Here is a 57,671-nt window from a genome sequence, read left to right as displayed (position 1 = left end):
GGCTGTGCGCCAACATGCCCGGTCAGCACGGAGTGGTCGCCGCGCTCAGCGGACGCCAGACGATCAACGAGCTGGTACTGCCGGGCGGCCGCCTGAAGGAACAGGTGGACACCGCCTACGAGCTGCTGACCCAGATCCCGGGCGTGAGCTGCGTACGGCCCAGGGGCGCGCTGTACCTCTTCCCGCGCCTGGACCCGCAGGTGTTCAAGATCAAGGACGACCGGCAGATGGTCCTGGACCTGCTGCGCCAGGAGAAGATCATGGTCGTCCAGGGCACGGGCTTCAACTGGCCCGAGCCGGATCACTTCCGCGTGGTGACCCTGCCGACGGTCGGGGACCTCCGGGACGCGGTGACCCGGATCGGGACCTTCCTGGACGGATACGGCCAGTCGTAGCGGACGGAGAGCGTCGGCCGCGGCGGACGTAGGGCTTCAGTCGTGGCGGACGGAGAACGTCGGTCGTAGCGGACGTAGGGCGCCGGTCGTGGCGGACGGAGAACGTCCGTCGTAGCGGACGTAGGGCGCCGGTCGTGGCGGACGTAGGGCGCCGGTCGTGGCGGACCGAGACCGCCGGACCGCAGTCTGTGAGCCGACTCAACTTTAGACGAAATCCAAGCTAAGATGGTTTCCTGTCAGAGCACAGGAGGCCATCCCCCATGTACGAGCCGATCCGCACCAAGTCGGTCCACAGCACGATGGCCGGCACCCCGACCGACTTCCCCCACCGGACGCGCGAGGAGGAGCTGGACATCCAGCTCGCCGGCCATCTCGCCGCCCTGCTCGCGGTCACCGACGAGCTGCGCGCCCTGACGCCGTCCGCCGGTCTGGACACGGCCGCGGAACGCCTCGCCGACGAGGTCGGCCGACTGCGGGGCGGACGCGCGCCGTTGCGCGCCGCGCCGGCCTCGGCCACGGACCCCGTCGCCCTGCACCGGCGCGCGCACGCCCTCGCCGGCCGCGCACTGGTGGTCGCCGCCTCGCGCGCGGACACCTCGGCGGCGATCCTCTCGGCCGAGCGGATGGACGCGCACACGGCCGCCCTGGCCGACCCCAAGGAACTCAGCGCCGCCCACTGAGCCTCAGGGCCCCCGATCGGCCCCGGTCCGCGTGCACCCGCAGCGACGCGCGGACCGGGCGCCACACACCGCGCCGACTCGGCCGGGTTCCTCGTCCAGGTCCCGCGGTGAAGCTCGTACAGCTGGGCGGCCAGCGTGCGCCGGGACTCCTCGGGGGCCGGCCGGGCGGGGCGCAACTCGCGTGATCACTCCACTGTCAGCAAGAAGATCACCGTGGCCAGGCCGATGAGGAGCGCGCACAGGACGGCCGCGATGAACAGCGCGCCGGCGACGCGGGCGCTCAACGCCCCCCAGAACTCCGCCCGCCGGCCGTCGGGAGTGTCGGTGCGCCAGCCTGACGGGATGTCGACGTGTCCGTCGGCGATGACCGACGCGACCCTGCGTACGTCCCCGGGGTGGAAGTAGTGGAAGGTCGGCTCCGCCCCCCACGTGCCCCGGCTCGCCCCGCCGAAGCTGCGGACGCGGACATCCGTACGATGGGCCACACCCGGCAGCCGGTCCTTACGCACCGGCCACAGCTTCGCGACTTCGTCACTGCTGAGCCAGGGCTCCTCCTCATGCGCTGACTCCGGTGCTCCCGGATCCGGCGTGTTCGGCATGCCTCCCCCTCGATGCGGCAGACCTCCAGTACACATCCGCTGCGCCGCACGCCGACAGAGCGCCTACGGCACGGCGCGATACGGGACAGGACCAGTCCTTCCGGACCGTCAGGTGTACGCGCGACGCCGACGCCCCGCCAGAAGGACGCAGACCTGCTGCCGGTGGGTGAAGAGGTCGACCGCGCCGGAGCGGCCCGCGCTGCCCGACCTCCCCGGTCCGTCGGCCCAGCTGGACGCGGTCCGCGCGGACTTCGGGAGGCTCGGCGCGTATCCGGCGGTCGGCGCGAGGCGCAGGAGCGGCGGCGGGAGCCGCACACGCGGTGTCCGCGGGACCGGCGGCAGTGATGGCGAGGGGCCCCGCACGTCCCTGTGCGGGGCCCCTCGGGTTGTTCCACGGCCGGTCGTGACGATCGCTGGTCAGGGCACACCCCGGCCGGCCGTGGGGTCCAGAGCGGCTGCTCAGCCCAGGCGCTCCACCAGCGCGCGGTACTGGTCCCACAGCTCCTTGGGGGTGTGGTCGCCGAAGGTGTTCAGGTGCTCGGGGACGAGGGCCGCCTCCTCGCGCCAGATCTCCTTGTCGACCGTGAGCAGGAAGTCCAGGTCGGAGTCGGCCAGTTCGAGGCCGTCGGTGTCGAGCGCGTCCCGCGTCGGCAGCACGCCGATGGGGGTCTCGACGCCCTCGGCCGCACCGTTCAGCCGCTCCACGATCCACTTCAGCACGCGGCTGTTCTCACCGAAGCCCGGCCAGACGAACTTGCCCGCGTCGTCCTTGCGGAACCAGTTGACGTAGTAGATCTTCGGCAGCTTGGACTGGTCCTTGTCCTTGGCGACGTCGACCCAGTGGGCCATGTAGTCACCCATGTTGTAGCCGCAGAACGGCAGCATCGCGAACGGGTCGCGGCGCAGCTCGCCGACCTTGCCCTCGGCGGCGGCGGTCTTCTCGGAGGCCACGTTGGCGCCGAGGAAGACACCGTGGTTCCAGTCGAAGGACTCGGTCACCAGCGGCACCGCGGAGGCGCGGCGGCCGCCGAAGAGGATCGCCGAGATCGGCACGCCCCTGGGGTCCTCCCACTCCGGCGCGATGATCGGGCACTGCGAGGCGGGCACGGTGAAGCGGGCGTTGGGGTGGGCGGCCGGCGTGCCGGACTCCGGCGTCCAGTCGTTGCCCTTCCAGTCGGTCAGGTGGGCGGGCAGCTCCTCGGTCATGCCCTCCCACCAGACGTCGCCGTCGTCGGTGAGCGCCACGTTCGTGAAGACGGCGTTGCCCCACAGCGTCTTCATGGCGTTGGCGTTGGTGTGCTCACCGGTGCCGGGCGCGACGCCGAAGAAGCCGGCCTCGGGGTTGATCGCGTAGAGGCGGCCGTCCTCGCCGAAGCGCATCCAGGCGATGTCGTCGCCGATCGTCTCCACGGTCCAGCCGGAGATCGTGGGCTCCAGCATCGCGAGGTTGGTCTTGCCGCAGGCGCTCGGGAAGGCGGCGGCGACGTACTTCGGCTCACCGTGCGGCGGGGTGAGCTTGAGGATCAGCATGTGCTCGGCCAGCCAGCCCTCGTCGCGGGCCATGACGGAGGCGATGCGCAGGGCGTAGCACTTCTTGCCGAGCAGGGCGTTGCCGCCGTAGCCGGAGCCGTAGGACCAGATCTCGCGGTCCTCGGGGAAGTGCGAGATGTACTTGGTGGAGTTGCAGGGCCACGGCACGTCCTCCTGGCCCTCCTCCAGCGGGGCGCCGAGGGTGTGGACGGCCTTGACGAAGAAGCCCTCGTCGCCCAGCTCGTCCAGGACGGCCTGGCCCATGCGCGTCATCGTGCGCATGGAGACGGCGACGTACGCGGAGTCGGTGATCTCCACGCCGAGCGCGGACAGCGGGGAGCCGAGCGGGCCCATGCAGAAGGGCACGACGTACATCGTGCGGCCGCGCATGGAGCCGCGGAACAGGCCCTTGTCACCGGCGAAGATCTCCCGCATCTCGGCGGGGGCCTTCCAGTGGTTGGTGGGACCCGCGTTCTCCTCCTTCTCGGAGCAGATGAAGGTCCGGTCCTCGACGCGTGCGACGTCGGTCGGGTCGGAGGCGGCGTAGTACGAGTGCGGGCGCTTGACCGGATCGAGCTTCTTGAAGGTGCCCTTGGCTACCAGTTCCTCGCACAGCCGCTCGTACTCGGCCTCGGAGCCGTCGCACCAGACCACACTGTCCGGCTGGGTCAGTTCGACGATCTCGTCGACCCACGAGATCAGTTCCTGGTGGTTGGTGGGGACGCCGGTGGGAGCCGCGTTGTCGCGCGCCACGATTGCTCCTAAGAGAGGGGTTTTGTGGTTTTCGCCCCGTGGGGGCCGCGGCCCGGACGCTTCGTAGCCGCTCATCCGGTGCCGACCGCACTCATTTGATCATCCGAGTTTAGTGCCCATCTGTCCAGAGGGCATCACAGGTGAGCAGCGTGAGGAATCCCACGGTTTCCGTGGTTCTTTGCGTCCACGTTGGGTTCGGCTGGAGGACTTTTTGCCCGGCGGCACTCCGGGGCCGTTCATGACCCCTCGTTGACGAGTGACTTACGGCGGCGTAGGTACCATGCGGCCCATGACTGCGTCCGCCTCCGACGCGCCCACGGACCCGCCGGCCGACGGCCGCGGTCCCGTCGCGCTCTCCTTGCCGCATCCGGTCAAACCCAGGCTCCGGGGCTGGCTGCATCTCGGCATGTTCCCGGCCGTGCTCATCGCGGGACTTGTGCTGACCGCCCTCGCCCACTCGCCCAGAGGCCGCATCACCTGCGGTGTCTACGCCCTGACGGCGTGCCTGCTCTTCGGCACCAGCGCCCTGTACCACCGGGGCAACTGGAGCCCGCGTATGGACGGCGTCCTGCGCCGCCTCGACCACGCGAACATCTTCCTGATCATCGCGGGCACCTACACCCCGCTGACCGCGCTGCTGCTGCCCGGCGGCAAGGGCCGCTGGCTGCTGTGGGGGATCTGGGCCGCCGCCGCGGCCGGCATCGCCTTCCGCGTCTTCTGGGTCGGCGCCCCGCGCTGGCTCTACACCCCCTGCTACATCGCGATGGGCTGGGCGGCCGTCTTCTTCCTGCCCGACTTCATGCGCGCGGGCGGCATCGCCGTCCTGGTCCTGGTCGTCGTCGGCGGCCTGCTCTACAGCGCCGGAGGCGTGATCTACGGCATCAAGCGGCCGAACCCGTCACCGCGCTGGTTCGGCTTCCACGAGGTCTTCCACTCCTTCACCCTCGCCGCGTTCGTCGTCCACTACGTCGGCATCTCGCTGGTGGCGTACCAGCACGGGTGACCCGTCCCCGCCCCTTCGGCCACGGCTCCTCGGCCGTGGCCGTTTTCCATGCCCGGGGTCCTCTTCCGTAGTGACAGTCACATGATGTCGAGAGTTATTTTCATTTGACTGCCACTGTCACCGTTTCGAGGGCAGGGCAGGGCAGGGCCGGGTCGGGCCCGGGCCGGAGTCGGCTTCGCGCTCGTACCGGCGGTGTGCGGGGGCCGTGCCGAGGGGTCGCGGGGTGCGGGCTGGGGGCGCGGGGCGAAGGGTGCGGGCTGCGGGGCGAAGGGCGCGGGCTGCGGGGCGCGGGCAGAGGGGCGCGGGGCGAACGGCGCGGGCTGCGGGGCGAAGGGCGCTGGCCGTGGCGTGTGAGCTGCGGGGCGAAGGGCGCTGGCCGAGGGGCATGGGCTGCGGGGCATGGGCGGCGGGGCGAAGGGCGCGGCGCGCGGGCTGCGGGCTGCGGGCTGCGGGGCGCCCAGGAGATGGCCGCCTCCGGGGCCGATGGCGGACAATGACCCGCATGACGGCCGCACCATCCCCCCACTCCCCCGCCGACCGCGCCCGCCCCGGGCTGCGGGAGCGCAAGAAGATCAAGACCCGCGAGGCGATCCGCAGCGCGACGTACGCACTGATCGAGGAGCAGGGGTACGACACGACGACGATCGAGCAGATCGCCGACCGGGCCGAGGTGTCGCCGTCCACCGTCTTCCGGTACTTCCCGACCAAGGAGGACATCGTCCTCACCGACGAGTACGGCCCCCTGATGCTGGGGGAGCTGCGCGCGCGGCCGGCGGGCGAGCCGTGGACGGACTCGTTGCGGCACGCGATGGGCAAGGCCCTGGAACCGAGCGAGGAGGAGCCCGAGGTGCTCCGGCTGCGGGCGCGCCTCGGGGTGCAGGTGCCCGCCGTCCGCTCCCGGATGTTCGAGAGCATGTCGGAGACCGGGCGTCTGCTCCGCCGGGCCATCGCGGACCGCACGGGCCGCGATCCGGAGAGCCTCGAGGTGCGGGTCCACGCGATGGGCCTCATCGGCTCCATCCTGGAGGTCTCCATGTACTGGGCGGAGAACGGTTTCGAGGACGATCTGCGGGAGCTGACGGGCCGGGCCCTGGACGTCGTGGAGCACGGCCTGCCCACCGAAAACCCCTGAGGTCCACCGCGGTGCCCGTGTCATCCTGACGGGGTGAACGGACCCGAGATCCACGTGGAAGTCGCCCCGGCCCTGCACCTGTTCGTGCCGCCCGCCCGGCGCTCGGCCGCCACCGCGCTCACCACGGACGGCGTCTCGACACTCGGCCACGTCGTCGAGTCCCTCGGCGTCCCGCTCACCGAGGTCGGCGCACTGGTCGTGGACGGTCACGAGGTGCCGCCCTCGCACGTGCCGCGGGCCGGCGAGCGCATTCGCGTCCGCCCGGTCCAGCGCCCCCAGCGGGTCCCCGGCGCCCCGCTCCGCTTCCTCCTCGACGTCCACCTCGGCACCCTCGCGCGCCGGCTGCGCCTCCTCGGCGTCGACAGCGCCTACGAGTCGACCGACATCGGCGACCCGGCGCTCGCCACCCGCTCGGCCGCCGAGAAGCGGGTGATGCTCAGCCGCGACCGGGGCCTGCTGCGCCGCCGCGAGCTGTGGGCCGGCGCCTTCGTCTACAGCACCCGCCCCGAGGACCAGCTGCACGACGTCCTCGAACGCTTCGCCCCCGAGCTGGACCCGTGGACCCGCTGCACCGCCTGCAACGGCCTGCTCGCGGCGGCGACCAAGGAAGAGGTCGCCGACCAGCTCAAGGGCGGCACCCAACGCGGCTACGACGTCTTCGCCCGGTGCACGTCCTGCGGGCGCGCCTACTGGAAGGGCGCCCACCACGAGCAGCTGGAGGCGGTCGTGGAGCGGGCGCTGAGCATGCGCGCCCAGCGCGACTGAGCCGGGATCCGATCGGGACTCGCCGGGACTGGTCGGGTCTCGCCGGGACTGGTCGGGATTCGCCGGGACTGGTCGGGACTGGTCGGGATCGAGTGCGGCAGCCGATCGGCGGGGCCGGTCCCTGCGCGGCCCGTGGATCGGCGTTCAAGGCCAAACCGGCCGGTCAGCGCGACCGGTCCCTCCGCTGCCCGTCGAGCGGTGTTCGAGGCCGTACCGGCCGGTCAGCGCGACCGATCCCGCCGCGGCCCGTGGAACGGCGTTCAAGGCCAAACCGGCCGGTCGGCGCGGGCCGGTCCCGCCGCGGCCCGTGGAACGGCGTTCAAGGCCAAACCGGCCGGTCAGCGCGACCGATCCCGCCGCGGCCCGTGGGTCAGTCGCTCAGGGCCGTGCGCAGGCGTTCCGGGTCGGTCGTCGGGGCGTCGCACGTGAAGTTGCGGCAGACGTACGCCGTCGGTTCGCCGGCCACGAGCGGCCGGCCGGCCAGGAGCGGGAACTCCTCGGCGCCCGGGACGCCGCAGGCGACGACGGCGCCGGGGGCGGTCGCCAGCAGGGCCGTGCGGTGCAGCGCGGCCGACGCCTCGGCGGCCGGGTCCGGGGCGACGATCGCCACCTCCCGCGGCCCGTCGAGCAGCGCCTCCGCGACGGCCAGCCCCCAGCCGACGAACCGGGGCACACGCGGCCCGAGGGTCTGGACGACGCCCAACGCCCGCTCGGCGGCGCTCCGGTGCTGCTCGGAGCCGGTGTGTGCCGCGTAGCTCAGCAGGGCGCCGGCCGCGGCGCTCCAGCCGGAGGGGGTGGCGTTGTCGGTGGGGTCCTGGGGCCGGCGGATGAGCTGTTCGGCGTCGGAGGCGGTGTCGTACAGGGCGCCGGTCTCCGGGTCGGTGAAACGGGCCAGCACATGGTCGAGGAGGAGCCCGGCGAAGTCGAGCCAGACGCCCTCCCCGGTCACGGACGCGAGAGCGAGGAAGCCCTCGGCGACGTCGGCGTAGTCCTCCAGGACGCCCGCGTTGGGCCCGACCCTGCCGTCCTTGCTGGTCCGGGCGAGGCGCACGTGTTCGTCCAGATGCACACGGACGAGGAGGTCGGCGGCGCCGAGCGCGGCCTCGGTCAGGTCGGGCCGGTCGAAGTAGGCGCCGGTCTCGGCGAGTGCGGCGATCGCGAGGCCGTTCCAGGCGGCGACGACCTTGTCGTCCCGTCCGGGCGCGGGACGCTCGGACCGCTCGCGCAACAGCCGGCTCCTCACGGACGTGATTCGGTCCGCGTCGAACTCCTCGCCGGTCTCGGGGAGTTGCAGGACCGACCGCCCGTGCTCGAAGGTGCCCTCGTCGGTCACGCCGAAGTACCGCGCCGCGAGCCGGCCGTCGTCCTCACCGAGGACGGCGTCGAGCTGCTCGGACGTCCAGACGTAGTACGCGCCCTCGACGTGCCTGCCCGTGCCGTCGTCGCTGTCGGCGTCCAGCGCGGAGGCGAACCCTCCCTCCTCCGTGCGCAGTTCGCGCACCAGGAAGTCGGCGGTCTCCAGGGCGACCCGGCGGGCGAGGCCGGAGCCGGTGGCCCGCCACAGGTGCGCGTAGACGCGGCAGAGCAGGGCGTTGTCGTAGAGCATCTTCTCGAAGTGCGGCACGACCCAGTCGCGGTCGACGGAGTAGCGGGCGAAGCCGCCGCCGAGCTGGTCGTACAGGCCGCCCCGGGCCATGCGTTCGCAGGTGTCCTGGGCCATCTGCAGGGCGCCCTCGGCGCCGGTGCGGGCGTGGTGGCGCAGCAGGAACTCAAGGACCATGGACGGCGGGAACTTGGGCGCGCCGCCGAACCCGCCGCGCTGCGGATCGTACTCGCGGGTGAGCCCGAGCAGGGCCTGGGCGAGTTCCTGCTCGCCGGGCGGCCGGGTGCCCTGGTGGCTGATCTCCCGCTGGGAGAGGTCGCGCACGATCTTCCCGGCGACCTCGCCGACCTCGTCGCGGCGGGTGCTCCACGCCTGCTGGACGCCCTCCAGCACCTGCCGGAAGGAGGGCATGCCGTGCCGCGGGGCGGGCGGGAAGTAGGTACCGAAGTAGAAGGGCTCGGCGTCCGGGGTGAGGAACACGGTCATCGGCCAGCCGCCCTGCCCGGTGGCCGCCTGCACGGCCTCCATGTACACGGCGTCGACGTCGGGGCGTTCCTCGCGGTCGACCTTGATGTTGACGAAGTGCTCGTTGAGGTAGTCGGCGGTGGCCTGGTCCTCGAACGATTCGTGAGCCATCACGTGGCACCAGTGGCACGCGGAGTACCCGACACTGAGCAGCACGGGCACGCCACGCCTGCGGGCCTCCTCGAAGGCGTCCGCTCCCCAGGGCCACCAGTCGACGGGGTTGTCGGCGTGTTGGAGGAGGTACGGCGAGGTCTCACCAGCCAGGCGGTTCATGCGCCCCAGGCTCTCACAGCGCTCTGCCCCGACGCGGAGTCCGCGCACACGGCGCTCACCCGGCCGAGTCGGACCTCCTCCGGCCGCCCGGGGCGCGACTTCCCCGGCCACCCGGAACGAGGCCCCCCGGCCACCCGGGACGCGACTTCCCCGGCCGGCCTGGACGCGACTTCCTCAGCCGCTCGGAACGTGACTCCCCGTCACCCGGGACGAGGCCTCCCGCACACCTTCCGATCACCACCCCTCGCGCTCGCGCCGTCCGCAAAGGACACTCGTGGGCAAGGGAGTTGCCGCCGGAGGGGGACGGGACATGCGGGACAACCATCGGGCGGAGGCCGAGCGGCTGCTGGCGCGGGCCGTGGAGGAGGAGGTACGGCGCTCGGGCGGCCGGATCGACGGTCCGCTGCTGCTGTCGCGGGCGCGCGGCGCGCTGGACGTGATCGCGGGCCCGGCCGGCGAGGAGTACGAGGCCTACACGCGCGCCCTGGACGAGGCCGAGGCCGGCCGGCTGACCTTCGGCCGGCGCTTCGCCCGCGAGGGTGCCGGAACCGCGCTGATGGCGGCGGCCGTTGCCGCCCTCGCCGCCGCGGTGGCGGACCTGTCCCTCGGCACCGGGACCGGCACGGCCGTCGGCGCCGGTGCCGTCGCGGGCGCGGCGGGCGCCGCCGCCACGGTGGCGAAGGTGGCCGGATCGCATCTGCCGGCCGCGCATCACCGGGCGGGCCGGGCCGCCCAGCCCGGCGGTGCGGAGCAGCTGCGACTGCAGTGGCTGACCGCGCTGGAGGTGCGGGGCATCCGCCCGTTCCTCGACCAGCAGCGGGTGCTCACCGCCTCCACCGGCCCGACGAAGTCGGGCGGCCCCGCCCTGCGCGGCGCGGACAAGAGCGCGGCGGCCCGCAGGCGCACGGTGCTGCAGCAGTCGTTCGGCCACCTCCCGGAGACGGACGGCCCGTTCGCCGGGCGGCGGCAGGAGGTGGGGCGGATCCGGCAGTGGGCACAGGCGGCCCGGGCGGCCACCGAGACCCGGCCGACGGTGGTCGTCCTGCACGGCGAGCCCGGCTCGGGCCGGACGACGCTCGCGGTACGCGCGGCGCACGAGCTGCGGGACCACTTCCGGGGTGCGGTGGTGGTCGACCTGCGCGGCGGCAGCCGCGAGGAGGCCCCGCTGTCCACCCGGGACGCGCTGCTGCACCTGCTCAACCGGCTGGGCGCGCCCCGCGAGCAGCTGCTGTTCCGGGAGCGGTCCTCCCCCGACCAGCAGGTCAAGCGGCTCGGCGAGCTGTACCACCAGCAGCTGGCGGGACTGCCCGTCACCATCGTGCTGGACGACGCGTCCGATCCCGAGCAGGTGCGGGCGCTGGTGCCGGAGCGCTCCGACAGCCTCCTCCTGGTCACCGCCCGCACGGCCCTGGAACTGCCGGCGGACCTCCCGGCATGGGTGCACCACCTGCCGGTGGGACCGCTGGACGCGGCGGGCGCCGAGGAGCTGCTCGGCGCGGCCGCCGAGGACGCCTCGGGCCCGTACGACGCCGAGTCCGCCGACCGGGTCCACACGCTGTGCGGGGGCCTGCCGCTGGCACTGCGGATCGCGGGCTCCGCGCTCGGCCCGCGCTCGCCCCGCCAGCTGGCCACGGACCTGGCCGCGTACGGTCCGGTGGAGCCGGTGGAGCGTGTGCTGTGGCTGCGCTACACCGATCAGCCGGAGCCCGCCCGCCGGCTGCTGCGCAGGCTCTCCCTCGCGGGCCGCGCCTCGCTCGGCGGTGCGGCCGCCGCCGCGCTGCTCGCCACGGACGAGGCCGAGGCCGGCCGGCAGCTGGCGGCGCTCGCGCGGGCCGGACTGATCGACCATGTGCGCGGCAGCCGGTACCGGCTGCACGACCTGGTGCGCGCCTTCGCCCAGGCCCGGCTGGCGGACGAGGAGGACCCCGCCGAGCGGGCGGCGGCGCAGGAACGGCTGATCGCGAACTACGCGGAACTGGCCGACTCGGTGCTCCGCCTGGTCGACGGCAACGTGTCGACCCGCTCGGACCGGTTCGGATCGCACGGCTTCACCTCCCTCGACGAGGCGCTGCGCTGGCTGGACGACGAGTCCAGCTTCATCACCGCGGCCCTGCGCCACGCGGAGGGAGTGAACCAGGCGCCCGTACTGAACCTGCTCGGCGCGCTGTGCGACTACTGCCTGCTGCGCGGCGACCTGTACCGCCTCGGCGAGATCAGCGAGCTGGCCCAGTCGGTGGACCAGGGGCTGCTGGTGCGCTCGGTGCAGTGGCGCACCGGTATCGCGGCCCGGCAGCTGGGCGAGCTGGACAAGGCCCGCACCACGCTGGCCTCGGTCGTGGACCTGTACCGGGAGGCCCAGCACGACGCGGGTGCGGCCCGCGCCCTGTGCTCGCTCGGGATCACGCTGCACCACCAGGGCAACCTCACCGAGGCGGCGGCCAAGCTCCAGGAGGCGCTGGATCTCCAGGCGGCCCCGGAACTGGCGACGGACCGGGCCTGGACGATGCACGCGCTGGCCGCGGTCCAGCGGGACCGGGCCCGGCCCGCGCAGGCTCTGGACCTGCTCACCCGGTCCCTGGTCCTGCACCGCGAGGGCGGCTCACTGCACGGCGAGGCGTGGGCCCACTTCCAGCTCGGCCAGGTGGCCCTGCGGCTGGGCGACGTCCCGCGCGCCGAGACGGAGCTGCGGGCGGCCCTGGAGCGGTACGGCCGTACGCACGACGCCCGTGGCGAGGCCTGGGCGCTGACCCAGCTGGCCCGGGGCCGCCTGGCGGACGGCGACACCTCGGCCGCCGTCGAGGGGCTGCGGCAGGCGGCCGACCGGCACCGGGAGAACGAGGACGCGCGCGGCGAGGCGTGGACGCTGTACTACCTCGGGCAGGCGCTGGAGGAGGCCGGGGACCTGGACCGGGCGGTGCGCGACCTGGAGCGGTCCCGCACGATGTTCTCCCGTATGCGGGACGTCTACGGCCTGGCCTGCGCCCGGCACCACTCGGCGCGGGTGACCCGGGACCAGCGGGCCGCGCAGACCGGTTCGCTGCGCAACTCCGGCTTCGCCCGCCAGCTGCTCGTGGACGCCCGCGCCGACTTCCAGCGCATCGGCGTCGCCGACGGCGAGGCCTGGACCTGCCTGGAGCTGGCGGTGGTCGACGCGGGCAACGCCCGCACCCAGCAGGCGCTGGCCCTGTGCGACGAGGCGCTGGCCCTGTTCACGTCCTACGGCGACCGGCGCGGTGAGGACTGGGCGCGTTTCCTGCGCTGCACGCTGCTGCCGTACGCGGCGCCGGGCGGCGTGGAGGTGGGCACGGCGGTGGCCCAGGAGGAACTGGCCGAGCTGGTCCGCGCCACGCATCCGCTGCGCGACGAGAAACTGGCCGACTGCACGGCGGCATACGCCCTGGTGCTGGAACGCGGCGTCCAGCTGGAAGCAGGCTGGCAGGCCTGGCACCTCGGCCTGACCCCCACCCGGCAGGCCCGAGAGGTCCTGGGGGTGACGGTCGCGATGACGCCCTGAGGGGGCGGCGGTGCAGGGCGGGGCGGGGCGGAAGGCCAGGTGCCGGAGGGAGGGGGGCGGGGCCGAGCCCGAGGACAGGGCCCTGGGTCAGGCGCCGGGCTGGGTCAGGCGCCGGGGCGGACCGGCCGTCCACGTCGCCTGAGTCCCGCAGGCCGCCTCGGCCCCGCTCGGCCTCAGGCCCGCAGGCCGCCTCGGCCCCGCCCGGCCTCAGTCCCGCAGGCCGCCTAAGGGCCGCCCGGCCTCAGCCCTGCGCGCCGCCTCAGCCCTGCCCTGGCTTCGTCCCGCCGACGGTCTCCGCCTTGCCGCTGCCGGCGGCCTTCTCGTCGCCGGAGGCGTCCGTCTCCTTGAAGTCGACCTTCTGCATGTGCTTGCTCATCGACTTCATCAGGCCCCACACCGCCAGGGCCATCACCGCGAACACGATGAAGCCGAGGACACCGGGGGTGACCTTGTTCTTGTCGTACTGGTCGGCCAGGGAGACAAGATGCGTCGTTGCCAGGCTTGCGCTCATGTCAGGCATTGTCCCGGATGCCCGCGAAGAGGTCGTCCTCGGGGAGGGAGGTATCGACGAGGGACTTCGCCAGTTCGTACTCCTCCGTCGGCCAGACCTCCTTCTGCAGCTCCATCGGGACCTTGAACCAGCCGCCGTCGGGGTCGATCTGCGTGGCGTGGGCGATCAGCGCCTTGTCGCGGATCTCGTAGAAGTCCGCGCACGGAACGTGCGTGGTCAGGGTCCGCTCCTTGCGCTCGAACTCGCTCCACCGCTTGAGCCAGTCCCCGTACGGCGACTCCAGGCCCCGGTCGAGCATCGCCTGGTGCAGCGCCTCGGTGCGGGGGCGGTTGAAGGCCTGGTTGTAGTAGAGCTTCTGCGGCTGGTAGGCGGCCCCGAACTCGCTTTCGGGGTACTTCTCGGTGTCCGCCGCGCCCTCGAACGCCACCATGGAGATCTTGTGGGTCATGATGTGGTCGGGGTGCGGGTAGCCGCCGTTCTCGTCGTAGGTGGTGATCACCTGGGGACGGAAGGAGCGGATCTGCTTCACCAGCTCACCGGCCGCCTTGTCGACGTCCTCGAGGGCGAAGCAGCCCTCGGGCAGCGGAGGCAGCGGGTCACCCTCGGGCAGGCCCGAGTCGACGAAGCCGAGCCACTCCTGCCTGACGCCGAGGATCTCCCGGGCCTCGTCCATCTCCTTCTTGCGCACCTCGTGGATGTGCTCCTCGATGTACGCGTCGCCCTGCAGCTTGGGGTTGAGGATGGATCCGCGCTCTCCGCCGGTGCAGGTCACCACCAGCACGTCCACCCCCTCGGACACGTACTTCGCCATGGTGGCCGCGCCCTTGCTCGACTCGTCGTCGGGGTGCGCGTGAACGGCCATCAGTCGCAGCTGATCAGTCAAGACTCAATCCTCGGTAAGTCGGCGCCCCGGTGTCTTCGGGTGCGATCGGCGGCTTCTATAGTGACCGAATCGGGGCGTGAATAATTCCGGGGTCCCGCCTCAGGGGCCCATTCGGGACATACGTCCCCTTTGCCGAGAGGACGATCATGAGTACGGCGAGCACGCGGCTTCCCGAGGGCCGCTACGGCCGCTCCTCGGACGAGCGCGCCGACCGCAAGCTCAAGATCGCCGGCGCGGTGCTCGGCGCGGTCCTGCTCGCCCTGGTGGGCTACTTCGCCTACCACTACGTCGTGCAGACCGAGATCAGCGCCCAGGTGATCACCTTCGAGTCCTCGGACGACGCGGTCAAGGTGCATCTGGAGGTCCACAAGGACGCCGGCACCGAGGGCTACTGCACCCTGCGTTCCCAGTCCGCGGACGGCGCCGAGGTCGGCCGGGCGGACTTCCGCTTCAGCGGGCCGGCCACCCGCATCGACAAGGTCGTCACGCTCCGTACGACGGCCAAGGGGACGACGGCCCAGCTGCTCGGCTGTCACGCGGGCTGAGTCCCACCGGACACTCCCCGGTTTCACCCGAAGCGCGTAGGTGCTGACCTGCGTTGTTGTGATTCTGACGGCTTATGTCCTCCCCCTTACGCCGTTGAATTGTTAGGCTCGTGGTTTCGCCCATCCAAGAGGGAACATTCTTCTGGGTAGGGCGATGCTTTGTATTCCCAGTACCGACGAGGAGCACCCTGTGACCCAGACCAGCGAGAACGTCACCTGGCTGACCCAGGAGGCGTACAACAAGCTCAAGAACGAGCTTGAGTACCTTACTGGTCCTGCGCGCACGGAGATCGCCGCCAAGATCGCGGCCGCGCGCGAGGAGGGCGACCTGCGCGAGAACGGCGGGTACCACGCTGCCAAGGAGGAGCAGGGCAAGCAGGAGCTCCGTGTGCGCCAGCTGACCCAGCTCCTCGAGAACGCCAAGGTCGGTGAGGCCCTGGCGTCCGCGGACGGTGCGGTCGCGCCCGGCATGGTCGTCACGATCGCCTTCGACGGTGACGAGGACGACACCATGACGTTCCTGCTCGCCTCCCGCGAGTACGCGAGCGCCGACATCGAGACGTACTCCCCGCAGTCCCCGCTCGGCTCGGGCGTGATCGGCCACAAGGTCGGCGAGGACGCGGAATACGAGTTGCCGAACGGCAAGAAAGCCGTGGTGAAGATCCTGAAGGCTGAGCCGTACTCCGACTGAGCTGAAGGCGAGCCGTACTCCGGCCGTCCCGGTCCCCTGTGACATCGAGCCCCCGGCGTCCCCGTGACGCCGGGGGCTCCGTCACGCAGGGGGCTCCGTCACGGGCGGGGCTCCGTCACGGGCGCGGGCCAGGTCACGCCGTCACGCGGTGGCCGAGCGGTACTTGCGGACCGCGAGGGTGCGGAATATCGCGGTGATCAGGATGGAGTAGATCAGCGAGGCCCAGACCGGGTGCTGCATCGGCCAGGCTCCGGAGGTGGACTGGCCCGGGTTGGCGAACAGCACGCGGCAGGCCTGCGCGGTGGCGCTGAAGGGGTTCCACTCGGCGACGTGGCGCAGCCACGGGGTCATGTGGCTGGGGTCCACGAAGGCGTTGGAGATGAACGTGACCGGGAACAGCCAGATCAGTCCGCTGGAGGTGGCCGCCTCGGGAGTGCGGACGGACATGCCGATCAGGGCGCCGATCCAGGTGAACGCGTAGCCGAGCAGGAGCAGCAGACCGAAGGCGGCGAGCACCTTGCCGGCGTTCGTCCCACCGTTCGAGCCGACGCGCCAGCCGACCAGCACGGCGACCACGGCGAGCACGACCAGGGTCACTGCCGTCTGCACGAGGTCGGCGAGCGTGCGCCCGGTCAGCACTGCGCCGCGCGCCATGGGCAGGGAGCGGAAACGATCGATGAGGCCCTTGTGCATGTCGTCGGCGATGCCGGCACCGGAGCTCGCGGTCGCGAACGTGACGGTCTGCGCGAAGATCCCCGCCATCAGGAAGTTCTTGTAGTCGGCGGCGCTCGTGCTGCCCCCGATCCGCATGGAGCCGCCGAAGACGTAGGTGAACAGCACCACGAACATGATCGGCTGGACCAGGCCGTAGATGATCATCTCCGGGATTCTGGACATGCGGATCAGATTGCGCTTCGCGACCACCATGGAGTCGCGGACCGACCGGCTGACGGCGTTGCCCTGCGGTGCCACGCGCACGGCGTCGGTGACGGTACTCACTTCACGGCCTCCTTGCGGCTGTCCTTACGGCCCCGCCGGCCGTCCTTCCCGTCCCTGTCGGCGTCCGCGCCCGAGCCGCCGGCCTCGGCCTCGGCCACGTGGCCCGTCAGGGACAGGAAGACGTCGTCGAGGGTGGGGCGGCGCAGGCCGATGTCGTCGATCTCGATCCCACGGGCGTCCAGCTCCCGGATGACCTCGGCGAGCAGCTTGGCGCCGCCGGTGACGGGGACCGTGAGCTTGCGGGTGTGCTCCTCGACCGCGGTGTCGCCCTTGCCGAAGCCGCGCAGCACCTCCGCGGCGCTCGTGATGTGCTCCCGGGCGTGCACCACGACCTCCACGCGCTCGCCGCCGGTGCGGGCCTTGAGCTGGTCGGAAGTGCCCTTGGCGATGACCCGGCCCTGGTCGACCACCGCTATGTCGTGCGCGAGACGGTCGGCCTCCTCCAGATACTGCGTGGTCAGCAGCAGGGTCGTACCACCGGAGACGAGCTGTTCGATGACCTCCCACAGCTGCTGGCGGTTGCGCGGGTCGAGTCCCGTCGTCGGCTCGTCCATGAACATCACCGGCGGTGAGACCACCAGGGCCGCGGCCAGGTCGAGGCGCCGGCGCATGCCGCCGGAGTAGGTCTTCGCCGGGCGGTCGGCGGCGTCCGCGAGGTGGAACTGCTCCAGCAGCTCCCCGGCGCGTGTCCGGGCCGCCTTGGCCCTCATCTGGTAGAGCTGCCCGACCATCTGCAGGTTCTCCCGCCCGGTCAGGTATTCGTCGACCGCGGCGAACTGGCCGGACAGGCCTATCGAGCGGCGTACGGCGTCGGGGTGCTTCAGCACGTCCACGCCGGCGACAACGGCCCTGCCGCTGTCGGGGCGCAGCAGTGTCGTCAGGCAGCGGACGGCGGTCGTCTTGCCGGCGCCGTTCGGCCCGAGCAGGCCGAGGACCGTGCCCTCGGGCACGTCCAGGTCGACGCCGTCCAGTGCCCTTACGTCGCCGAAGTTCTTCACCAAGCCTTCGGCATAGATAGCGCCTGGCATGTATGTCTCCACGTCATCGGGGATTCTGCGGAAAGGCTAGATTTGCGCGCCCGAATCCGCCTGCGCTTTTCGCGAGGACAGACGCTCGACGGCCACGCGATCGACCCTAACGCGATGTATCGCGTCCCTCAAGAGAGTCCGGCCCGAATGGGCACGAACGAGTGATCCCGCGACGCCCCGACAGGACGTCGCACGAGCCGGTGACGGCGAGTCGAGCGGGACCGTGTTCGGCAGCTGCCCGCGCACGGAGCGGGCCCCGGGCCGATCACGGCGCCACCGCGCAACCGCGTCGGTCGGCGGCCCGCGACCGCCCGGCCTCGTCAGTCGATGACCGTGTAACCCGCGTCCCGCAGGGCGTGCTCGACCTCGACGCAGTGCTCCGGGCCCTTGGTCTCGAGGTGCAGCTCCACCTCCGCCTCCGTGAAGCCGAGCCGGGGGTCGGTGCGGACGTGGCTCACGTCGAGCACGTTGGCGTCGACCGCCGACATCACCCCGAGAAGCGTGGCGAGAGCGCCCGGCCGGTCCGTCAGGCGCAGCCGGACCGCGAGATAGCGGCCCTGCGCGGCCATGCCGTGGCGCAGCACGCGCTGCATCAGCACCGGGTCGACGTTGCCGCCGGACAACACCGCGACGACCGGGCCCTCGAAGGCGTCCGGTGCCGACAGCAGTGCCGCGACCGGACTCGCCCCGGCCGGTTCCACGACCAGCTTGGCCCGCTCCAGGCACAGCAGCAGCGCCGCCGACAGCCGGTCCTCGCTGACCGTGCTCACCTCGTCGACCAGTTCACCGATGATCCCGAACGGGACCACGCCCGGCCGCCCCACCTTGATGCCGTCGGCCATCGTCACCGGGTTCTTCAGGGACACCGGGCGGCCGGCCGAGAGCGAGGGCGGGTAGCAGGCGGCCCCCTCGGCCTGGACGCCGACGATCCTGACGTCCGGCCGGAGCGTCTTCACCGCCACCGCGACGCCGGCCGCGAGCCCGCCACCGCCCATGCCGACGACGATCGTGCGCACCTCCGGGCACTGCTCCAGGATCTCCAGGCCGACCGTGCCCTGCCCGGAGATGATGTCCGGGTGGTCGAAGGGGTGGATGAACACCGCGCCCGTCTCGGCCGCGTAGTCCTCGGCGGCCGCCAGCGTCTCGTCGACCACCTGCCCGTGCAGCCGCACCTCGGCGCCGTACTCCCGGGTGGCGCTGATCTTCGGCAGCGGGGCGCCCTTCGGCATGAACACCGTGGCGTGCACGCCCAGCAGGGAGGAGGCCAGTGCGACGCCCTGCGCGTGGTTCCCGGCGCTCGCCGCCACCACGCCGGCGGCCCGCTCCTCCGGCAGCAGCCCGGCGATCCGGATGTAGGCGCCGCGCAGCTTGAACGAGCCGGTCCGCTGGAGGTTCTCGCACTTCAGGTGCACCGGTGCGCCGACCAGCTGGGACAGGTGCCTGCTGCCCTCCATCGCGGTCACGCGTGCGACGCCCGAGAGCATCTTCTGCGCTCCGCGCACATCGTCGAGGGTGACGGAACGCAAAGGAGCAGCCGTGCCGTAGCTCATGACTCCAGCATCGCAGTTCGCAGTCGTGCACGACGGGTGTGACCAAGCTCCGAGACCGGTTTGCGCAGCGCAGGTACGCCCCGGCGCCGGGCCGCGTACCCTGTCCCCCAACCCAGCAGCCCTCCATGAAGCGAGCCTCCGGCCATGCCCACAACACCTGAAATGTCGATGGACATGACGACCGTCGGTGACACCGGTCTCCTCGACACCCTCCAGCACGAGGTCGCGGTGTTCGCCCGCCGTGCCGAGCAGACCCGCCTCGGCGGCGTCGGGCAGGTACGCAACTCCATGGACCGCGCCGCCTATCTGCTGCTCAACCGCCTCGACAACGAAGGCCCGATGGGCGTCAAGGCGCTGGCCGCGAGCATGGGCATCGACTCCTCCACGGTCACCCGGCAGGTGGCGCCCCTGGTCGACACCGGGCTCGTCAAGCGCACCTCGCACCCGGAGGACGGCCGCGCGGTGGTGCTCCAGCTGTCCCCGCGCGGGGCCGCCCGGCTGGAGGAGGTCCGCTCGTCCCGGCGGCAGCTCATGGCCGAGCTGACCCAGGACTGGGCGCCGGAGGAGCGTGAGGAGTTCTGCGCGCTCCTGACCCGCTTCAACAGCGCGCTCTCCGCCCGCATGACGGTGCAGGGAGTGGCGCCGGGCGAGCAGCCGCCGGCCTCCTGAGGCCCGCCCGCCGACCCGGCCGGTACCGGTGGGTTCCGGACCCTTGACCCCGGGCCGCCGCTGGCCTCATATGAGACCGGGCCCTGCGTCGTACGCGGTGTCGCCCGTCCCGTACCGGACAGGGCCCCTTTGAGGGGGAGGCGCGGTGCGTGATCGGCAGGTGGCCCGCGATGCCCGCCGGGCCCGCGAGTTCGAGGCGTTCGTCGCGGGCGCGGCCGGGCGCCTGCTGCACACCGCCACCCTGCTCACCGCGGAGGCGCCGGACGGCAACCCGCGCGCGCGGCGCCTGCTCACCCGGGCCCTGGCCCACACCTACGCCCGCTGGGACCGGCTGCTCGCGGAGGATCCGTACGACGGCGCACGCCAGTACCTCGCCACGCGCTTCGCCCGTGCGACGTGGCACCGGTACGGCGTCCTCGGCCGCGCCCGGCGCCCGGATCCGCGCAGTCCGCTCGCCGCACTCACGCCGCAGGAGCGGCTGATCCTGGTGCTCCGGCTCTACGAAGGTGTCGCCGAGGAGCAGACGGCGGCCCTGCTGGGCCTGCCCCGCGAACGCGTCCGCACCATCTGCGACCGCGCGGCGGCCACCCTGCTGCACCCGGTACGACCGCCCGCCACGCGGGCGATGAACACGAAGGTGGCACCGTCGTGAGGCGGCGCGCCACGCTCATGGCACCGCGCGCCTTCGGCCTCGGCTCCGATTCTGACTCGGACCTGGGCTCCGACTCCGACTTCGGCTCCGTCTCCGGATCCAGCTCCGGCCGACGGCGGCCGGAGCGGCGGGGACGGCGAGCGGGGGCCCCGCGGTGAACCGGGCCGAGCGGGAGGCGGCCGTGCGGCGGATCATGGAACGGACTGCGCCGCCGGTGCCACTGGACGTGTACACGGAGGCGGTGCGCCGCGGCGAACGCCTGCTGCGACGCCGGCGGCTGGCCCGCCGCGTGCTGTGGCTGCTGGCGTGCGCCGCGGCCGTGGCGTTCACCGTGTGGGCCGCGCGCACGCACCCGTGGGCGGAGCCGCCCTCTGACACGACTCCGCCGGTCACCGGTTGGTGATCGGCGGAGTGCACCGTCCTTCGGCGATCACCCGTCGGCGATCCCTCACCGCCGGTCGGCGGAGTCGACCGGCGAGGCCGTGATCACGGCCGGCGATCGACGGAGCCGATCATCGGCGAGGTGATCGGCCGGCCGTCAGCCGAGGGCCTGCTGCAGGTCCGCCAGCAGGTCGTCGACGTTCTCGATGCCCACGGACAGGCGCACCAGGTCGGCGGGGACCTCGAGGGCGGAACCGGCCGTGGAGGCGTGCGTCATCCGGCCGGGGTGCTCGATCAGGGACTCCACGCCGCCGAGCGACTCGCCGAGGGTGAAGATCTTGGCGCGGTTGCACACCTCGACGGCGGCCTCCTCGCCGCCCTCGACCCGGAAGGACACCATGCCGCCGAACGCCTTCATCTGCTTGGCGGCGACCTCGTGACCGGGGTGCTCGGGCAGGCCCGGGTAGAGGACGCTCGTCACGCGCGCGTGCCGGGTGAGCATGTCGGCGATCTTCGTGGCGTTCTCGCTGTGCCGGTCCATGCGCACCGCGAGGGTCTTGGCGCCGCGCAGCACCAGCCAGGAGTCGAACGGGCCGGCGACCCCGCCCATCGCGTTCTGGTGGTAGGTCAGCTCCTCGCCCAGCTCCTGGTCGGAGACGATCAGCGCGCCGCCGACCACGTCCGAGTGACCGCCCATGTACTTGGTCAGGGAGTGCACGACCACGTCCGCCCCGAGCGCCAGCGGCTGCTGGAGGTAGGGCGTGGCGAAGGTGTTGTCGACGACGAGCTTCGCGCCCGCGTCATGGGCGACCTGAGCGACGGCGGCGATGTCGGTGATGCCGAGCAGCGGGTTGGAGGGGGTCTCCACCCAGACGATCTTGGTCTTCGGAGTGATCGCGGCCCGGACCGCGGCCGGGTCGCTGCTGTCGGCGACGGACCACTCCACGCCCCACCGGGTGGCGACCTTGGCGAAGAGGCGGAAGGTGCCGCCGTAGGCGTCGTTCGGGATGACCACGTGGTCGCCGGGCCTGAGCAGCGTGCGCAGCAGGGTGTCCTCGGCCGCCAGGCCGGACGCGAAGGCGAGGCCGCGGCGGCCACCCTCCAGCGCGGCGAGGTTCTCCTCCAGGGCGGTCCGGGTCGGGTTGGCGCTGCGGCTGTACTCGTAACCGCCGCGCAGCCCGCCGACGCCGTCCTGCTTGTAGGTCGAGACCTGGTAGATCGGCGGGACGACCGCGCCGGTGAGGGGATCCGCGGTGTTGCCCGCGTGGATCGCGAGGGTCTCGAAGTGCTGACTGATGTGCCTGTCGCTCATGTGTACCGAGCGTAGTGCGCCTGGCCGGATGCTGACGCCCGCCCGACGCGTGAAGCACCGACGGAAGGGTTTTCCCCCGGCGCACGGGGCGGCACCGGCGGCGGGGGGCAGCCCCGTCTGTCATGGCCCGGCCCGGAGTTTTCCACAGGCTGGTGGCGGGGTTGGCCAATTGTCGGCGGCGTCTGGTTCGCTTGGGGCATGGCGATTCTCTGGCTGCTGATGGCACTGCTCCTGATGAGCTTCGCCCTGCTCACGGTCGTGCGACGTAGGCGCGGGGCGATCGAGCAGGTGCACCCGGGTCACCCGGACGCCGCCGACCCGGCGGACTACGGCTTCGTGCTCCAGGAAGAGCTGGACATACGCATGCCCGGTCCGGACCAGGATCTGCTGGACGTCCTGGAGCTGGTGCAGCGCACCCAGGACCACCGGGCCGCCGCCCAGCTGCTGGCCGGCACCGAGACCGGGGGAGAGACCCGCTGGCAGCGGGTGCAGGCCTTCGCGGGCGCCGCCGCGCTGGAGCTGCAGCAGCGGCCCGGCGGGGTGCACGAGACGCCGGGCGGCCAGTGGCTCCGGGTCTGGCGGGCCGAGCAGCCCAAGGACGCGGGCGGTGCCGCCGTGCACGCGGAGTTCCTGGTGCAGCAGGCCTGGCGTACGTCGACACCGGGCACCGACGACTTCCGGATCATCATGGAGGAGGCCCGGGACGCCTGCGGACAGGCGGCCCTGCTGGCCCCCGGCGACCCGGTGCCGTACATCATCGAGCTGTCCATCGCCCGCGGACTGGGTTACTCACAGACCGAGTTCGAGCAGCTGTGGCTGAAGATCCTCGACCGCGCCCCGCACCACATGGGCGCGCACCTGGCCGCGCTGCACTACTGGTGCGAGAAGTGGCACGGCTCGCGCGCGCAGGCGTACTCCTTCGCCGAGGCGGCGGCCGCCCGCGCCCCACAGGGCTCGCTGCTCGCCGCGCTGCCGCTGTTCGCGGTCTTCGAGCACCTCCCGGAGGTGAACCTGGTCGCCGGCTTCTACCGGAGCGAGGTCGTCACCAAGGCGATGCACGGCGCGCTGCACGCGGTGCACGCGGCCCGGCCGGACGACCCGATGCTGGCGCACGTCCGCCACCTGCTGATCTTCTTCCTGGTGCGCGCCGAGCGCTGGGCGGAGGCCATGCAGCAGCTGATACACGTCGACGGTCACGTGGGTGCGCTGCCCTGGACGCTGTCCGCCGACCCGGCCGCCGAGTTCGCCGTCTACCGCGCACTGGCCGTGGCCGGCTACGAGGCCAACGGCGGCAACCCGGCGACCCTCCCCGGCTGACCCTCCCGCGCCGCGACGCGTACAGCCACTCCTGAGCCGCCCGGCACTCCGACGTGTACGGCTACTCGGGACCGGCCCGGCGCCCCGAGCCGTGCGGCCACACGCGTGCCGCCCGGCACTCCGACGCACACCGCCGGTCCGGGCGACGACGGCGCGGGCCTGGCCGAGGTCAACCGCCGCTCCCGCAGCCCCGGATCGTCGTGCGGAACCGGGAACCATGTGTCACGGCCGCCGCACGGACGTCACCGCGGCCGCACGGACGTCACCGCGGATGCATGGACGTCACCGCGGCCGCACGGACGCGAGTCTCCCCCAGATCACCATGCGGTACCGCGAGGTGAATTCGGGGGTGCAGGTGGTCAGGGTGATGTAGTAGCCCGGCTGGTCGTATCCGTAGCCGGGGCGGACGAGGGAGCGCGGTACGGGCCGGAGGACACCCGAGTCCGTCGCCGATGTCCGGGGCAGCACCTTGTCGACGTCGTACGTGTAGGTCGCCGACCGCGTCTCCACCCGGATGTCGTCCCCCGGCCGCAGCCCGGGCAGGTACCGGAAGGGCTCGCCGTGCGTGTTCCGGTGCCCCGCGAGAGCGAAGTTCCCGGCCTCGCCGGGCTGTTGAGTGCCGCGGTAATGCCCCACATACCCCTTGTCGAGGACGTCCGCCTTGCTCACGCCTTCGGCGACGGGGACACGGAGGTGCAGCCGGGGGATCGTGAGCACGGCGTACGCCTGGGAACTGCGAGGCGGCGCCACCGGGGGGTACGTCCGCCGCGGGCCCCCCGCGGCGGGGGTGTCCGTGGGAGCGGGGCCCGGATGCGCGCCGGCCCCACCAGCCCCGCCACCGGCCCCGCCACCGGCGTCCGCACCCGCGTCGGCGCCGCCGGCGTCCGCACCCGCGTCGGCGCCGCCGGCGTCCGTACCCGCGTCGGCGCCCCCGGCGGCCCGGCTGTCGGCACGGCCGTCGCCGTGGCCGCTCCCCCACTCCCGCTGCAGCGCCTGCACCGTCCGCTCGGCCCCGCGCCGCGCCTCCCGGTTGGTCCACCACAGGTGGTGCACGACCAGCAGCATGAGCAGCACCCCGATGGTGACGAGCACCTCGCCCCCGCTCCACAGCACCCGCCGTCGCCGTGCACGTCTGCGTCGATCGCGGTGCCCCACGACCCGCACGCCCGACGAAGCCCGCATCCGCACCCCACCTCCACCGGAAGCCGCAGGCACGATAGGCGCACCCGCCTCAACTGGCCAGAGCCGCGAGGGTCCGGGGCCACCGCGCCGGCGCCCGGCCGCCCCGGGCGATGCCGGGTCAGCCGAGCGGCAGGGCGTCCTGGTAACCGTTCGACGGCCGGGCGACCTTGGCGACCGTGCGGGCGTCGAGCGCGACCGGCGCGGACCTGGTGCCGAGTCGTCCACCCGGGTGCCAGGTGCCGGTGACCGACACCCAGGTGTTCGCGGGCAGGACGGGCCCGCCGTGGATGCGCACCTTCACGGACTGGGCGTCCGCCGCGCAGCAGTTGAGGATGATCCGCGTCAGGTCCCAGTCCCCGGCCCGGCCGCCGGGCGTGACGAACCCGACCATCCGGATGCTGCGTCCCCTGACGGCCTGCGTGCGATCCTCCTGGACCCGGCTGGTGAAGTCGGACAGCGTCATCGGTACGGGCGAGGTGTGCGGCAGCGGGTCGAAGTCCGAGGTGTGCGTGACGGGTCTGGGCGGCTGCCGGGAGGCGGTGTAGGCACCGAGGGCGGGCGGGGCGTAGCAGAGCAGGCTGAGCGCGGGCAGGAGAAGCAGCCAGGCGACGCGAGGCACGGAGGAGTGGTCGTGCCCGTGGTGATCCTGGGGATGCTCCTGGGAGCCGTCCTCGTGGCGGTGAGCGGGGTCGTTCTGGGTGCCGCCCGCCTGGCCGTACCCGGAGCGGCCGTCGGAGCCGTACGCGAAGGGGGCCCGGGGCTCGTGCACGGAGCGGTCCTGGGGGCCGTCCTCGCGACCGTGACCGGGCCCGCCCTCGCGGCCGTCCCCGCGATGATCCCCGCTCCCGCCGGCGCCCCCGCTCCCGCCGGCGCTCCCGCTCCGGATCCCGCGGCCGTGGCCGCGATCGAGGACGGCGCTCGCGAGCCCGAGCAGGAGCAGTACGGCCCCGGAGACGATCAGCAGCGGACGCATCCCCTCCTTCACGTACCGCAGGCACAGGTCGGTGAGGAGGGAGACGTGCAGCAGTCCGAGCCCGCAGAGGACGAGCAGTGCCGCCTGGGCGATCCGTTTCACAGCAGCACCCCGCCCACCAGCGAAGCGCACACCACGGCCACGACGAGGGTGGCGGCGGAGAACCGTACGGCGAAGGCCCGCCCGAAGGTCCCCGCCTGCAGGGCGATGAGCTTCAGGTCCACCATCGGCCCCACCACCATGAACACCAGCCGGGCGACCACCGGGAACCCGGTCAGCGAGGCGGCGAGAAACGCGTCGGCCTCGGAGCACACCGCGAGCAGCACGGCGAGCGCGGCCAGGAAGAGCACGGACAGCCAGGGCGCGTCGGAGAAGGTGTCGAGCACCGAGCGCGGCACCGCCACGTTGAAGGTGGCCGCCGCCATGGCCCCCAGTACGAGGAAGCCACCGGCGTGCAGGAAGTCGTGCTGGAACCCGATCCGGAACTCGTCCCACCGGTTGCGCCCCGCCTGGTGCCCGGTGTGTCGCAGGGCGGGCCGCAGCCATTCCGGGCGACCGAACCGCAGCCACAGCCAGCCCATGACCACGGCGGTGGCGAGGGAGGCGAGCAGCCGGGCCGGCACCATGGCGGGGTTCCCGGGGAAGGCGATGGCGGTGGCGGTCAGGACGACCGGATTGATGGCGGGCGCGGAGAGCAGGAACGCGAAGGCCGCCGCGGGGGCGACGCCGCGCCCGATGAGGCTGCCGGCGACGGGCACGGAGGCACACTCGCAGCCGGGCAGCACGGCCCCGGCGAGCCCGGCGACGGGCACGGCGAGCGCGGGCCGCCGCGGCAGCACCCGGCTGAAGACCCGTTCCGGTACGAAGGCGTTGATCGCCCCCGACAGGGCCGTGCCGAGGAGCAGGAACGGCAGCGCCTGCACGGTCACGGCCAGACAGACGGTCCGCCACGCCTGTGCCGCGGGAGCGTCCCCCCACCGCCCGAGCAGCACGACGACCGTGCCGGGCACGACGGCGGCCCCGATGAGCAGCAACGGCCAGTGCCGGGGCGGCTCCGGCCGCGAGGCGTACGGGGCGTGTGCCGTGTCCGGCACGGGGGCGCCGCCCGCCCTGCCATCGGTAGCCCTGCCGTCGGCCGCCCTGCCATCGCCCGCGCGGCCCTCGGGGACCAGCTGACCCGTCTTCCGCATGCCGGCTCCGTGTGTCGACGTCCGCGGAGAAGATACCGGTACGGCGTGACGCGACCTCGCCCGGGGACGGCCGCGGGGCCGCCTCTCCCTCACGTTTGTCGGCGGCCGGCAGTACGGTGTCCCCCATGCGCCCCGACACGCCTGCCGAGAACGTCGACCACACCGCCGAGGCCGCACGCCTGGAGCGGACCGCCGGACTGTATCCCGAGGACGCCGAGGCCCTGCTGCTGCGAGCGGCGGCCCATCTCGAACTGTCCGGTGACCGCCCCGCGGCCACCACGCTCTACGACCGCCTGCTGTCGTCGGCCGAGGAGCTGGACGAGCCCGCCCTGATCCGCGCCCTGAAGGCGTCGAACCTGTGGGAGTACGGCCATGAGGCCGAGGCACGGGCGATCATCGACGGCGTCCGCGCGGCCGCGCCCCGCGACCCCGCGCCCTGGGTGATCGTGGCCGAGGCCCTCGAGTCCCACGACGAACTGGAGGCGGCGGCGGAGACGTTCACCCAGGGAGCGCGTCTGCTGCTGACGGACGAGACCGAGCCCCCTTCCGCGACGCACCCCCTCCTCTACGGTCGCCACCGCGTCCGCCGGATGCAGGGCCTGCCGCACGACGACTGGGACACCCTGGCGGACACCCTCCACGTGTCCGCGTCCGCGTCCTCGGTCTCCCTGGACGAACTCCACGACCCCAAACGCGTGTGGTCCCTCGGCTCGGAGAACCCGGCGGAACTCGAGGCGGAGATCACCCGCCTCCGAGCGGAGCTGGGCGCCTACCGCGAGGCCCTCTCCCGCCCCTTCCCGGTGGCGATCCTCCACTGGCCGGCGCCCGAGCTGGCGGAACTGCTGGCGGCGTACCCCGCGCTGTCGACCGAGTACCCCTCCCACGAGGAGCACCTGTCGACCATAGAGTCCTCGTTGCGCGAACTGTCCTCCTCGGGCACCCCCAACCTCGGCATCGTCACCGGCACGGTCCCCTCCTACGAGGCCTTCGCCGCATCGGAGGGCTCCTCCCCGGACGACCCCACCCTGCTCCCCCAGTACGCGACGACCCTGGCAGCCCGAGGCCGCGCGGTGGCCTGGCCGCCGCAGCGGGGGGTGGCTTGCTGGTGCGGGACCGGGCGGGGGTACGGGGAGTGCCACGGCACGTTGGGGGTCTGAAAGCGGGCGGCGCCCCGGCCCGGTAAGGGAAGGGCTCTGAGTCCCCACCGCCGGAGATCGGTGCGGTTGCCTTCCGATCCATGGTGCAATCGACAGAGCAGCCGGGGTCCGACGACTCGATCGGTGCGCACGAGCCCGTGACGAGGCCAGGTCTCCTCACGCATGTCGTCCGGGGCTGGCCTCGCCGGGCCCCCGGGCGATCGACTCGTGCGGTGGGACACGGAGGGCATCGGAATCCAGCCAGATCGTGAGTGAGGCACAGGCGTCTTGATCACAGTGAGGCCGTCGTCGCCCGCCGTATCGGCGCGCATGAGCAGGCAAGCCAGCAAGAACACGGCCGCCGAGCTGACGGTCCGGCGCCTGCTGCACGCGGCCGGACTGCGCTACCGCGTGGAGTACCCGGTGCCGGGCATGCCCCGGCGCCGAATGGACGTGGCCTTCACCTCCGTCAAGGTGGCCGTCCTGATCGACGGATGCTTCTGGCACGGCTGCCCCGAGCACGCAACGCAGCCGAAGTCGAACGCGCAGTGGTGGCGTCAGAAGCTCGACCGCAACATGGCACGTGATGTGGAGACCACCGAGCACTTGGTGGCTGCCGGATGGATGGTCCTGCGATTCTGGGAGCACGAGCCGCCGGAGGAGGTGGCCCTGCGCATCGCTGCGGCGGTGGAGCTCCGGAGGGCTCAACGGGGACGGGGGAACCATCGGTGAGCGGGCTGACCTTCGTGGACGTGTGCTCGGGGGCGGGTGGACTGGCCCTCGGTCTGGAGCGGGCCGGCTTCGAGCCGAGACTGTTGCTCGACGAGGACGCCGATTCATGCCGCACGCTGAAGGCCAACCGGCCGCAGTGGACCGTGCTGCAGGCGGACCTGCTGGATTTCGACCCTGGCGAGCATCCGAAGAGTTATGACGTGGATCTGCTGTCCGCAGGTCTGCCGAGGGTGAAGTCCAATGCGACAGCCGCTCGTGCGGAGACGGGCGACGAGGAACGCCTTCTGCGGGCTGCCGTCTACCTCGCCCACGCGGTCGGACCTCGCGCGCTGCTCATCGAGAACGTGCCCGCACTCGCGGACTCGGACAGGTTCCGCGACTTCCGCGACTTCGCGCACGCAGAACTGCAGCACCTCGGGTACGAGTTCAGCTGGTTCATCCTGAATGCCGCCGACTTCGGGGTACCGCAGGAGCGCAAGCAGGGCGTGCTGGTGGCGATCAAGAAGCAGTGGTTCCCCTCCTTCCGGTCGCCCGCCCCCACCGTGACGAAGCACGTTTCGGTCGGTGAAGCGCTGGTCGACTCGATGCGGTCACGCGGCTGGAAGGACGCCGACCGTTGGGCGGCCCAGGCCGTCACCGTGGCTCCTACACTCGTCGGCGGCTCGAAGAATCGCGGTGGGGCGGACCTGGGTCCTTCCGGGACTAAGCGGAAGTGGGCGAAGGTGGGGGTGAACGCCCACTCACTGAGCAATGAGATCCCCGGACCGGAGTTCGTGTGGGCACCGGATCGTGGCAGAGAAGGCATGGTGCAGCTCACGGTCGACCAGACGGCCGTGCTCCAGAGCTTCCCCGAGGACTGGGAGATCACCGGGAGAAAGACAGCCCGATACCGGCAGATCGGTCACGCCTCTCCACCCCCGGTGGGTGAGGCGCTCGGCCGAGCCATTGTCCGGGCGCTTCATTCCTGACCGGAAGGACCAGGTCGCGGCGGAAGCAGCCGGCCCTGGGACGACTGCAGAAGACGGGGGCCGTACACGTCCGCCACGCCGGCTACACTTCCACCTCATGACCCGAGCACCTCACCCGGACGAACCCGTCATCGTGGATCTCTTCGCGGGACCGGGCGGCTTGGACCTCGCGGCCGAAGTGCTCGACGTGCCCACGATCGGCGTGGAATGGGAGGAATCCACCCGAGCGACCAGGGAAGCCGCAGGCCTGCTCACCACCGAGATCCCGGACGTGGCAAAGGTCAACCCCCTCGACCCGGAAGTCGCTTCGGCCCGCGTCCTCACCGGAGGGCCGCCCTGCCAGACCTACTCGGTGGCGGGCAACCGCGAGGGACACAAGGCTCTCGAAGTGGTGAAGCGACTGGCCCGGCGCGTGGGGGAGAGCCAGACCGTCGGCCAGCTGGAGACGGCCTGGGCGACGGTCGAGAACACGGCCAGGGCGGAGTCATGGACCGACGAACGGACCGGCCTCGTGCTCCAACCTCTGCGGTGGATTGTCGAGAAGAAGTTGAAGGCGGAACCTTACGAGGTGGTGGTGCTGGAGCAGGTACCCACCGTGCTGCCCGTATGGAAGACGTATCGTGACATTCTTCGTGACCTCGGATACGACGCGGATTGCCACATCCTGCACACCGAGGAGTACGGGGTGCCACAGACTCGTCGTCGCGCGGTGCTGATCGCCCGCCGTCGAGGAACCGACGGGCAGAGCCTCGCGTTCCCGACACCGACGCATCAGCGCTACCGCAAGGGAGTGGAACGCCTCCCCGCAGCGCGAGAGAGCACAGCACCGACCAGCGGGCAGCAGGACCTGCTGTTCGGTGCCCCGGCTTCCGCCCCAGACCGGCCGAAACCCTGGGTCTCCATGGGGGACACGCTCGAGGAATCACGTCGCACCGAGTTCGTCGTCCGCTCCAACTACGGATCCGGCGGCGACCCGAAGAAGCGAGGCCTGCGCACCCACAACGATCCGGCTGCCACCGTCACCGGCAAGGTACGGCGCAACAGGGTGTACGACCTCAAGGGCTACCACAAGAACGGCGAGCCCGAGCTGGGCCCGGAGCAAGAGCGTCTCACCCTCCGCGAGGCCGGCCTGCTACAGACCTTTCCCGCCGGTTACCTCTGGCAGGGCACCGATGTCGCGCAGCAGATCGGCAACGCGATTCCCCCACTCCTGGCCGTGCACGTGCTGTGCGCAGCACTGGGGCTGGACGAGGGCCGCAAGGATCGCGCCATCGAGGCACTGAAGTCCTGGCGCCCTCCACGCCGTTAGCGGGAACCGTCACGTCCGGTCGGGTCAATCCTCCTCCGTCACCTGCTCGCCCTCTTCCCTTCCCCGCACGGGCGCGTCCGCGAACAGCTCGGCGAAATGCTCCGTCAGCCGCTCGACCGCAGCCTCGGGGGCCCGGTCCTCGGCAGGACCGACGGGAAGGGGGCGGTGATGTACGGAGATGCCCTCGTCCCCCTCGTCGATCCATCGCCGCACGACTTGCGCATCCCGTTGTCCGTCCGGGGCGACCACGTCGTACATCAACGTCGCGGCCGCCGCGTTGACGACCTTGGCCAGGGCGTTGGCCTCGCGTCCTGTCCGCACGACCCGCCGTTCCAGCAGCCTGACCAAGGCTTGCGCCGTCGGCCGATGGTCGATGACGTCCAGTCTGAGCGTCGTGTTCAGCATGTCCTGGTTGCCGCAAGCGATGACGACCGGCCCGTAGTCGGGTCCGTCACGGAACAGTTCGGCCGCCCACCAGAGTCGGGCGAACGCCTGCTTGTAGTGCGGACCTTTGAAGTAGCGGGCGTTGACGGTTCTCTGGGATTCGGAGAGATGCCGCCAGACGACGAAATCCGGAGCGACGCCGAGTGCAAGGTAGTTCCACAGGCCGGGATCCGCTGCCTCAGCGCGCGTCAGACGCAGGATCGCGTGCAGGCGAGGGGCGAGCCAGGCGTCGGCCTGCGTCGGCCTGTCGTCCCGGTAGATGTACATCGCGTCGTCGATCAGATCCCGGATCGCGCGAAGTCGCCACCGCGGACTTTCGGGCAGCGGCTCGACTGTCTGATTGAGGGCGATCCCGGGGACATTGTCCTTGCCGGACAGCAGACCGTCCGTGATGAACCGAGCCGCCTCCTCGTCGGCGAGCCGAGCCAGGTACTCGGGCAGGTGATCGGGCCTCTCCGTCATACCTCGTCCTCACGCTTGAGTCTGTCCAGGCCGCGTACGGTCTCCGCGAGTGCCCTGGGCACCTCGGCCCGGCGCATCGCCGCGTACTGGATGCGCGGCTGGAGTTCGGTCCACCCCGTCGCCCCCACACGTCGGCGGTGCACCTCGCGCAAGGCATCCTCGAGAGTCCGCTCGGGCACGACGTCCGGAAGCATCTCCCTGAGCACCTCACCCTGCCAGCCGTACGGGAACAGCGGGGTGCCGTCGTCCTCGATCTCCAGGTCACCGATGGCCGAGTGGAATACAGCGATCCACACGTCTGCGGCCATCTGAGCCACCATCAGTTCGTTGACGAGTCCTTCCGGCCCCCGCCCCTCGGCGCCGAGGACATCCGTCATGCCTTCGAAGTCGGTGTTGATGTGGACGGTGGGCAGGACACCTGCCGCGTTCACTATCCACGGGGCGTCGGTGAAGCCCTGCAGCCATCGCGGCCCCTTGGCGAACCCGACCTCCCTGATGTCGAAACTCTGCTCCCGTGTCGGCGTGTCGCTGCCCGCGTCGATGATCCAGTCGTCGGCCGCTTCCCCGATGATCCGTCCCGGGACCCCGTCGACGGTCGCGACCACCTGGACGGTCAGGCCGGCACGGTCGAGGAGATCGGAACGCAAGACCTGCAGCTCACCCCGCCATTCCCTGCCCCCTTCCGACTCGGGGACCAGCTTCGACATGACACGGGTGTTGGTCGTCCGTTCCGTGAGCACCGCCACCACAGCTACGTCCGACCACGGACCGCCCGGTTCCGTGGCCTTCGAGGGGATCGTCGCCGAAACGGTCAGCGTGACGGTCTCCCAGTCCTCGGTCTCCGCCAGGCCCAGGGCGACGACACGCTCGACCACGGAGCGCGCACGCGAGTCGAGCTGCTCACGGGGCTGCTCCGGTGCCTTGACACGCACCGCGTCCACCCGGAGTGAGACAGCTCCGCGCAGGCGCAGGTAGGGGAACACCTTCATGACAGCGACTCCCCTTCACCGGTTCGCAGCTCGACGACGAGGCCGCTCAGACTCGTCCGTACGGCGTGTGTGGCGGGGTCGGTCACACCGCGGAACTTCGCGGACCGGGCTCCGTCACTGAAGCGCAGGACACCGTCCGTCACCTCGCAGTTGTCCACCGCCACGAGTTCACCCCAGGCGATGGTGGGACGAGGGCCGGAACGCACATCGAACTTTGCCACCGGGACGAGTCGCCAATCGTGCCCCCCGGTAGGGATGCTGATCTCGCCCACCACATGCCAGGCTCCGTTGTCGAGTACCTGCGCGTCGAGTTCCTCCAATACGGGCAGGGTCGCGGCAGACAGCCGACGTTTCTTCTTCCCCGCACCGACGGTCAGCTTCGGGGCGAGGCGCCCCCCACCCGTCCTGGTCCCCTTCTTGGGCCGGGCCACCAGCGTCTTGATCGCCGCGTTCGTCTCCCTGGTGAGGGAGCTGATCCGTCGAAACGCCGACGGCGAGTAGATGAGCGTCAGTTCCTCGGTCTGACCCCATTTGTTGTGCTCGGGCGGCTCTGCGGCGCGCAGGAACTCCTCGGCCTCGACCGCGAACGAAGCCTGCCCTCCCGCGGCTTCACCGGCCAGCAGCACGGCCTGGAACGGATTGACGGCCAAGGGCAACCCGGGCACTGCCGTGTCTCGCACCGTCATTCGGTTGCCACGCATCGCCACGACACGGTTCGGCTTGCCGTCCGCGTCCTCGGCGTCCGTCACAAGGAGCACGGCACGGTGTTCTCCGAGGGAGGCTCGACCACCGCCCCGGACGGGCAGGTTGAGGGGAACGGTGGTCGCGGCGACCTGGCCGGACTCGGTGAGTCGGTCCACGGTCGTGCCGTCGAGGAAAGCCTTGAGTGCGCGGGTGCGGGAGGGCTGGGTGAGCGTGGGGTCCACTCGCTGCTCCGCGATGACCTCGGCGCCGTTGCGCAAGGTGCGTACGGAGGCCTCCAGGAGTGGCAGCCGGTCACCACCCCCCGTCATGGCCGCCCAGAAGTTCTTGCCCAGAGCCCGCACGAGTCTGCGATGCATCCGTTGGATGGTGTCGTCGTCCTCGCCCTCGTCGCCCTCGGGCACGGAGTTGTCGTCGGCGAGGCTGGCCACGTCGTGGGCTCCCACGATGAGGAACGACGTTCCCGGTTCGCTGCTCTCACGCGACAGGTGCAGGGATTCGACGGTCTCCTCGTCCGCCCACCAGGAGCGTGCCACGGCAGCACCGGGCGAGTCGGGGTCGGGACGACCCAGCCACGCAGGACCGGCCCACGGCCGGCCGTGCACCTGACGCCACGGCAGGTCGAGGCGACCGATGAGGCGACGCTCGGTACGCCCCTCATGCGGTTCGGACAACGTGGAGTTCATGAGGACGAGGCCGAGGCGGCTGGTGGCCCACAGAGTGGCCTTGCCCAGGCCGTACGAACCACCTGCCGAATTACCGGACTTGTGGCTGTCGAGCTGACGCCTCACCACGGCGGCGAAGCGGCCGTCGTCGTAGTCGTCGCCCGTCAGACCCGCCGCGTTGTAGTCGTCCACTCGCAACAGCACGACACGATCGCGCTCGTACATGTCGCGCAGTCCGGCGTCGATGACCCGGCCGACCTTCTGGTCCTGCGCGGCAGCCGCCTCGTAGTGCGGGAAGAGGTCGTCCCAGTGGATGGCTTCGCGAAATCGGGCCAGCGTCTCTCCGGTGAGCTCGTGCAAGGTGTAACGCACCCGCACGGGGCGCCCGTCGGCCGTGAGTCGTTCGTCCAGGCTGTTCTGGCACGTCTCACGAGCCAATACCGACACGTCGGCATCGAAGGCGAACGCCGCGGCGTTTCCCAACTCCCGTCCTCCGTCGGCGTGACCGGGGCGGTGGTACCAGCCGACGGGCAAGCCGGCCTGGGTGTCGGTGGTGCGCGTGTGCACCGTGGCCAGGTCGGTGTTCAACGCACGAGCGATACGCTCGATCGTCTCAGGACGCGGGGTCGCCCGTCCGGTGATCCAGGCCGAGACAGCCGCCCGCGTCACCTCGACGACCTGGGCCAGCTCCGTCTGCGTCATGTCGGCGAGCTTCAACTGCCGCGCCAGCCATGGACCGAAGTCCTCGCCTGCTTCCACGGTCACCTGCTCTCGGGTCCTTGCTCCGCTTGCGTCGTACGACGAGGTCACCATACCCAACACGTTTGACACCGCGCCCACTGTCAAACGTTCTTTGACAGCGATCGCGACCATCCGGATGTGATTCTCACCGAACCGGCCTCCCATTGCCCCCAATTGTCCGTTTCTTCTCTACGCAAAGCCTTCGTAAGACTCTTGCGGATCTTCACCGCGAGCCGATAGCGTCTCGCCTCAGCGGCCCCCCACCCGCCTCGGAAGAAACAATTCTCCGACGCCCTGGTAGAAGTGTGCCGTCCTCCGCCTCGCCGCATTCCCGATGGCATACATGCAACGGCCTGCTGTAAATATTTTGCACGCCTGCTCCGGTCTCCTTCGGACTCAGAAGCATGGTCAATGATTTCCTCTCGTGAAGACGCACCTCCCGCCTTATCGACATCCCCGGCGCGAAGCCGAGGCTCCCTTCCCGTAGCGGCTTCCGTACGCCTTCGGAACCGTTGTGACCACGACCGCTTCCGATTCATCACCTGCACCGTGTTGCGGTCTCGTCTCCCCTTCCCATCAGGTCCCTCGCCTCGGATCGGAGTCCCGTGTCTCCCGAACTGAACCCCGTGCTGAAGACGGTCATCGATCAGTCCTCCCGCGTTCTGAGGACGTATGCCGTGGATCCAGGCCTCGTTCCGGAGCATGCGAACGGAGAAAGACGGATCACCCAGGGCGGATATGGCGACCGGCAGCTTTTCGAACTCGTCCAGAACGCCGCCGACGAAATCGCCGCCGAGCCCGGCGGAACCGTGCATGTCGTACTCACGGACACCTATCTTTACTGCGCGAACGAGGGAACGCCGGTCCGCCCCGAAGGGGCCGAGACGATCCTGCGGATGAGCATGTCGCGGAAGCGCGGCGGCCAGATCGGACGCTTCGGTGTCGGTGTGAAGTCCGTGCTCGTCGTGACCGATGCGCCGCAATTCTTCAGCCGCACCGGCTGCTTCGGATTCGATCGTGATTGGGCGTACGAACGGATCCGTTCCATTCCCGAGGTCAGGGCACGGCTCGGTGACGAGTTCGAGGCTCCGGTACTGCGCATGGCCCGCGAGCTGGACGAGTCCGTCGAGCGGGCCGCCGATCCGGTCCTGGACGAACTCCTGGGCTGGGCCACCACCGTCGTCCGTCTCCCGCTGCTCGACGGTGCCGCCGATCGACTCGGTCATGACATGCACGGCGGCAGGCATTCGACCGACGGCCGGGAAGAATTTCCTGTCGGCTTCCAACTCTTCTCACCGCACGTGGCCACGGTGGTCATGGAGGACCGTCGTCCGCGCCCTGTCGTACGGCGCACTCTCACGGTCGAACGCGACCAGGAACTGCACACCGTGCGGGAGGAGCGGCCCGGGCGGCATCCCTCGATCAACCATTGGCGCGTGTTCACTCTGACCCACACGCCGACCGACACGGCCCGCGCGAGCGCCGGCGAGCTGCACGACCGGGTCTCCCTGGACATCTCGTGGGCGGTACGTGCGTACGAGAAGGACACCACCACGGGTCTCATGGCCTCCGCCAAGGGGCGGGGCAGGTTCTGGTCGTTCTTCCCGACCAAGTACGAGATGACCCTGAGCGGAATCCTCAATGGGGCCTGGAAGACCAACGAGGACCGACAGAACCTGCTGGACTCCTCCCCGTTCAACCAGGAGATGATCCGGGTGGCGGCCCAACTCGTGGTCGAATCGCTGCCCGAGTTGGCTCCGCCCGAGGACCCGGGCGCATACCTTCCGCTCCTCCCCGGTCGTCCTCGCGAGTCCGAGACGGTCAGCTGGGCCGACCGCCATCTCACGGAATCGATCTGGGAGGCGACCGTCCACCGCCCCTCGCTGCCCGACCAGGACGGTCGACTCAGGGTGCCGCGCGATCTGAGCATCCATCCGTCACTCGGCAAGGACAACAAGGCACAGCTCCGCTGGCTGACCATGTGGAGCTCCTGTCCCGGTCGGCCGACGAACTGGCTGCACCCGTCGGCGGAGGCCACCGACCTTCGGGCCGGCAAGGTGGAGCACGTCCTCAAGGCCGCGAGGCGTGAACGCGCCTCGGTACGAGAGTGGTTGGAGGCCCTCGTCGCCGACGGCAGTGCCGAGGCGTCCGCCACCGCCGTCCGGATCGTCGCCGACATGGTGCAGTCGTCCTCCGCGCACGCGAAGGAGGCCCGTACCGCACGTGTCGTGCTGACGGAGGAACACGGATTGGTCGCGCCGGTCGTCGGCAAGGTGTTCCGCCGCACCGACCAGGACGGGCTGCCCGAGACCCTCGTGTACGTCGACGCCGCTCTGTCCGACGACCCGTCGCTCGCCGGTGCCCTCACCGTCCTCGGCATCCGCGACGCCGACGTACGCGGTCGCTTCATCAGCGTCCTGGAACAGGGCTTCACCTCGTACGGTCCGGAGGAGTGGACCCGATTCTGGGAGCTGTTCCACCAGGCCGGCAGCAGTCACCTGTCGCACGAGGTGGTCCAGCGCGTGCCCGTCCCGAAGGCGATGTTGTACGTGCGCACCGCGGGCGGCGGTTTCCGTCCGATGCGGGACTGCCTGCTGCCCGGCCCGGTCGTTTCGGTGGACTCGGACCCGTCCGTCGCCGTCGACACCCGGTTCCACTCGGACGACATGGCGTTCTTCCGGGAGGTCGGGTTGCGCGACCGGCCCACGGCGGGACACCGCCCCGAGGGTGAATCCTGGTTCGAAGAGTATCGGGAGGTCATGCACAAGGCGTACTGCGCGACCCTGCCCGATCAGGCCTCCCGCCCCACCCTCGCCCGCATCAAGCTGGAGGGCGCGGCCATCGGCGGGCCGTTGCACCTGCTGCCAGGACTTTCGAACGAGGCCCGTGCGAATTTTCTGAAGGTCCTCTCCGACGACGCGCTCGTCGACAACTGGACGTTGCAGGTGGGCTCCCAGGTCGGCACCCGTAGGGCGGTCGCCTCGCCGATGCGCTGGATGCTCAAGCGGCACGGTCTCGTGCCGACCTCGCAGGGAGTGCGCCCTGTCGGCGAGGCGGTCGGTCCGCAGCTCGCCGGATACAGCGACGTGTTGCCGGTGGCACAGATCAGTGCCGAGAAGGCACGGAAGCTCCGTCTGGCCATGACGGTCGAAGAGGTGCCCGACTCGTTCTGGGACCAGCTCCTGGGCAAGCTCCAGCACAGCGAGGACGACGTGTTCGTCGGCAACACCTACGTACTCCTGACCCGCTTGGAGGTACCGTTCCCGGACGACTCGCTCACCCGGTGCCGGATCGGCGACGAATGGGGCACGCGACCCGACGGCGAGATCGCTGTCGCTGCCTCGCAGGCGGAGTACCGGGCGCTGCGCACCGAGGGGCTGCCGGCGCTCCTGGCCCCGTCGGCCGAGGACGCGGCGCTCCTCGTCAAGCAGTGGGGGATGCTCCCCTACGCCGATGTGATCAGCCGTGAGACCCGGCACGAGCCCGCCGGTGAGCCCGTCCCGCTCAAGGAGGCCTATCCCACCCTGCGCCAGCTGCACGGTGCCCAGGTGGACCAGTACTGGTTGCAGCGGTGCAAGGTTCTCGAAGAGGTGACGCGCACCCCCAACGGCATGCGCCCCGAGACCCTCGACAGCAGCCTGCAGGGGTCCACGGTCCTGGTGCTCGAGCCGGCCGACAGGCTCGAGGCCCTGATGGCCGTGGACCGGCAACTCCGCTGGCGCATGGGCGAGCCCGGATGCCGCAAGGTTCTGGAGGCGCAGCAGCGGCAGGAAGAGGACCAGCGGGTCAAGGGCGCGCTGAAGTCCGTACGCGAGGCCGACGACGTGGTGACCAAGCTCCTGCTGCTGCTCGGCGCCGAGTCGTTGCGCGACCGCCTTCCGGCCGGTCTGATGGACGGGGAGCGTGCGGAGAACGGTGGAGCCGAGCCCGACGGCTACCGCATCGCGCAGATGGCGTTCAACGCGCACGGAGACAGCGTCCTGCAGGTGCACACCCGTGACCTGCAGGGCCTGTACCCGACCCATGCCCCGTCGTCGTTCACGGGTGCCTCCACCGCGGTGGCGTTCGTGGCGGATCTCCGATTCCCGGACGCCTTCGCCGGATTCCGGGCGCCGTCCTTGGAGTCCCGGATCGACGTGGACGGACCGCGACACTTTCCGCGACTGCATGACTACCAGGAACGGCTGGCCGCCAATGTCTTCGCCATGCTGGACCGGATGGTCCCGCAGCGCGGCATGCTGTCCCTGCCGACCGGCGCCGGCAAGACGCGTGTGACGGCCGAGGCGGTCATCCGCTGGGTGAAGCAGGTGGGGCGGCTCGACGGGCCTATCCTGTGGATCGCCCAGACCGAGGAGCTGTGCGAGCAGGCCGTCCAGAGTTGGAAGTTCGTCTGGGAGAAGGTCGGTGCCGAGTCGCCGTTGGCGATCAACCGGTTGTGGTCGACGAACGAGGCCGGACCGGTCACCGACCGACCGCAGCTGGTGGTCGCCACGGACGCCAAACTCCAGCAGCCCAACTGCCTTGCCGCCGACGCCTACGGTTGGCTGCGTGATGCCGCCCTCGTCATCGTCGACGAGGCCCACACCGCCATCACCCGCCGCTACACCGAGATCCTGACACACCTGGGCCTGACGGCCTCCCGCACCGAACGCCATCTCCTGGGGCTCACCGCGACGCCGTTCCGGAACACCAACCAGGACGAGACACGCCGGCTGATCAACCGTTTCGGTGGCCGGCGTCTGGACGAGGGTGTCTTCGCGGGCGGGGACGCTTACGCGGAGCTGCAGCGACTCGGCATGTTGGCGCAGGTCGAACACCGCGTCCTGCAGGGCGGCACGATCACCCTGAAGCCCGAGGAGAAGGAGCGGGCGGAGCAGTTGAGCATCCTGTCGAGGGCGGCCGAACAGCGCCTGGCCGACGACCACGACCGCAACGCGCGCATTCTGGCCGAGATCTCTGACATGCCGGACAGCTGGCCGGTCCTCGTGTTCGCAACGTCCGTCGACCACGCCAAATACCTGGCGGCGAAACTCCGTGACCGCAACATCACCGCCTCCGCCGTCGACTCCACCACCTCGCCCCACGACCGTCGCCGGCGCATCGACGACTTCCGGGCGGGCCGCACACGGGTCCTCACCAACTATGGAGTCCTCACCCAGGGCTTCGACGCCCCCGCGACCCGGGCTGTCGTCGTCGCCCGCCCGGTGTACAGCCCCAACGTCTACCAGCAGATGATCGGGCGTGGTCTGCGCGGCCCTTACAACGGTGGCAAGGACACCTGCCTGATCCTCAACGTGCGTGACAACATCGAGAACTTCGACACCGCCCTGGCCTTCACCCAGTTCGAGCATTTGTGGAGCAGCAAGTGACGGACACCTACGGCGACAGCCCGCCGCTCACCGAGGAGCAGCAGGCTGTCGTCGATCTTCCCTGGGACACCCGCCTCCTGGTCACGGCCGGGGCGGGTTCCGGCAAGACCCACACGGTGGTACGGCGGCTGGACGCCTTGGTGGGCCACGAGGATCCGGAGGAGGCGCTGGAGGCGGGCGAGGTCCTTGTGCTGAGCTTCTCCCGCGCCACCGTCCGTGAGCTGCGGGACCGGATCGCCCGACATGGCGACCGAGCTCGTCGGGTGCGCGTCCAGACCTTCGACTCGTGGGCCTACCAGTTGCTCACCCATGCCTACCCCGACGAGGAGTGGGCGGCTCACAGCTTCGAAGAGCGCATCCGTGCGGCCGCTGCCGCGATCGAGAAGGGAGCGGTGGAGGCCGGCGAGCTCGGTGCGCCTTCACACGTGGTGATCGACGAGGCGCAGGACCTAGTGGGCGACCGTCGGGACCTGGTCGAGACCCTGCTCGACCGCTTCCAGCGCTCGTGCGGCTTCACCGTGGTCGGTGACTCCGCCCAAGGCATCTACGGCTTCCAGGTAGAGGATCCGAAGGAGCGGGCCGGGGAGACGGACCGGTTCTTCGCCTGGTTGCGGACGTCGTACGACGACCTGGTCGAGCTCAGCCTGACCGAGAACTTCCGGGCGAGGACCCCGGAGGCCCGTACCGCTCTCGCCCTCGGCTCGCGCCTGCAGAACTTGGCTGCCCAACCGGACGGGCAGAAGGCTACGGCCGCCCGGCTCCACGCCGAACTGCGTGACCGGCTGCTCGAGCTGCCGAACCTCGGGGACCTGGCTGACGGGTTCACCTTGGAGGCGTTGAAGGTGTACCCGGGCACCTGCGCGATCCTGACCCGCGACAACCGTCAGGCCCTGGCCGTATCGGAACTCCTGCACCAGCACGGAGTGGACCACACGCTGAAACGCTCGCTGCAGGACCGGCCCGTCCCGTACTGGGTGGCCGAACTGTTGCGCAGGAGCGAGTCGTCGACGCTCACGGAGACGCGCTTCCTGGAACTGCTCGCCCCCATCCCGCGGCTGTCCGGTGCGGAGCCTGAGCGCTGCTGGCGATCACTGCGTGCCGCCACCCGGCGTACCGGCCGCGGCCTCGTCGATGTCACCGCCGTACGACGTCTGGTGGCCGAGGGCCGTTTCCCCGACGAGCTGGGCGATCCGGAGTCGGCTCGGCTGATCGTCTCGACCGTTCATCGGGCCAAGGGCCTGGAGTACGACCGGGTGCTACTGCTGTCTCCGCCGTCCGTCGCGGAGCTGCGGAAGTCGCACGAGGATCTCGATGTGCCGGCCGAGGCACGGGCTCTCTACGTGGCCATGACGCGGGCCCGTGAGGACCTGTACCACGTGTCGGGCCCCGACACCTCTCGTATACGACGCCATCGCCCCACCGGGCGCTGGTACCTGGGCGGCTGGAAGAAGTTCGAGCGGTACGGCATCCAGGCCATGCCCGGAGACGTGCACCGCGAGGAGGCGCCCGGCACGCACGGAGCGGACACCTCCGCGGTGGAGACGCAGACCTACCTGCTGGAACAGGTATGCCCCGGCGACGCCGTGACGCTTCGCAGACGTCATCCGTTCCCCCTCGGCCCGGACCAGAGCCCGCCGTACGACCTGGTGCATCGCGACCGACCGATCGGCGAGGTCTCCGAGCGATTCCGTCGAGACCTGCACGCAGTGGAGATGATCACGCGCTCGTGGGACGTCACCTGGCCCGCCGAGATTGTCGGCCTACGGGTGGAGATGCTGGAGACGGTCGCGGGCAGCACGGCGGCCGGGGCCAACGCCGGTCTCGGCGGCAACGGTGTGTGGATAGCCCCACGGATCACCGGAATCGGAAGGTATCGACGCGGCGAGCGCGCCGGAAAGGAACAGGCATGACGCACGGGAAGAGCCCGCACGCCGAGCACTACCGGGTCCGTGACGAACTGGTGGCCCGGCTGCGCCGCGAGCTCCTCGGACCGGACAGAGAGTCGGGGGACGACCCGGTCGAGGTCCTCACCCTGGACGCGCCGATCACCCGCTACCCCATCGGGGTGCTGTTTCCCAGGGCCGCCGACCGCGAGGCCCACCGGCGGCTGACGGAGGACGCCGAGCAGGTGGAGGGCCTTGACGCGGCTCCCCTCCTCAGCAACGACAGTCGCGAGGAGACCGACGGGGGCGCAGCGCCGCCCGTCTCCAGCGAGCGACGCCCGTCCACCATGGGCCTCACCTTCGCCGTGGCTCCCAAGATCAGCACCGAGATCGTGATCTCCGCGCGAGCCGCCGTCTACGACCCCGTGGATGCCGAGGGCCGTCCGGTGTCCGCCCGGCGTGCGGAGGCCAGAACCACCGTGGACCAACGGGAGCACTGGCGGCGACGGGAACTCGACCTGCCGGACACCCGTGTCGACGTCACTCGGCCGGGCACTCTCGACCCGGTCCCCGTTCTCGCCGACGGGGTACAGCTCCACGTCCTCGTACGACCGGTCAGCGCGTCTTCCGGCACCGTGACGGTCACCGTCACCCTCATCAACGCGCACGTCGTGGGCGAGCGGGAACTCCAGGACGCCTTCGCCCTGTTCCAGCCGAGCCTGCGGGTCAGGGCGGCCAATGGCACGTCGGCCTTCGTCGAGCGTCCCGCCGCTCTGTCCGCCGTCGACTCGGAGTCGGCCACGAGCCGCTTGTTGTACCGTCACGCGCCGACGTTCGCGGTGGGCCACGGCTGCTCCGCGCACTGGGCCTGGACTCCGCCGCAGGTAGGTTTGACCGACATAGAAGATGCCGCCATCGATGAGATCCGCTCCACGTTCGTGCCCACCCACGAGGTGTTGCTGACCGACTCCAACCCGGAGATCGACAGCTCGGCGCTCGGCATGCTAGGCCTCGCCGAGCGTCCCACCGCCGACGTTCTCGCCGCGCTGCAAGGGCTGGCCGACGGCTACGAGCAGTGGGTCGAGGCCAAGGCCGCCGAGGTCGCCGCTCTCGCCGGGACCGTCTACGGGGAGCCGGCGCAGGTACAGCTCGACGCCTGTCGGGAAGCCCTCGGACGAATGCGTGCGGGCATCCTGCTCCTGGCGGACAAGCCGGAGGTCATGCAGGCCTTCCGGCTGGCCAACCGGGCCATGGCGGAGCAGCGGGCCCGCAGCGCGTGGGTGAAGGCAGGCCGCCAAGGCGCGCCCGACCTCGCCGTTCAGCGGTGGCGGCCGTTCCAGATCGCGTTCATGTTGCTCTGCCTGTCCGGAATCGACGACCGGGACCACCCCGACCGCAAGATCTCGGACCTGCTCTGGTTCCCTACCGGTGGTGGCAAGACCGAGGCCTACCTCGGTCTGATCGCCTTCACCACGTTCCTGCGCCGGCTGCGCCGGGGGGCCGACGGCGGGGGCGTCACCGTACTGATGCGCTACACGCTGCGCCTGCTCACCCTTCAGCAGTTCGAACGTGGCACGATCCTGATCTGCGCGATGGAGCTGATGCGCCGGGCAGACCCCGGCCGCCTGGGCGACGAGGGCATCTCCATCGGCATGTGGGTCGGCAGGTCGGCCACGCCGAACGACCTGAAGACGGCCGCCGAGAAGTTGGTGAAGCTCCGCAGAGGGCAGAGCCTGCAGACCGAGAATCCGGTGCAGCTCCACGCCTGTCCTTGGTGCGGCACGGCGATGGACGCGCACAATTACGCGGTGGACGAGGACGACGTCCGCATGGACGTACGCTGCTCCGGTCACGACTGCGAGTTCGCCCAGGGCCTTCCGGTGCACCTGGTGGACCAGACCGTCTACGCGGCCCGCCCGACGCTCGTCATCGCCACGGTCGACAAGTTCGCCTCCATGCCATGGCGCGAGCAGACCGCGGCTCTGTTCAACCGGGACCGTCTCGGTGACGTGACTCCGCCCCCCGAGCTGATCGTCCAGGACGAACTCCACCTCATATCCGGTCCATTGGGCACATTGACCGGTCTGTACGAGACGGCCGTCGACGCACTTGCCGAGCGGCCGAAGGTGATCGCCTCCACGGCGACCATCCGTCGGGCGGTCGACCAGGGACGCAATCTCTTCGACCGGGACGTACGCCAGTTCCCCCCGGCCGGTCTCGACGCGCGGGACTCCTGGTTCGCGGTGGAGACCGACCGCAACGCCAAGGCCAGCCGCCGCTACGTGGGGCTGCTCGCCCCCGGAACAAGCCAGTCGACCTTGCTCATCCGCACCTACGCGGCCCTGCTCCACCAGGCCATGTGCGCGGATACGACGGACGACGTCCGGGACGCCTATTGGACGTTGGTGGGCTACTTCAACAGCCTCCGCCTGTTGTCGGCCGCCGAACTCCAGGTGAACGACGACGTCGAGGACTATCTCCGGCTCCTCGCCGAACGCGACGGCACCGAAGTACGCCCGTCCAACCGCTACTCGGAGTTGACGAGCCGGGTCGACGCGAGTCTGATACCCGCACGGCTCAAGGAGATCGAGAAACGCCTCCCGGATCCCGACGTCCGCGACGTCCTACTGGCCACCAACATGATCGCCGTCGGTGTCGACGTCGACCGTCTGGGCCTGATGGCTGTGATGGGACAGCCTCAGACCACAGCCGAATACATCCAGGCCACCAGCCGGGTGGGCCGTGCCCACCCCGGCCTGGTCGCCGTGATGCTCAACGCCACCCGTCCCCGCGACCGTTCGCACTACGAGAACTTCCTGCGCTACCACTCCGCGCTCTACCGAGAGGTGGAGTCGACATCCGTGACACCGTTCTCCGACCGTTCGCGCTACCGGGGACTGCATGCCGTGGTCGTGGCCCTGGCCCGCATTCTCATCCCCGAGGCCCGAGCGAACGATGCGGCCGGTCGGATCGACGCGTTCGTGGATCGCTTGCACACCGAGATCAAACCGTTGCTGACGGAACGCGTCTCCCACGTCGATCCCGATGAGTTGCAGGACACCTCCGACGCCTTCGACGAGTTCGTCGAATGGTGGCGGACCACGGCGCGCGGCTACGGGAGACTGCTGTACGAGCCCCGTCGCGGCAACCCGACCCCCGCCCTGCTCAAGCCGTACGACGACGAGTCCGACAGTGCGAGCCCCTGGTCCACCCTGTGGAGCCTGCGCGATGTCGACGCCGAGTCCGCTCTGTTCCTGGAGGCCTCTCGATGACCCCACCCCCCGCCCCGCGCCGCCGTCGCGGCGACGGTGCGTCGACAGCGCGCCGCCTGGCTCTCCCGCGCCGTGGTGCGGTCCGTCGCTCACAGATGATCACCACGTACGGCGTCGGCTCACTCGTCGCCGTCGACAACGAGTCGTTCATCGTCTCGGGCATCGACGACGCCCATCGGAGCTGGTCCCTCGATGAAGCACCGATCGTCCACGAACACCGTCTTGCCCGAGTCCTGGGAGTGAGCCACTTCCGACTGCCCCCCGCCTCCGAGGACACGAGCAAGGACGGCGTGCGCGTCCGCCGGTTCCCCCTCTGGCACTCGTGTCCGCAGTGCCAGGCTCTTCAGCACGTCCGGGACTTCAACCCTCCCGTCGGCAAGAACATCTGCACCGACTGCGACGACGAGCCACTTGTGCCGTCCCGATTCGTCGTGGCCTGCGAGGACGGACATCTCGACGACTTCCCCTACTGGAAGTGGCTGCACCGCAAGAACCGCGAAGAAGGCGTCACCGGACGCTGTGGCGGGCGGATGAGCATGCGCTTCTCCGGACGGAGCGCCTCGCTGCGTTCCATCATCGTCTCGTGCTCCTGCGGGGTGCCCGAGGTATCGATGGAAGGCGCCTTCCGTCGGTCGGCCCTGAGCGACCTCGGCGTGCGCTGCGAGGGAAGGCGGCCTTGGCTCGAGAACGCGCCCGCCGGGTCCTGCACCCAGGCGCCCCGCACGCTCCAGCGCGGTTCGTCGGCGGTCTGGCAGCCGGTGCTGAAGTCGGCCCTGTCCATTCCTCCGTGGAGCGACGGTCTCGCCGACAAGTTGGCGGACCACTGGGAGAATCTGAGGTCTCTCTCGTCCCGCGAGAAGATCGAGATCTACCTCATGGGAGCATTCCGGGACGACACCTCGATCTCGGTCGACGCGGTCATGGAACTGCTGGAAGCGGAGGCGCAGGAGGATCCGGCGGACCAGGAAGGCGGCTCGGACACGGCCGGGGCGAGCCGCTACCAGGCTTTGCGTCAGCAGGAGTACGAGCGACTCGCCTCCGGCAACGTGTCGGAGAGCAAGGGACGCGACGAGCAGTTCGTATGTGAGCCTCCGCTCTCGGACCCCGCAGTCCTTGCCCCCTTGGGCGTCGGGAAGCCGATGCTGGTCAAGCGCCTGCGCGAGGTGCGAGCGCTCAAGGCGTTCACCCGTATCGCCGACCCGGAGACCAGCTCGGACGGGCACGAGGCCGCCCTCTCGCTGACACCGACCGGCTGGCTTCCGGCCATGGAGGTGCACGGCGAGGGCGTCTTCGTACGCCTGGACGAGGACCGGCTCGACGACTGGGCGGCCTCCGTCGCAGTGGCCGCCCGCGTGGAGCGCATGCGTACGAACCACGATCGCATGCTGCGGGAACGGGCTTCCGACCCCACCGAGGCGCCGTCATCGCCCGCCACACCCCGCCTGGTACTGCTGCACACGCTTGCGCACGTACTGATCAACGAGTGGAGTCTGGAGGCCGGCTACCCCGCCTCGGCTCTGCGGGAGCGCCTGTACACGGAGGCTCCCATGGCCGGCTTCCTCGTCTACACGGCGACCAGCGACTCCGCCGGCAGTCTCGGCGGTGTGGTGGCGCAGGGTGAGCCGAAGCGCCTCGCCGGCGCCCTTCGATCCGCACTGCTGCGGGCCACGTGGTGCTCAGCCGACCCGCTGTGCATCGAGGCGTCGTCCTCCGGTGTCGGGGGCGCCAACATGGCCGCGTGCCATGCGTGCGCGATGCTGCCGGAGACCAGCTGCGAACACAACAACATCCTGTTGGACCGCGCGCTGCTCATCGGCACTCCGGAGGACCCTCAAGTGGGCTTCTTCGCCGACGTGTCGGTGCACTGACGTCCGGCGGCAGGACATGTGTGCGGGGCCGGGCAGTTCCGCACAGGCCTCACGGGGGTGACTCGCTGTGCGAGCAATGGAGCGGCCGACCTCGAGCGGCGGATGAGCGTCGGCTGACCTGACAGGAGACCCCAGGAGGTCGGTCGCCTGTGCGGACGGGCGCCGCGGTGGGTGTGCGGCGCCCGACGGGGTGGGGTGGCGTGGGGTCAGGCCGCCTGGGACAGTTCCGCGCGGCCGAACAGGAGGGCGTAGCCCGGGGGGAGCTGGGTGAGGATGCGGGTCGTCAGGGGCTCGCCCAGCTGGTCGGAGAGCACGCTCAGTACCGAGCTGACGTCCCAGCGGGCCGTGGCCGGCGTCGAACCCTCGATGCGCGTCGCGGCCGACTCCACGAACTCCCGTGCCGTCACGGAATGGACTGCCGGGACCTGGGACGCGATCATCCGGCCCGCCTCCTGGGGCAGGGCCTGGGCGAGCGCCACCCGTTCGTCGCCGGTCACGTGACCGCCCAGGACGGAGAGGACGATACGGGTGATGCGTTCCGCCTCCGCTCTCGTCGCGTACTGGCCCGCCTCGCGTACCGCGTCCGCCAGCTGCAGCCAGCCCGCGTCCTCGGCTACGTCCTGGGCACGGGGCCGCGGGGACGGAGACGGGGACAGGGACGAAGCGGGGATGGTGGTTCTCGGCTGCGGGGTCGTCACGGTCATCGCGCTGGTTCCTCCTCCGGGGCACTTCAGGGCTCTTCGCGGCGCCGACAACCCGGTACCCCGTAATACGTCCGCCATGAGCGGCAGTTCGGCCAAAGTGCGGCATGTGGCGTGATGCGCCGCGTGTGGTCCCGCCTCCGCCGGGTCCCCTCTCCGCCGCGCGGCTCCCGCCGGACCCCTCCCCTCCGCACGCCTCCCGCCGGACCCCTCCCCTCCGCACGACTCTCGCCGGACGCTTCCCCTCCGTGGAGCTCCCGCCGACCCCCTCCCCTCCGCACGGCTCCCCAGGAACGCAGAAACCTGACAAGCCTCGACTCAAGTTCGGTCGGCTCGTCCGTCCTCGCGTTAACCTCAGGGGCAGATTTCTGGGTCGATACAGGGACATAGGAGGCAGTCATGGCCAGGGTTCCCAGCGCGGTCGTCGCCGCGAGTGGCCTCGTCGGTGGTTACGGCGTCGCCCGCTGGACGAAGAAGCGGCAGCTCGGCGGGGCCGTGCTGGCCGTCGCCGGAGCCGCCGCGGCGCAGCAGTGGCGTGCGCGGGCCGGCGGGAAGGCCGCGGGGGCGCTGACCGCCGCGTACGTCGCCGCGTTCGCCGGGTCCCATCCGCTGGCCAAGAAGGTCGGCGCCTGGCCGTCCGTCCTCGGCGTCGCCGGCGCCGTCGCCCTCGCCTCCTGGGCCGTCGCCGACCGGCACGCCTGACGGCCGGGGCCCCGGCCCCACGGTGCCGCTCAGTCGGCCGCGGCGGGCCGCCCCGGCGCCCGGAACGACTTCCGGTACGCCTGCGGGCTCGTCCCGGCCACCCGCCGGAACCGCTCGCGGAAGGCCGTGGGCGACCCGAACCCGGTCTGCACGGCGATGTGCTCGACGGTGTGGGACGTGGTCTCCAGCAGGTACTGGGCCCGCCGTACCCGCGCCCGGTGCAGCCACTGCAGCGGTGTCGTACCGGTCTGCTCGCGGAAACGGCGGTTGAGGGTGCGGGTGCTCATGCCCGCCCGCGCCGCGACCTCGTCCAGTGTCAGTTCACGGTCGCAGTGGTCCTCCAGCCACTGCAGCAGCGGCTCCAGGGTCGTGCCCGCCGGGGCCGGCGGCAGGGCGTGGACGATGAACTGAGCCTGACCGCCCTCCCGTTCCAGCGGCATCACCGACATCCGGGCCGCGTGCGCGGCGACCGCCGAGCCGAAGTCCTTCCGGATCATGTGGAGGCACATGTCCAGGGCCGCCGCCGCGCCCGCCGAGGTGAGGAACTGGCCGTTGTCGACGTACAGGACGTTCGGGTCGACGGTCACCTCCGGGTGGCGCTCGGCCAGGTCCCGGGCCGCGATCCAGTGGGTCGTCGCGCGCAGTCCGTCGAGCAGGCCCGTCGCCGCGAAGAGGAACGCGCCCACGCAGATGGACGCGATGCGCGTACCGTTCGCCGCCGCCGCGCGCAGCGCCTCCGGGACGCCGGGCGGCAGCGTCCGCGGCGGTTCCGCGACCCCCGGCAGGATGATCGTGTCGGCCTCGCCGAGCGCCTCGAGGCCGTAGGGCGCCCGCACCGTGAAGGCGCCCGCGCTCACGCTCCCGTCCTCGCGCGCCGAGCACACCCTCACCCGGTACGGCACCCTGCCGTCGGGCAGCAGCGCCCGGCCGAAGGTGTCGATCGGAGCGGACAGATCGAACGGGATGACCCCGTCCAGCGCCAGTACGGCCACGGTGTGCATGGCGGAATCGTAGGCGTACGACGGATTACCGCCAGCCGACGGTGCCCTTCCCGACCGTGCGGCCGGGAAGCCGTGCGGGCCCGGTGCCGGAAGACCCCGTCTCGGCCACGGCGAGCCGCGCGGCCGTGCACCGACCCGGACCGCGAGGTGACCCGGGCCGGCCGGGCGGGAGCCCACGCGTCCGGCCAGTCACGATGAGGTGGCCGTCACGGGGCCGAGGTGCGCCTGGCGAGAATCCGTCGCACCCTGGCACTCCCGCCACTTCTCCAAGATCGCCCCGGCTCCTACCGTCACCGGCGTGACCAAGTTCCTCCTCGTCGTGCACGTCCTCGCCGCGATCGTCGCCGTCGGTCCCGTCACCGTTGCCGCGAGCATGTTCCCGCCCGCAGCGCGCCGGGCCCTCGCCGCGCCCGACGACACCGGTGCCGCCGGGACCCTGCGGATGCTGCACCGGATCTGCCGGGTGTACGCCGTCGCCGGTGTCGTCGTCCCGGTCTTCGGGTTCGCCACCGCGAGCCGGATGGGCGTGCTCGGCGACGTCTGGCTGATCGCGTCCATCGTCCTGACGGCCCTCGCCGTCCTGGTCCTCGGCGCGTTGGTGCTGCCGGCGCAGACCGCGCTGGTCGAGGGCGGCGGCACGGTACGGCGGACCGCGCGCCTCGCCATGTTCACGGGGCTTTTCAACCTGCTGTGGGCCGGCGTGACCGTACTGATGATCGTGCGGCCCGGCTCCACCACAGGCGCATGACGGGCGGGGCCGCCGCGTGTGGTGCCCTCACGGCGTACTCGCCGCCGGCGGGACCGTCGGACCCTGCTGGCCCGGGCCCTTGCCCGGTGCCGGGCGGGTCGGCCGGGCCTTCTTCGTCGCCGCCCTGGCCCGGCCCGCCGCCGCGGTGAGCGGGCGTGCGATGTCCTCCAGGGAGCGGCGTTCGGCGTTCACCGCGAGGAAGGCCGCCACCAGGCCCGCCGCGCACATCAGTGCCGCGCCGATCGAGAAGGCGAGGACCGTGTCGCGGACCTTGCCCGTGCCCGTGAGGTCGGCGAACAGCAGCGGGCCGCTGATGCCGCCGGCCGCGGTGCCGAGGGCGTAGAAGAAGGCGATGGACATCGCCCGCGTCTCCATCGGGAAGATCTCCGACACCGTCAGATAGGCGCTGGAGGCACCGGCCGAGGCGAAGAACAGCACGACGCACCAGCAGGCCGTGAGGGTGCCCGCGCTCAGCGAGCCCCGGTCGAACAGCCAGGCCGTGCCGAACAGCAGCAGACCCGAGAGCAGGTACGTCGAGGAGATCATCACCCGGCGGCCGACCGTGTCGAACAGCTTGCCCAGCAGCAGCGGGCCGAAGAAGTTGCCGACCGCGATCACCGCGAAGTAGTAGCCGGTGTGGTCGGCCGGCACGTCGTAGAACTTGGTGAGGATCGCGCCGAAGCCGAAGGTGATCGCGTTGTACAGGAACGCCTGGCCGATGAAGAGGGAGAAACCGAGCACCGCGCGCTTGCGGTACTGGCCGAAGACGGTGCCGGCGATCTCCTTGAAGGTGACGCTCTTGCGCTGGTGGATCTCCAGTTCGCCCTGCGGCTCGGGGAGCGGTTCGCCCCGCTCCTGCTCGATCTGCCGCTCGATGCCCTGGACGATCTCCTCCGCTTCGCGGTCCCTGCCGTGGATCAGCAGCCAGCGCGGGCTCTCCGGGACGTGCCGGCGCACCAGCAGGATGACCAGGGCGAGTACGGTGCCCAGGGCGAAGGTGAGCCGCCAGCCGACGTTCGCGGCCAGCAGGTCGGTGTTCAGCGCGAGGATCGACAGCAGCGAACCGCCGACGGCGCCCAGCCAGAAGCTGCCGTTGATGATCAGGTCGACCCGGCCGCGGTAGCTCGCCGGGATCAGCTCGTCGATCGCGGAGTTGATCGCCGCGTACTCGCCGCCGATGCCGAAGCCGGTCAGGAAGCGGAACAGGAAGAACCACCAGGCTTCCCAGGAGACGGCCGTCATGGCCGTCGCCGCCAGGTACACCGCCAGGGTGATCATGAAGAGCTTCTTGCGGCCGAACCGGTCGGTCAGCCGTCCCCAGAACAGGGCTCCGCTGCAGGCGCCCGCCACGTACAGGGCGGCGGCGATGCCGGTGACCTGGCCGGAGGTGATCGACAGGCCGCTGCCGGGCTCGGACAGCCGGCTGGCGATGTTGCCGACGACCGTGACCTCCAGGCCGTCGAGGATCCAGACGGTGCCGAGACCGATCACGATCGTCCAGTGCCACCGGGACCAGGGCAGGCGATCGAGTCGGGCGGGAATGTTGGTCGTGATGGTCCGGCCGGTCTCCGGCGACGGCGCTGCGGCTGCTGTGCTCATGGGCTCCCTCCTCCGCGAAGGACTGCTGTCGGGTGCCCGGACCTTGCCGGAATAGGCCGGTCGGCCGACCGGAGCCCCCACGAGACGCTGCCGACCACCCGCCCGGAGCCTCCACGAGACCCTGCCGGCCACCCGCCCGGAGCCCCCACAAGCGGCTGCCGGCCACCCGCCCCGAGCCCCCACAAGCGGCCGCCGACCACCCGACCCGAGCCCCCACAAGCGGCCGCCGACCAGCCCATCCGGGGCCGTGCCGGTCAGCCGCCCAGCCCCCGCGAGACGCTGTAGATCAGCAGTCCCGCCAGGGATCCCACCACCGTGCCGTTGATCCGGATGAACTGCAGGTCGCGGCCGATGTGCGCCTCGATCTTGCGGGTCGTGTGCTCGGCGTCCCAGCTCGCCACCGTGTCCGTGATCAGGGAGGTGATCTCCTTGCGGTACGTCGTCACGACGTGCACCGCCGCGCCCTCCAGCCAGCTGTCGACCTTCTCCTGCACCTTCGGCTCGGTCGCCATCCGCGCGCCCAGGGACAGCAGGGCGGCGCGCACCCGCTGCCGCAGCTCGCTGCGCTCGTCCTCGGCCGCCGCCACGATCATGGACCGGACGGCCGTCCACGCGGACGCGATCAGGTCCTGCACCTCGCCCCGGCCCAGCACCTCGCCCTTGAGCCGCTCCACCCGCGCCCGCGTGTCCGTGTCGGACTGCAGGTCGGAGGCGAAGTCGGTGAGGAACCGGTCCAGCGCGCCGCGCGCCGGATGGGACGGCATGTCCCGCATCTCGGTGACGAACCGCAGCAACTCCCGGTAGACCCGGTCCCCGACCTTCCTGTCGACGAAGCGCGGGGTCCAGCCGGGTGCGCCGCCCTCCACGGCGACCATCACGTCACCCCGGTGCAGCACCAGCCAGTCGTGCGCGCGGGCCACCACCAGATCGACCACACGCCGGTGCCCGCCGTCGGCGACGACCTTGTCCAGCATCTTGCCGATGCCCGGCGCGATCTCCTGCGCTTCGGCGCGCCGCGTGATCGCCTCCCCGACGACCGCCTGCACATCGGAGTCCCGCAGGACCGTCAGCGCGCCCCGCAGGGCGGTCGCCAGCTCCGCCGTCACCCGGTCCGCGTGCTCCGGTTCCGCCAGCCAGGCGCCCAGCCGGCTGCCGATGCCGACCGAGCGCAGCCGCTGCCGTACGACGTCCTCGGACAGGAAGTTCTCCCCGACGAACTCGCCGAGGGAGATGCCCAGCTGGTCCTTCTTGGTGGGGATGATCGCGGTGTGCGGGATGGGCAGCCCCAGGGGGTGCCGGAAGAGCGCCGTGACCGCGAACCAGTCCGCGAGCGCGCCGACCATGCCCGCCTCGGCGGCCGCGGCCACATAGCCCGCCCAGGCTCCGGCGCCCTCGTGCGCGGCCAGCTCGGCCAGGGCGTAGACGACCGCCACGAACAGCAGCATCGCGGTCGCGGTGAGCTTCATGCGCCGCACGCCCGCCTGGCGCTCCTCGTCCGCCGGGGTGAAGGCCGTCATGGTCCGGTACGACGCTCCCCGCGCCGCCGCGCCCGCCGCCCCCGAAGCGCCCGCCGCGCCGGAGGCTCCCCCGCCCGGGGCACCCGTGACACCCGGGGCACCCGTCCCCGGCACACCCGTCCTCCGGGCACCCGTCTCCGGCGCACCCGTCCTCGGCGCCCCGGAGTCCCGTGCCCGGGGCCCGCGCGCTCCGGAGTCCCGTGCCCCGGACTCCCGCCTTCCGCTCTGTCCTGCCACGGTCTCCGGTGTTCCCGTATCGGTCGGTTCCATCAGCTCCACCCGTTCGGTGATCCCGCACACAATTGTCCCTTCCCGACCGACTCCCGGAACGGATCAGGAGTTCCCGGCGTCTGTCTGGACGGGGGATTCTGGGCAGGTCCCTGTCAGGGCCGCCCGGCCCATGACGCATCACGGGCCCATCTGATCGGAGCCCCGGGCTCCCATCTGCCGAGGAGAACGACAAAAGCGTGACCAGGCGTCATGACGCAGGCGCGGGGGTGTCCCCCGCAGGACACGGTGTGGTGCTGGGCGCGCTCGTCGCACTCGTGATCGCACTGTCCGCCACCATCCACGTCACCGTGGCCGCCGGCGACGGCGCCCCTCGCGGGGCCCTCGCCGACAACCGCCCCCACCACCACCCCTCCGCCGCCCCCGCCTCCACCGGCAGCTGGGTCGGCGCCTGGGCCACCGCCCCCGTCGGTGGTGAACCGGGAACCGAGGCCGAGGGCCTGGCGGGCCGGTCGGTCCGCAACGTCGTGCACGCGGCCGTCGGTGGTACGAGTGCCCGGATCACGCTGTCCAATCTCTACGGCCAGTCACCGCTGGTCGTCACGCACGCCTCCCTCGCCCTCGCGGCGGGAGACGGCACCCCCGCCGCCGACGCGCGATCGATGCGGCGGCTCAGCTTCGACGGCAGCGCCCGGGTGGTCATACCCGCCGGCGGACAGGCCGTCAGCGACGCGGTGCGCGTGATCGTGCCGCGCGGCGGCGACGTACTGGTCACCACCTACTCCCCCACCCCGTCCGGGCCCGTTACCTACCACCCGCGCGCCCGGCAGATCTCCTACGTCGCCGACGGCGACCGCACCGAGGACACCACCGGCGCTCCGTACACCCGGCAGACCCCCTACTGGCGCTACCTGACGGCCCTGGACGTCCTCAGCAACGAGGCCGACGGCACCGTCGTGGCCTTCGGCGACTCCCTCACCGACGGCGTCACCTCCACCGTCGGCGCCAACCGCCGCTGGCCGGACGTCCTCGCCGGACGGCTGCGCACCGCGCTCGAAGACGGCCGGCAACTGCCCCGCTACAGCGTCGTGAACGCGGGCATCAGCGGCAACCAGCTCCTCGCGGACGGCCTGGGCCGGCCCGCGGAGAACCAGAGCGGCCTCGGCCGCTTCGGCCGCGACGCGCTGTCCCGCACCGACGTCAAGGCCGTCGTCATCGACCTCGGCATCAACGACATCCTGCGCAACCCGCGGCTCGCCGACCCCGACCGGATCACCGCCGGCCTGCGCACCCTCGTCCGCCAGGCGCACTACCGCGGCCTGAAGGCCGTCGGGGCCACCCTGATGCCCTTCGAGGGCCGCCCCGGCTGGACACCTGCCCGGGAGGCGGTACGGCAGCAGGTCAACGCGCGGATCAGGGCCGGCCTCGTCTACGACGCGGTCGTCGACTTCGACAAGGCGCTGCGCGACCCGTACGACCCCCGCCGCCTGCGCCCCGCGTACGACTCCGGTGACCATCTGCACCCCAGCGACCTGGGCTTCGCCAGGATGGCCGAGGTCTTCGACCTGGACCTGCTGAAGGGCGCGGGCCAGGCACAGCTGTGACCGGGCCGGCCACCGGGGCCGGGCCGGGGCGTACGGGGGGTGCGCGGGCAGGAATACTGGCCGCATGACGCGCTTGATCCTCGCCACCCGCAACGCCGGAAAGATCACCGAGCTGAGGGCGATCCTCGCCGAAGCAGGCCTGCCGCACGAGCTGATCGGTGCCGACGCCTACCCGGACATCCCCGACGTCAGGGAGACCGGCGTCACCTTCGCCGAGAACGCCCTCCTGAAGGCCCACGCGCTCGCCCGGGCGACGGGCCTGCCGGCGGTCGCCGACGACTCCGGCCTCTGCGTCGACGTCCTGAACGGCGCCCCCGGCATCTTCTCCGCCCGCTGGGCCGGCCGCCACGGCGACGACAAGGCCAACCTCGACCTGCTCCTCGCCCAGCTCTCCGACATCGCGGAGGAACACCGCGGCGCCTACTTCGCCTGCGCGGCCGCCCTGGCCCTGCCCGACGGCACGGAACGGGTGGTCGAGGGCCGGCTGCCCGGGATCCTGCGGCACGCCCCCGCCGGTACGAACGGCTTCGGCTACGACCCGGTCCTCCAGCCGGAGGGCGAGAGCCGGACCTGCGCCGAGCTGACGCCCGAGGAGAAGAACGCGATCAGCCACCGGGGCAAGGCGTTCCGGGCGCTGGTGCCGGTGGTGCGGGAACTGATCGGCTGAACTCTGGTGCGGCCGGAGGGACTCGAACCCTCACGGGAGTTACCCCACTGGGACCTAAACCCAGCGTGACTGCCAATTCCACCACGGCCGCCTGCTGCTGCCCGGCCATGCTAGCGGCCGGGCAGCGGGCTCAGATGCCCAGATCCTTGATGATCTTGGCCACGTGGCCGGTGGCGCGGACGTTGTACAGGGCCCGTTCGACCTTGCCCTCCTCGTCCACGACGACCGTGGAGCGGATGACGCCGAGATACGTCTTGCCGTAGTTCTTCTTCTCGCCGTAGGCGGCGTACGCCTCGGTGACCTTCTTGTCCGGGTCGGCGAGCAGCGTGACCTCCAGGGACTCCTGGTCGCGGAACTTCGCCAGCTTCTCCGGGGAGTCCGGGGAGATGCCGATGACGTCGTAGCCGGCGCCGGCCAGGAGGGCGAGGTTGTCCGTGAAGTCGCATGCCTGCTTGGTGCAGCCCGGGGTGAGGGCGGCGGGGTAGAAGTAGACGATGACCTTGCGGCCCCTGTGGTCCGCCAGGGAGACCTCGTTGCCGTCGGCGTCGGGGAGTGTGAAGGCGGGGGCCACGTCCCCCGGCTGAAGTCGCTCGCTCATCGGGCCAGCGTAACCGGGGGGCCTTGCGGTGCGGTGCGGCCAGGAGCTGACAGACTGTCCGGAACAGCATCAGCAGACTTCGGAGGCCGAACGGTGGCGGACACGTCGGACACCAGAACCCCGGCGCAGATCGAGGCGGACATCAGGCGCCGCCGTGACGTGCTGGCCGAGACGCTCGACGAGATCGGGGTGCGGGTGCACCCGAAGACGATCGTGGGAGACGCCAAGGCAAAGGTCGTCGCCAACGTCGATCACACGGTCGGACGGGCGTACGTGCAGGTCAACCGGGCGCTGACCGAGGTCCGCGCGCAGTTCGTCGACGAGGAGGGCGCACTGCGGATGGAGCGGGTCGTACCGGTCGCGCTGCTCGCCGTCGGTGTCCTCGGGCTGTTCGCCGTGGGCAGCCGGCGGCGCAAGGGCTGACCCGGGACCGGACGGGCGGCGCGAAGACAGGTAGGTTCGAGGCGTGAGCGCCAACAGAAACCAGCACAGCATCCCCCAGCACGACAAGCTCCCCATCCGGATGCTGCACGACCGGGTTCTCGTCAAGCAGGAGACCGGCGAGGGCGAGCGGCGGTCGGGGGGCGGCATCCTGATCCCCGCCACCGCGGCGGTCGGGCGTCGGCTGGCCTGGGCCGAGGTCGTCGCGGTCGGCCAGAACGTACGGACGGTGGAGCCGGGCGACCGGGTCCTGTTCGACCCGGAGGACCGGGCCGAGGTCGAGGTGCGGGGTGTGGCGTACGTGCTCATGCGCGAGCGGGATCTGCACGCGGTGGCCGCGGACCGCTTCGAGGGGTCGGAGGACTCCACGGGGCTGTACCTCTGACGCGCGGCCGTACCTCTGACGCGGGGCCGTGTCCCTGACGGGCTGCGTCCCTGATGTGGGGCCGTGGCCCGGGCTGAGGGCCGCGGCGCTGCTTCCGGGCGGTCGCGGCCGTCGATCGAACGGCCGAGAGGGCCGGTGACCGTCGTCACCGGCCCTCTTCGTCGTTCCGCTACGGGCCGCCCGCGCCCGTGTCCGTGCCCGCCGGTGGTGCCGCTGCCCGGCCGGAGTCATTCGCTCTGCCGCCGCACGAGCCGGCAGGGCAGGCCGGCGGCCGGGCGCCCGGTG

At 71.2% G+C, this 57,671-nt stretch carries 46 protein-coding genes and 1 tRNA gene (1 of these 47 running past the window's edge); 26 read left to right on the top strand and 21 right to left on the bottom strand.

The window, feature by feature from the left end; translation table 11 throughout:
* Together ABVB68_RS27775 and ABVB68_RS27770 are read left to right on the top strand one after the other, a co-directional pair.
* Positions 1-395: the 3' end of a pyridoxal phosphate-dependent aminotransferase gene (locus tag ABVB68_RS27775; RefSeq protein ID WP_353603892.1), read on the top strand. 817 nt of this gene lie to the left of the window's left edge; only the last 395 of its 1,212 coding nucleotides appear in the window; the start codon falls outside the window, past its left edge; the stop codon is at positions 393-395.
* 260 nt (positions 396-655) lie between these two features.
* Positions 656-1,075, top strand: a complete 420-nt coding sequence (locus tag ABVB68_RS27770) for an SCO4983 family protein (RefSeq protein ID WP_353603891.1) — start codon at positions 656-658, stop codon at positions 1,073-1,075.
* Between the two features lie 185 nt (positions 1,076-1,260).
* Here ABVB68_RS27770 and ABVB68_RS27765 read toward each other — a convergent pair whose 3' ends face one another.
* Both ABVB68_RS27765 and ABVB68_RS27760 read right to left on the bottom strand, forming a co-directional pair.
* The gene (locus ABVB68_RS27765; RefSeq protein ID WP_353603890.1) at positions 1,261-1,674 is read right to left on the bottom strand and encodes a hypothetical protein; all 414 of its coding nucleotides are present in this window, start codon (positions 1,672-1,674) and stop codon (positions 1,261-1,263) included.
* Positions 1,675-2,133: 459 nt separating this feature from the next.
* Positions 2,134-3,957 (bottom strand): phosphoenolpyruvate carboxykinase (GTP), encoded by a 1,824-nt coding sequence (locus ABVB68_RS27760; protein ID WP_353603889.1) that lies wholly within the window; start codon positions 3,955-3,957, stop codon positions 2,134-2,136.
* Positions 3,958-4,246: 289 nt separating this feature from the next.
* On the opposite strand from ABVB68_RS27760, the gene trhA reads away from it, so the two are divergent.
* The 3 genes from trhA (at position 4,247) to ABVB68_RS27745 (ending at position 6,857) form a co-directional block, all read left to right on the top strand.
* The gene (gene trhA, locus ABVB68_RS27755; protein ID WP_353603888.1) at positions 4,247-4,960 is read left to right on the top strand and encodes a PAQR family membrane homeostasis protein TrhA; all 714 of its coding nucleotides are present in this window, start codon (positions 4,247-4,249) and stop codon (positions 4,958-4,960) included.
* A 502-nt stretch (positions 4,961-5,462) separates the two neighbouring features.
* Positions 5,463-6,092, top strand: a complete 630-nt coding sequence (locus ABVB68_RS27750) for a TetR/AcrR family transcriptional regulator (RefSeq protein ID WP_503006288.1) — start codon at positions 5,463-5,465, stop codon at positions 6,090-6,092.
* Between the two features lie 33 nt (positions 6,093-6,125).
* Entirely contained in the window at positions 6,126-6,857 is a 732-nt protein-coding gene (locus tag ABVB68_RS27745) for a Mut7-C RNAse domain-containing protein (RefSeq protein WP_353603886.1), read from the top strand.
* Between the two features lie 370 nt (positions 6,858-7,227).
* Here the strand turns inward: ABVB68_RS27745 and ABVB68_RS27740 are convergent, their stop codons facing one another.
* Entirely contained in the window at positions 7,228-9,258 is a 2,031-nt protein-coding gene (locus tag ABVB68_RS27740) for a thioredoxin domain-containing protein (protein ID WP_353603885.1), read from the bottom strand.
* Between the two features lie 310 nt (positions 9,259-9,568).
* Here ABVB68_RS27740 and ABVB68_RS27735 point away from each other — a divergent pair, with 310 nt between their 5' ends.
* On the top strand, positions 9,569-12,772 hold the full coding sequence (locus ABVB68_RS27735) for a tetratricopeptide repeat protein (protein ID WP_353603884.1): 3,204 nt from the start codon (positions 9,569-9,571) through the stop codon (positions 12,770-12,772).
* A 259-nt stretch (positions 12,773-13,031) separates the two neighbouring features.
* Here ABVB68_RS27735 and ABVB68_RS27730 read toward each other — a convergent pair whose 3' ends face one another.
* Complete coding sequence (locus tag ABVB68_RS27730) at positions 13,032-13,283, bottom strand: hypothetical protein (protein ID WP_353603883.1); 252 nt, start codon at positions 13,281-13,283, stop codon at positions 13,032-13,034.
* Position 13,284: 1 nt separating this feature from the next.
* Positions 13,285-14,166 (bottom strand): mycothiol conjugate amidase Mca, encoded by an 882-nt coding sequence (gene mca / locus ABVB68_RS27725; RefSeq protein WP_353603882.1) that lies wholly within the window; start codon positions 14,164-14,166, stop codon positions 13,285-13,287.
* Positions 14,167-14,312: 146 nt separating this feature from the next.
* Here mca and ABVB68_RS27720 point away from each other — a divergent pair, with 146 nt between their 5' ends.
* The gene (locus ABVB68_RS27720) at positions 14,313-14,711 is read left to right on the top strand and encodes a DUF4307 domain-containing protein (protein WP_353603881.1); all 399 of its coding nucleotides are present in this window, start codon (positions 14,313-14,315) and stop codon (positions 14,709-14,711) included.
* A gap of 190 nt (positions 14,712-14,901) precedes the next feature.
* A complete protein-coding gene (greA, locus tag ABVB68_RS27715) occupies positions 14,902-15,402 on the top strand; it encodes a transcription elongation factor GreA (RefSeq protein ID WP_353603880.1) in 501 nt (166 codons plus the stop codon).
* 141 nt (positions 15,403-15,543) lie between these two features.
* Here the strand turns inward: greA and ABVB68_RS27710 are convergent, their stop codons facing one another.
* The 3 genes from ABVB68_RS27710 to ilvA all read right to left on the bottom strand — a co-directional run bounded on the left by ABVB68_RS27710 (position 15,544) and on the right by ilvA (position 18,979).
* The gene (locus ABVB68_RS27710) at positions 15,544-16,401 is read right to left on the bottom strand and encodes an ABC transporter permease (RefSeq protein WP_353603879.1); all 858 of its coding nucleotides are present in this window, start codon (positions 16,399-16,401) and stop codon (positions 15,544-15,546) included.
* On the bottom strand, positions 16,398-17,429 hold the full coding sequence (locus ABVB68_RS27705) for an ATP-binding cassette domain-containing protein (RefSeq protein WP_353603878.1): 1,032 nt from the start codon (positions 17,427-17,429) through the stop codon (positions 16,398-16,400). The genes ABVB68_RS27710 and ABVB68_RS27705 overlap by 4 nt, the downstream gene beginning before the upstream one ends.
* Before the next feature lie 320 nt (positions 17,430-17,749).
* On the bottom strand, positions 17,750-18,979 hold the full coding sequence (gene ilvA, locus ABVB68_RS27700; protein ID WP_353603877.1) for a threonine ammonia-lyase: 1,230 nt from the start codon (positions 18,977-18,979) through the stop codon (positions 17,750-17,752).
* Positions 18,980-19,141: 162 nt separating this feature from the next.
* On the opposite strand from ilvA, the gene ABVB68_RS27695 reads away from it, so the two are divergent.
* The 3 genes from ABVB68_RS27695 (at position 19,142) to ABVB68_RS27685 (ending at position 20,703) form a co-directional block, all read left to right on the top strand.
* Positions 19,142-19,648: a MarR family winged helix-turn-helix transcriptional regulator gene (locus tag ABVB68_RS27695; RefSeq protein ID WP_503006291.1), complete on the top strand. Its 507-nt coding sequence runs from the start codon at positions 19,142-19,144 to the stop codon at positions 19,646-19,648.
* Between the two features lie 145 nt (positions 19,649-19,793).
* The gene (locus ABVB68_RS27690) at positions 19,794-20,300 is read left to right on the top strand and encodes a sigma factor-like helix-turn-helix DNA-binding protein (protein WP_353603875.1); all 507 of its coding nucleotides are present in this window, start codon (positions 19,794-19,796) and stop codon (positions 20,298-20,300) included.
* A 154-nt stretch (positions 20,301-20,454) separates the two neighbouring features.
* Positions 20,455-20,703, top strand: coding sequence for a hypothetical protein (locus tag ABVB68_RS27685; RefSeq protein ID WP_353603874.1), 249 nt, complete (start codon positions 20,455-20,457; stop codon positions 20,701-20,703).
* Positions 20,704-20,838: 135 nt separating this feature from the next.
* Here ABVB68_RS27685 and ABVB68_RS27680 read toward each other — a convergent pair whose 3' ends face one another.
* Positions 20,839-21,993, bottom strand: coding sequence for a cystathionine gamma-synthase (locus tag ABVB68_RS27680; protein ID WP_353603873.1), 1,155 nt, complete (start codon positions 21,991-21,993; stop codon positions 20,839-20,841).
* 198 nt (positions 21,994-22,191) lie between these two features.
* Here ABVB68_RS27680 and ABVB68_RS27675 point away from each other — a divergent pair, with 198 nt between their 5' ends.
* A complete protein-coding gene (locus tag ABVB68_RS27675; protein WP_353603872.1) occupies positions 22,192-23,310 on the top strand; it encodes a hypothetical protein in 1,119 nt (372 codons plus the stop codon).
* 282 nt (positions 23,311-23,592) lie between these two features.
* On the opposite strand, the gene ABVB68_RS27670 is transcribed toward ABVB68_RS27675, so the two are convergent.
* From ABVB68_RS27670 to ABVB68_RS27660, 3 genes are all read right to left on the bottom strand, one after another.
* On the bottom strand, positions 23,593-24,492 hold the full coding sequence (locus ABVB68_RS27670; RefSeq protein WP_353603871.1) for a class E sortase: 900 nt from the start codon (positions 24,490-24,492) through the stop codon (positions 23,593-23,595).
* 118 nt (positions 24,493-24,610) lie between these two features.
* Positions 24,611-25,567, bottom strand: a complete 957-nt coding sequence (locus ABVB68_RS27665) for a TIGR03943 family putative permease subunit (RefSeq protein WP_353603870.1) — start codon at positions 25,565-25,567, stop codon at positions 24,611-24,613.
* On the bottom strand, positions 25,564-26,655 hold the full coding sequence (locus ABVB68_RS27660) for a permease (protein WP_353603869.1): 1,092 nt from the start codon (positions 26,653-26,655) through the stop codon (positions 25,564-25,566). Before ABVB68_RS27660 ends, ABVB68_RS27665 begins: the two co-directional genes overlap by 4 nt.
* 125 nt (positions 26,656-26,780) lie before the next feature.
* Here ABVB68_RS27660 and ABVB68_RS27655 point away from each other — a divergent pair, with 125 nt between their 5' ends.
* From ABVB68_RS27655 to ABVB68_RS27640, 4 genes are all read left to right on the top strand, one after another.
* The gene (locus ABVB68_RS27655; protein WP_353603868.1) at positions 26,781-27,812 is read left to right on the top strand and encodes an SEC-C domain-containing protein; all 1,032 of its coding nucleotides are present in this window, start codon (positions 26,781-26,783) and stop codon (positions 27,810-27,812) included.
* 309 nt (positions 27,813-28,121) lie between these two features.
* Positions 28,122-28,523 (top strand): very short patch repair endonuclease, encoded by a 402-nt coding sequence (locus tag ABVB68_RS27650; RefSeq protein WP_353603867.1) that lies wholly within the window; start codon positions 28,122-28,124, stop codon positions 28,521-28,523.
* Positions 28,520-29,491 carry a DNA cytosine methyltransferase gene (locus tag ABVB68_RS27645; RefSeq protein WP_353603866.1) on the top strand — a complete coding sequence of 324 codons (972 nt, stop codon included), beginning with the start codon at positions 28,520-28,522 and terminating at the stop codon, positions 29,489-29,491. The genes ABVB68_RS27650 and ABVB68_RS27645 overlap by 4 nt, the downstream gene beginning before the upstream one ends.
* Positions 29,492-29,624: 133 nt before the next feature.
* Positions 29,625-30,800 (top strand): DNA cytosine methyltransferase, encoded by a 1,176-nt coding sequence (locus ABVB68_RS27640; RefSeq protein ID WP_353603865.1) that lies wholly within the window; start codon positions 29,625-29,627, stop codon positions 30,798-30,800.
* 24 nt (positions 30,801-30,824) lie between these two features.
* Here ABVB68_RS27640 and ABVB68_RS27635 read toward each other — a convergent pair whose 3' ends face one another.
* The 3 genes from ABVB68_RS27635 to ABVB68_RS27625 are packed head-to-tail and all read right to left on the bottom strand — an operon-like array spanning position 30,825 to position 34,821.
* Positions 30,825-31,706 (bottom strand): DUF6339 family protein, encoded by an 882-nt coding sequence (locus tag ABVB68_RS27635; protein ID WP_353603864.1) that lies wholly within the window; start codon positions 31,704-31,706, stop codon positions 30,825-30,827.
* Positions 31,703-32,695, bottom strand: coding sequence for a hypothetical protein (locus tag ABVB68_RS27630; RefSeq protein WP_353603863.1), 993 nt, complete (start codon positions 32,693-32,695; stop codon positions 31,703-31,705). Before ABVB68_RS27630 ends, ABVB68_RS27635 begins: the two co-directional genes overlap by 4 nt.
* Complete coding sequence (locus ABVB68_RS27625) at positions 32,692-34,821, bottom strand: helix-turn-helix transcriptional regulator (RefSeq protein WP_353603925.1); 2,130 nt, start codon at positions 34,819-34,821, stop codon at positions 32,692-32,694. Before ABVB68_RS27625 ends, ABVB68_RS27630 begins: the two co-directional genes overlap by 4 nt.
* Positions 34,822-35,408: 587 nt before the next feature.
* On the opposite strand from ABVB68_RS27625, the gene ABVB68_RS27620 reads away from it, so the two are divergent.
* The 4 genes from ABVB68_RS27620 to drmB are packed head-to-tail and all read left to right on the top strand — an operon-like array spanning position 35,409 to position 47,195.
* Positions 35,409-40,172, top strand: coding sequence for a DEAD/DEAH box helicase (locus tag ABVB68_RS27620; protein WP_353603862.1), 4,764 nt, complete (start codon positions 35,409-35,411; stop codon positions 40,170-40,172).
* Positions 40,169-42,082 carry a UvrD-helicase domain-containing protein gene (locus ABVB68_RS27615; protein ID WP_353603861.1) on the top strand — a complete coding sequence of 638 codons (1,914 nt, stop codon included), beginning with the start codon at positions 40,169-40,171 and terminating at the stop codon, positions 42,080-42,082. Before ABVB68_RS27620 ends, ABVB68_RS27615 begins: the two co-directional genes overlap by 4 nt.
* Positions 42,079-45,327 (top strand): helicase-related protein, encoded by a 3,249-nt coding sequence (locus ABVB68_RS27610; protein WP_353603860.1) that lies wholly within the window; start codon positions 42,079-42,081, stop codon positions 45,325-45,327. The genes ABVB68_RS27615 and ABVB68_RS27610 overlap by 4 nt, the downstream gene beginning before the upstream one ends.
* Complete coding sequence (gene drmB / locus ABVB68_RS27605; RefSeq protein WP_353603859.1) at positions 45,324-47,195, top strand: DrmB family protein; 1,872 nt, start codon at positions 45,324-45,326, stop codon at positions 47,193-47,195. The genes ABVB68_RS27610 and drmB overlap by 4 nt, the downstream gene beginning before the upstream one ends.
* Positions 47,196-47,401: 206 nt before the next feature.
* Here the strand turns inward: drmB and ABVB68_RS27600 are convergent, their stop codons facing one another.
* On the bottom strand, positions 47,402-47,899 hold the full coding sequence (locus ABVB68_RS27600) for a DUF2267 domain-containing protein (RefSeq protein ID WP_353603858.1): 498 nt from the start codon (positions 47,897-47,899) through the stop codon (positions 47,402-47,404).
* A gap of 396 nt (positions 47,900-48,295) precedes the next feature.
* Here ABVB68_RS27600 and ABVB68_RS27595 point away from each other — a divergent pair, with 396 nt between their 5' ends.
* Positions 48,296-48,598: a hypothetical protein gene (locus ABVB68_RS27595; protein WP_353603857.1), complete on the top strand. Its 303-nt coding sequence runs from the start codon at positions 48,296-48,298 to the stop codon at positions 48,596-48,598.
* A gap of 29 nt (positions 48,599-48,627) precedes the next feature.
* Here ABVB68_RS27595 and ABVB68_RS27590 read toward each other — a convergent pair whose 3' ends face one another.
* Entirely contained in the window at positions 48,628-49,599 is a 972-nt protein-coding gene (locus tag ABVB68_RS27590) for a GlxA family transcriptional regulator (protein ID WP_353603856.1), read from the bottom strand.
* A 298-nt stretch (positions 49,600-49,897) separates the two neighbouring features.
* Between ABVB68_RS27590 and ABVB68_RS27585 the strand changes: the two genes are divergently transcribed.
* Positions 49,898-50,347: a hypothetical protein gene (locus ABVB68_RS27585; RefSeq protein WP_353603855.1), complete on the top strand. Its 450-nt coding sequence runs from the start codon at positions 49,898-49,900 to the stop codon at positions 50,345-50,347.
* Between the two features lie 27 nt (positions 50,348-50,374).
* On the opposite strand, the gene ABVB68_RS27580 is transcribed toward ABVB68_RS27585, so the two are convergent.
* Both ABVB68_RS27580 and ABVB68_RS27575 read right to left on the bottom strand, forming a co-directional pair.
* Positions 50,375-51,946, bottom strand: a complete 1,572-nt coding sequence (locus ABVB68_RS27580) for an MFS transporter (RefSeq protein ID WP_353603854.1) — start codon at positions 51,944-51,946, stop codon at positions 50,375-50,377.
* Between the two features lie 254 nt (positions 51,947-52,200).
* Positions 52,201-53,733: a DUF445 domain-containing protein gene (locus ABVB68_RS27575; protein ID WP_503006285.1), complete on the bottom strand. Its 1,533-nt coding sequence runs from the start codon at positions 53,731-53,733 to the stop codon at positions 52,201-52,203.
* Between the two features lie 197 nt (positions 53,734-53,930).
* Between ABVB68_RS27575 and ABVB68_RS27570 the strand changes: the two genes are divergently transcribed.
* Both ABVB68_RS27570 and rdgB read left to right on the top strand, forming a co-directional pair.
* Complete coding sequence (locus ABVB68_RS27570) at positions 53,931-55,295, top strand: SGNH/GDSL hydrolase family protein (protein ID WP_353603852.1); 1,365 nt, start codon at positions 53,931-53,933, stop codon at positions 55,293-55,295.
* Between the two features lie 64 nt (positions 55,296-55,359).
* Positions 55,360-55,962 carry an RdgB/HAM1 family non-canonical purine NTP pyrophosphatase gene (gene rdgB / locus ABVB68_RS27565; RefSeq protein ID WP_353603851.1) on the top strand — a complete coding sequence of 201 codons (603 nt, stop codon included), beginning with the start codon at positions 55,360-55,362 and terminating at the stop codon, positions 55,960-55,962.
* 4 nt (positions 55,963-55,966) lie between these two features.
* Here the strand turns inward: rdgB and ABVB68_RS27560 are convergent.
* A tRNA-Leu gene (locus ABVB68_RS27560) sits at positions 55,967-56,053 on the bottom strand.
* A gap of 39 nt (positions 56,054-56,092) precedes the next feature.
* Entirely contained in the window at positions 56,093-56,560 is a 468-nt protein-coding gene (bcp, locus tag ABVB68_RS27555) for a thioredoxin-dependent thiol peroxidase (protein ID WP_353603850.1), read from the bottom strand.
* Between the two features lie 93 nt (positions 56,561-56,653).
* Between bcp and ABVB68_RS27550 the strand changes: the two genes are divergently transcribed.
* Positions 56,654-56,983 (top strand): DUF3618 domain-containing protein, encoded by a 330-nt coding sequence (locus ABVB68_RS27550; protein WP_353603849.1) that lies wholly within the window; start codon positions 56,654-56,656, stop codon positions 56,981-56,983.
* 100 nt (positions 56,984-57,083) lie between these two features.
* Positions 57,084-57,386 (top strand): GroES family chaperonin, encoded by a 303-nt coding sequence (locus tag ABVB68_RS27545; RefSeq protein ID WP_143638545.1) that lies wholly within the window; start codon positions 57,084-57,086, stop codon positions 57,384-57,386.
* Positions 57,387-57,671: the final 285 nt, after the last annotated feature.

The sequence above is a fragment of the Streptomyces sp. NPDC096012 genome (assembly GCF_040426375.1).
Taxonomy (GTDB): Bacteria; Actinomycetota; Actinomycetes; order Streptomycetales; family Streptomycetaceae; genus Streptomyces.
The sequence above is the reverse complement of the archived record's forward strand: the minus strand, read 5'-3'. Positions and strand labels throughout refer to the sequence as shown.

Excerpts from the sequence above, each read along its gene's own strand:
- ABVB68_RS27770 (WP_353603891.1), top strand. The coding sequence starts at position 656 with ATGTACGAGCCGATCCGCACCAAGTCGGTCCACAGCACGATGGCCGGC.
- ABVB68_RS27765 (WP_353603890.1), bottom strand. The coding sequence starts at position 1,674 with ATGCCGAACACGCCGGATCCGGGAGCACCGGAGTCAGCGCATGAGGAG.
- trhA (WP_353603888.1), top strand. The coding sequence starts at position 4,247 with ATGACTGCGTCCGCCTCCGACGCGCCCACGGACCCGCCGGCCGACGGC.
- ABVB68_RS27750 (WP_503006288.1), top strand. The coding sequence starts at position 5,463 with ATGACGGCCGCACCATCCCCCCACTCCCCCGCCGACCGCGCCCGCCCC.
- ABVB68_RS27740 (WP_353603885.1), bottom strand. The coding sequence starts at position 9,258 with ATGAACCGCCTGGCTGGTGAGACCTCGCCGTACCTCCTCCAACACGCC.
- ABVB68_RS27735 (WP_353603884.1), top strand. The coding sequence starts at position 9,569 with ATGCGGGACAACCATCGGGCGGAGGCCGAGCGGCTGCTGGCGCGGGCC.
- ABVB68_RS27730 (WP_353603883.1), bottom strand. The coding sequence starts at position 13,283 with ATGAGCGCAAGCCTGGCAACGACGCATCTTGTCTCCCTGGCCGACCAG.
- ABVB68_RS27720 (WP_353603881.1), top strand. The coding sequence starts at position 14,313 with ATGAGTACGGCGAGCACGCGGCTTCCCGAGGGCCGCTACGGCCGCTCC.
- ABVB68_RS27705 (WP_353603878.1), bottom strand. The coding sequence starts at position 17,429 with ATGCCAGGCGCTATCTATGCCGAAGGCTTGGTGAAGAACTTCGGCGAC.
- ilvA (WP_353603877.1), bottom strand. The coding sequence starts at position 18,979 with ATGAGCTACGGCACGGCTGCTCCTTTGCGTTCCGTCACCCTCGACGAT.
- ABVB68_RS27695 (WP_503006291.1), top strand. The coding sequence starts at position 19,142 with ATGTCGATGGACATGACGACCGTCGGTGACACCGGTCTCCTCGACACC.
- ABVB68_RS27680 (WP_353603873.1), bottom strand. The coding sequence starts at position 21,993 with ATGAGCGACAGGCACATCAGTCAGCACTTCGAGACCCTCGCGATCCAC.
- ABVB68_RS27675 (WP_353603872.1), top strand. The coding sequence starts at position 22,192 with ATGGCGATTCTCTGGCTGCTGATGGCACTGCTCCTGATGAGCTTCGCC.
- ABVB68_RS27670 (WP_353603871.1), bottom strand. The coding sequence starts at position 24,492 with ATGCGGGCTTCGTCGGGCGTGCGGGTCGTGGGGCACCGCGATCGACGC.
- ABVB68_RS27660 (WP_353603869.1), bottom strand. The coding sequence starts at position 26,655 with ATGCGGAAGACGGGTCAGCTGGTCCCCGAGGGCCGCGCGGGCGATGGC.
- ABVB68_RS27655 (WP_353603868.1), top strand. The coding sequence starts at position 26,781 with ATGCGCCCCGACACGCCTGCCGAGAACGTCGACCACACCGCCGAGGCC.
- ABVB68_RS27650 (WP_353603867.1), top strand. The coding sequence starts at position 28,122 with ATGAGCAGGCAAGCCAGCAAGAACACGGCCGCCGAGCTGACGGTCCGG.
- ABVB68_RS27635 (WP_353603864.1), bottom strand. The coding sequence starts at position 31,706 with ATGACGGAGAGGCCCGATCACCTGCCCGAGTACCTGGCTCGGCTCGCC.
- ABVB68_RS27630 (WP_353603863.1), bottom strand. The coding sequence starts at position 32,695 with ATGAAGGTGTTCCCCTACCTGCGCCTGCGCGGAGCTGTCTCACTCCGG.
- ABVB68_RS27610 (WP_353603860.1), top strand. The coding sequence starts at position 42,079 with ATGACGCACGGGAAGAGCCCGCACGCCGAGCACTACCGGGTCCGTGAC.
- drmB (WP_353603859.1), top strand. The coding sequence starts at position 45,324 with ATGACCCCACCCCCCGCCCCGCGCCGCCGTCGCGGCGACGGTGCGTCG.
- ABVB68_RS27600 (WP_353603858.1), bottom strand. The coding sequence starts at position 47,899 with ATGACCGTGACGACCCCGCAGCCGAGAACCACCATCCCCGCTTCGTCC.
- ABVB68_RS27595 (WP_353603857.1), top strand. The coding sequence starts at position 48,296 with ATGGCCAGGGTTCCCAGCGCGGTCGTCGCCGCGAGTGGCCTCGTCGGT.
- ABVB68_RS27590 (WP_353603856.1), bottom strand. The coding sequence starts at position 49,599 with ATGCACACCGTGGCCGTACTGGCGCTGGACGGGGTCATCCCGTTCGAT.
- ABVB68_RS27580 (WP_353603854.1), bottom strand. The coding sequence starts at position 51,946 with ATGAGCACAGCAGCCGCAGCGCCGTCGCCGGAGACCGGCCGGACCATC.
- ABVB68_RS27575 (WP_503006285.1), bottom strand. The coding sequence starts at position 53,733 with ATGGAACCGACCGATACGGGAACACCGGAGACCGTGGCAGGACAGAGC.
- rdgB (WP_353603851.1), top strand. The coding sequence starts at position 55,360 with ATGACGCGCTTGATCCTCGCCACCCGCAACGCCGGAAAGATCACCGAG.
- bcp (WP_353603850.1), bottom strand. The coding sequence starts at position 56,560 with ATGAGCGAGCGACTTCAGCCGGGGGACGTGGCCCCCGCCTTCACACTC.
- ABVB68_RS27545 (WP_143638545.1), top strand. The coding sequence starts at position 57,084 with ATGCTGCACGACCGGGTTCTCGTCAAGCAGGAGACCGGCGAGGGCGAG.